At 68.7% G+C, this 55,682-nt stretch carries 55 protein-coding genes, 1 tRNA gene and 1 pseudogene (2 of these 57 only partly in view); 45 read left to right on the top strand and 12 right to left on the bottom strand.

Annotated features, from left to right (window positions below; genetic code table 11):
• The 10 genes from BXU09_RS08065 to prmC all read left to right on the top strand — a co-directional run.
• On the top strand, positions 1-1,040 hold the 3' portion of the coding sequence (locus BXU09_RS08065; RefSeq protein WP_078301738.1) for a tetratricopeptide repeat protein. The gene continues 1,321 nt to the left of window position 1, outside the view; the window shows 1,040 of its 2,361 coding nt (coding positions 1,322-2,361); its start codon lies beyond the left edge, outside the window; the stop codon is at positions 1,038-1,040.
• A gap of 64 nt (positions 1,041-1,104) precedes the next feature.
• On the top strand, positions 1,105-2,829 hold the full coding sequence (locus BXU09_RS08060) for a S8 family serine peptidase (RefSeq protein WP_078301736.1): 1,725 nt from the start codon (positions 1,105-1,107) through the stop codon (positions 2,827-2,829).
• Between the two features lie 376 nt (positions 2,830-3,205).
• Entirely contained in the window at positions 3,206-4,432 is a 1,227-nt protein-coding gene (locus BXU09_RS08055; protein ID WP_078301735.1) for a hypothetical protein, read from the top strand.
• 86 nt (positions 4,433-4,518) lie between these two features.
• A complete protein-coding gene (locus tag BXU09_RS08050; protein WP_078301733.1) occupies positions 4,519-5,670 on the top strand; it encodes a cytochrome P450 in 1,152 nt (383 codons plus the stop codon).
• Positions 5,671-5,787: 117 nt separating this feature from the next.
• The gene (locus BXU09_RS21420; RefSeq protein WP_168174572.1) at positions 5,788-6,597 is read left to right on the top strand and encodes a hypothetical protein; all 810 of its coding nucleotides are present in this window, start codon (positions 5,788-5,790) and stop codon (positions 6,595-6,597) included.
• The gene (locus BXU09_RS21415; protein WP_144012027.1) at positions 6,561-6,956 is read left to right on the top strand and encodes a DUF418 domain-containing protein; all 396 of its coding nucleotides are present in this window, start codon (positions 6,561-6,563) and stop codon (positions 6,954-6,956) included. The genes BXU09_RS21420 and BXU09_RS21415 overlap by 37 nt, the downstream gene beginning before the upstream one ends.
• Positions 6,947-7,057, top strand: a complete 111-nt coding sequence (locus tag BXU09_RS21885; RefSeq protein WP_276205833.1) for a DUF418 domain-containing protein — start codon at positions 6,947-6,949, stop codon at positions 7,055-7,057. The genes BXU09_RS21415 and BXU09_RS21885 overlap by 10 nt, the downstream gene beginning before the upstream one ends.
• Positions 7,050-7,541: a low molecular weight protein-tyrosine-phosphatase gene (locus tag BXU09_RS08040; RefSeq protein ID WP_144012025.1), complete on the top strand. Its 492-nt coding sequence runs from the start codon at positions 7,050-7,052 to the stop codon at positions 7,539-7,541. The genes BXU09_RS21885 and BXU09_RS08040 overlap by 8 nt, the downstream gene beginning before the upstream one ends.
• A gap of 24 nt (positions 7,542-7,565) precedes the next feature.
• Complete coding sequence (locus BXU09_RS08035) at positions 7,566-8,147, top strand: protein jag (protein ID WP_078301731.1); 582 nt, start codon at positions 7,566-7,568, stop codon at positions 8,145-8,147.
• A 4-nt stretch (positions 8,148-8,151) separates the two neighbouring features.
• Positions 8,152-8,994 carry a peptide chain release factor N(5)-glutamine methyltransferase gene (gene prmC / locus BXU09_RS08030; RefSeq protein ID WP_078301729.1) on the top strand — a complete coding sequence of 281 codons (843 nt, stop codon included), beginning with the start codon at positions 8,152-8,154 and terminating at the stop codon, positions 8,992-8,994.
• On the opposite strand, the gene BXU09_RS08025 is transcribed toward prmC, so the two are convergent.
• From BXU09_RS08025 to BXU09_RS08015, 3 genes are all read right to left on the bottom strand, one after another.
• Positions 8,991-10,391, bottom strand: coding sequence for an MFS transporter (locus tag BXU09_RS08025; protein WP_078301728.1), 1,401 nt, complete (start codon positions 10,389-10,391; stop codon positions 8,991-8,993). The genes prmC and BXU09_RS08025 overlap by 4 nt on opposite strands.
• The gene (locus tag BXU09_RS08020; protein ID WP_078301726.1) at positions 10,388-11,329 is read right to left on the bottom strand and encodes a polysaccharide deacetylase family protein; all 942 of its coding nucleotides are present in this window, start codon (positions 11,327-11,329) and stop codon (positions 10,388-10,390) included. The genes BXU09_RS08025 and BXU09_RS08020 overlap by 4 nt, the downstream gene beginning before the upstream one ends.
• A gap of 237 nt (positions 11,330-11,566) precedes the next feature.
• Positions 11,567-12,658: an acyl-ACP desaturase gene (locus tag BXU09_RS08015; RefSeq protein WP_055363821.1), complete on the bottom strand. Its 1,092-nt coding sequence runs from the start codon at positions 12,656-12,658 to the stop codon at positions 11,567-11,569.
• A 393-nt stretch (positions 12,659-13,051) separates the two neighbouring features.
• Here BXU09_RS08015 and BXU09_RS08010 point away from each other — a divergent pair, with 393 nt between their 5' ends.
• From BXU09_RS08010 to BXU09_RS08000, 3 genes are read left to right on the top strand one after another with little or no spacing between them, the layout of a single operon-like run.
• Positions 13,052-13,507: a peroxiredoxin gene (locus tag BXU09_RS08010; RefSeq protein ID WP_078301725.1), complete on the top strand. Its 456-nt coding sequence runs from the start codon at positions 13,052-13,054 to the stop codon at positions 13,505-13,507.
• Entirely contained in the window at positions 13,507-14,496 is a 990-nt protein-coding gene (locus BXU09_RS08005) for a ParA family protein (protein WP_078301723.1), read from the top strand. The genes BXU09_RS08010 and BXU09_RS08005 overlap by 1 nt, the downstream gene beginning before the upstream one ends.
• 47 nt (positions 14,497-14,543) lie before the next feature.
• Entirely contained in the window at positions 14,544-15,122 is a 579-nt protein-coding gene (locus BXU09_RS08000) for a hypothetical protein (RefSeq protein WP_144012024.1), read from the top strand.
• 21 nt (positions 15,123-15,143) lie between these two features.
• On the opposite strand, the gene bshB1 is transcribed toward BXU09_RS08000, so the two are convergent.
• Positions 15,144-15,878 (bottom strand): bacillithiol biosynthesis deacetylase BshB1, encoded by a 735-nt coding sequence (gene bshB1, locus BXU09_RS07995; RefSeq protein ID WP_144012023.1) that lies wholly within the window; start codon positions 15,876-15,878, stop codon positions 15,144-15,146.
• Positions 15,879-15,988: 110 nt separating this feature from the next.
• Here bshB1 and BXU09_RS07990 point away from each other — a divergent pair.
• From BXU09_RS07990 to rpoZ, 3 genes are all read left to right on the top strand, one after another.
• Positions 15,989-16,063: transfer RNA gene (locus BXU09_RS07990), tRNA-Thr, on the top strand.
• Between the two features lie 95 nt (positions 16,064-16,158).
• Entirely contained in the window at positions 16,159-17,646 is a 1,488-nt protein-coding gene (gene gnd / locus BXU09_RS07985) for a decarboxylating NADP(+)-dependent phosphogluconate dehydrogenase (RefSeq protein WP_078301718.1), read from the top strand.
• A gap of 130 nt (positions 17,647-17,776) precedes the next feature.
• Positions 17,777-18,076, top strand: a complete 300-nt coding sequence (gene rpoZ / locus BXU09_RS07980) for a DNA-directed RNA polymerase subunit omega (RefSeq protein ID WP_055363817.1) — start codon at positions 17,777-17,779, stop codon at positions 18,074-18,076.
• A gap of 245 nt (positions 18,077-18,321) precedes the next feature.
• Here the strand turns inward: rpoZ and BXU09_RS07975 are convergent, their stop codons facing one another.
• The gene (locus BXU09_RS07975; RefSeq protein WP_078301717.1) at positions 18,322-18,888 is read right to left on the bottom strand and encodes a peptidylprolyl isomerase; all 567 of its coding nucleotides are present in this window, start codon (positions 18,886-18,888) and stop codon (positions 18,322-18,324) included.
• 64 nt (positions 18,889-18,952) lie between these two features.
• On the opposite strand from BXU09_RS07975, the gene BXU09_RS07970 reads away from it, so the two are divergent.
• The 6 genes from BXU09_RS07970 to purL all read left to right on the top strand — a co-directional run bounded on the left by BXU09_RS07970 (position 18,953) and on the right by purL (position 25,495).
• Positions 18,953-20,413: a DR2241 family protein gene (locus BXU09_RS07970; protein WP_078301715.1), complete on the top strand. Its 1,461-nt coding sequence runs from the start codon at positions 18,953-18,955 to the stop codon at positions 20,411-20,413.
• 504 nt (positions 20,414-20,917) lie between these two features.
• Positions 20,918-21,646 (top strand): phosphoribosylaminoimidazolesuccinocarboxamide synthase, encoded by a 729-nt coding sequence (gene purC / locus BXU09_RS07965; RefSeq protein ID WP_078301713.1) that lies wholly within the window; start codon positions 20,918-20,920, stop codon positions 21,644-21,646.
• A 94-nt stretch (positions 21,647-21,740) separates the two neighbouring features.
• The gene (gene purS / locus BXU09_RS07960) at positions 21,741-22,016 is read left to right on the top strand and encodes a phosphoribosylformylglycinamidine synthase subunit PurS (RefSeq protein ID WP_055363814.1); all 276 of its coding nucleotides are present in this window, start codon (positions 21,741-21,743) and stop codon (positions 22,014-22,016) included.
• The gene (purQ, locus tag BXU09_RS07955; protein ID WP_078301712.1) at positions 22,013-22,696 is read left to right on the top strand and encodes a phosphoribosylformylglycinamidine synthase subunit PurQ; all 684 of its coding nucleotides are present in this window, start codon (positions 22,013-22,015) and stop codon (positions 22,694-22,696) included. Before purS ends, purQ begins: the two co-directional genes overlap by 4 nt.
• Positions 22,693-23,166: a DinB family protein gene (locus tag BXU09_RS07950; RefSeq protein WP_078301710.1), complete on the top strand. Its 474-nt coding sequence runs from the start codon at positions 22,693-22,695 to the stop codon at positions 23,164-23,166. Before purQ ends, BXU09_RS07950 begins: the two co-directional genes overlap by 4 nt.
• A gap of 97 nt (positions 23,167-23,263) precedes the next feature.
• Entirely contained in the window at positions 23,264-25,495 is a 2,232-nt protein-coding gene (gene purL, locus BXU09_RS07945) for a phosphoribosylformylglycinamidine synthase subunit PurL (RefSeq protein WP_078301709.1), read from the top strand.
• A gap of 65 nt (positions 25,496-25,560) precedes the next feature.
• On the opposite strand, the gene BXU09_RS07940 is transcribed toward purL, so the two are convergent.
• On the bottom strand, positions 25,561-25,944 hold the full coding sequence (locus BXU09_RS07940; RefSeq protein WP_078301707.1) for a DUF559 domain-containing protein: 384 nt from the start codon (positions 25,942-25,944) through the stop codon (positions 25,561-25,563).
• Positions 25,945-26,039: 95 nt separating this feature from the next.
• On the opposite strand from BXU09_RS07940, the gene purF reads away from it, so the two are divergent.
• Entirely contained in the window at positions 26,040-27,458 is a 1,419-nt protein-coding gene (gene purF / locus BXU09_RS07935) for an amidophosphoribosyltransferase (RefSeq protein WP_078301706.1), read from the top strand.
• Between the two features lie 23 nt (positions 27,459-27,481).
• Here purF and BXU09_RS20180 read toward each other — a convergent pair whose 3' ends face one another.
• Positions 27,482-28,282 (bottom strand): MAE_28990/MAE_18760 family HEPN-like nuclease, encoded by an 801-nt coding sequence (locus BXU09_RS20180; RefSeq protein ID WP_144012022.1) that lies wholly within the window; start codon positions 28,280-28,282, stop codon positions 27,482-27,484.
• Complete coding sequence (locus tag BXU09_RS07930) at positions 28,279-29,340, bottom strand: DUF262 domain-containing protein (RefSeq protein WP_078301704.1); 1,062 nt, start codon at positions 29,338-29,340, stop codon at positions 28,279-28,281. The genes BXU09_RS20180 and BXU09_RS07930 overlap by 4 nt, the downstream gene beginning before the upstream one ends.
• 112 nt (positions 29,341-29,452) lie before the next feature.
• On the opposite strand from BXU09_RS07930, the pseudogene BXU09_RS07925 reads away from it, so the two are divergent.
• The 3 genes and pseudogenes from BXU09_RS07925 to BXU09_RS07915 all read left to right on the top strand — a co-directional run.
• Positions 29,453-29,563: pseudogene (locus tag BXU09_RS07925) on the top strand (DUF2196 domain-containing protein); the annotation flags it as partial.
• A 64-nt stretch (positions 29,564-29,627) separates the two neighbouring features.
• Entirely contained in the window at positions 29,628-30,188 is a 561-nt protein-coding gene (locus BXU09_RS07920; protein ID WP_144012021.1) for a hypothetical protein, read from the top strand.
• Between the two features lie 191 nt (positions 30,189-30,379).
• The gene (locus BXU09_RS07915; RefSeq protein WP_078301700.1) at positions 30,380-30,571 is read left to right on the top strand and encodes a hypothetical protein; all 192 of its coding nucleotides are present in this window, start codon (positions 30,380-30,382) and stop codon (positions 30,569-30,571) included.
• A gap of 122 nt (positions 30,572-30,693) precedes the next feature.
• Here BXU09_RS07915 and BXU09_RS07910 read toward each other — a convergent pair whose 3' ends face one another.
• Positions 30,694-30,945: a hypothetical protein gene (locus tag BXU09_RS07910; protein ID WP_078301698.1), complete on the bottom strand. Its 252-nt coding sequence runs from the start codon at positions 30,943-30,945 to the stop codon at positions 30,694-30,696.
• A 99-nt stretch (positions 30,946-31,044) separates the two neighbouring features.
• Positions 31,045-32,001, bottom strand: a complete 957-nt coding sequence (locus tag BXU09_RS07905) for an SMP-30/gluconolactonase/LRE family protein (protein WP_240501106.1) — start codon at positions 31,999-32,001, stop codon at positions 31,045-31,047.
• A gap of 104 nt (positions 32,002-32,105) precedes the next feature.
• Between BXU09_RS07905 and BXU09_RS07900 the strand changes: the two genes are divergently transcribed.
• The 4 genes from BXU09_RS07900 (at position 32,106) to BXU09_RS07885 (ending at position 38,776) form a co-directional block, all read left to right on the top strand.
• Positions 32,106-34,952 carry a 2-oxoglutarate dehydrogenase E1 component gene (locus tag BXU09_RS07900; protein WP_078301695.1) on the top strand — a complete coding sequence of 949 codons (2,847 nt, stop codon included), beginning with the start codon at positions 32,106-32,108 and terminating at the stop codon, positions 34,950-34,952.
• Between the two features lie 157 nt (positions 34,953-35,109).
• Positions 35,110-36,336 carry a 2-oxoglutarate dehydrogenase complex dihydrolipoyllysine-residue succinyltransferase gene (gene odhB, locus BXU09_RS07895; protein WP_078301694.1) on the top strand — a complete coding sequence of 409 codons (1,227 nt, stop codon included), beginning with the start codon at positions 35,110-35,112 and terminating at the stop codon, positions 36,334-36,336.
• A 140-nt stretch (positions 36,337-36,476) separates the two neighbouring features.
• On the top strand, positions 36,477-36,959 hold the full coding sequence (locus BXU09_RS07890; protein WP_078301692.1) for a hypothetical protein: 483 nt from the start codon (positions 36,477-36,479) through the stop codon (positions 36,957-36,959).
• A gap of 140 nt (positions 36,960-37,099) precedes the next feature.
• The gene (locus BXU09_RS07885) at positions 37,100-38,776 is read left to right on the top strand and encodes a hypothetical protein (protein WP_078301691.1); all 1,677 of its coding nucleotides are present in this window, start codon (positions 37,100-37,102) and stop codon (positions 38,774-38,776) included.
• Between the two features lie 63 nt (positions 38,777-38,839).
• On the opposite strand, the gene glmS is transcribed toward BXU09_RS07885, so the two are convergent.
• Positions 38,840-40,660 carry a glutamine--fructose-6-phosphate transaminase (isomerizing) gene (glmS, locus tag BXU09_RS07880; RefSeq protein ID WP_078301689.1) on the bottom strand — a complete coding sequence of 607 codons (1,821 nt, stop codon included), beginning with the start codon at positions 40,658-40,660 and terminating at the stop codon, positions 38,840-38,842.
• 534 nt (positions 40,661-41,194) lie between these two features.
• Here glmS and BXU09_RS07875 point away from each other — a divergent pair.
• From BXU09_RS07875 to BXU09_RS07815, 14 genes are all read left to right on the top strand, one after another.
• Positions 41,195-41,401 (top strand): hypothetical protein, encoded by a 207-nt coding sequence (locus BXU09_RS07875; RefSeq protein ID WP_055363626.1) that lies wholly within the window; start codon positions 41,195-41,197, stop codon positions 41,399-41,401.
• A gap of 62 nt (positions 41,402-41,463) precedes the next feature.
• Positions 41,464-42,555, top strand: coding sequence for a S1C family serine protease (locus BXU09_RS07870; RefSeq protein ID WP_078304861.1), 1,092 nt, complete (start codon positions 41,464-41,466; stop codon positions 42,553-42,555).
• 177 nt (positions 42,556-42,732) lie between these two features.
• Positions 42,733-43,644, top strand: a complete 912-nt coding sequence (locus tag BXU09_RS07865; protein WP_078301688.1) for an SPFH domain-containing protein — start codon at positions 42,733-42,735, stop codon at positions 43,642-43,644.
• Between the two features lie 2 nt (positions 43,645-43,646).
• A complete protein-coding gene (locus BXU09_RS20920) occupies positions 43,647-43,820 on the top strand; it encodes a hypothetical protein (RefSeq protein WP_168174571.1) in 174 nt (57 codons plus the stop codon).
• 121 nt (positions 43,821-43,941) lie between these two features.
• The gene (locus BXU09_RS07860) at positions 43,942-44,553 is read left to right on the top strand and encodes a deoxynucleoside kinase (RefSeq protein WP_055363619.1); all 612 of its coding nucleotides are present in this window, start codon (positions 43,942-43,944) and stop codon (positions 44,551-44,553) included.
• Positions 44,553-45,176, top strand: coding sequence for a deoxynucleoside kinase (locus BXU09_RS07855; RefSeq protein WP_055363618.1), 624 nt, complete (start codon positions 44,553-44,555; stop codon positions 45,174-45,176). The genes BXU09_RS07860 and BXU09_RS07855 overlap by 1 nt, the downstream gene beginning before the upstream one ends.
• Positions 45,177-45,268: 92 nt before the next feature.
• Positions 45,269-45,916 carry a hypothetical protein gene (locus tag BXU09_RS07850; RefSeq protein ID WP_144012020.1) on the top strand — a complete coding sequence of 216 codons (648 nt, stop codon included), beginning with the start codon at positions 45,269-45,271 and terminating at the stop codon, positions 45,914-45,916.
• Positions 45,917-45,976: 60 nt separating this feature from the next.
• Entirely contained in the window at positions 45,977-46,669 is a 693-nt protein-coding gene (locus tag BXU09_RS07845) for a hypothetical protein (RefSeq protein WP_078301685.1), read from the top strand.
• 173 nt (positions 46,670-46,842) lie between these two features.
• Complete coding sequence (locus BXU09_RS07840) at positions 46,843-48,300, top strand: UDP-N-acetylmuramoyl-L-alanyl-D-glutamate--2,6-diaminopimelate ligase (protein ID WP_078301683.1); 1,458 nt, start codon at positions 46,843-46,845, stop codon at positions 48,298-48,300.
• Positions 48,301-48,332: 32 nt separating this feature from the next.
• Positions 48,333-50,378, top strand: coding sequence for a DUF3160 domain-containing protein (locus tag BXU09_RS07835; RefSeq protein WP_078301682.1), 2,046 nt, complete (start codon positions 48,333-48,335; stop codon positions 50,376-50,378).
• Complete coding sequence (locus BXU09_RS07830; RefSeq protein ID WP_078301680.1) at positions 50,375-51,277, top strand: CapA family protein; 903 nt, start codon at positions 50,375-50,377, stop codon at positions 51,275-51,277. Before BXU09_RS07835 ends, BXU09_RS07830 begins: the two co-directional genes overlap by 4 nt.
• A complete protein-coding gene (locus tag BXU09_RS07825; protein ID WP_078301678.1) occupies positions 51,274-51,855 on the top strand; it encodes a hypothetical protein in 582 nt (193 codons plus the stop codon). The genes BXU09_RS07830 and BXU09_RS07825 overlap by 4 nt, the downstream gene beginning before the upstream one ends.
• A 52-nt stretch (positions 51,856-51,907) precedes the next feature.
• The gene (locus BXU09_RS07820; RefSeq protein WP_078301677.1) at positions 51,908-52,591 is read left to right on the top strand and encodes a hypothetical protein; all 684 of its coding nucleotides are present in this window, start codon (positions 51,908-51,910) and stop codon (positions 52,589-52,591) included.
• Between the two features lie 257 nt (positions 52,592-52,848).
• Entirely contained in the window at positions 52,849-54,252 is a 1,404-nt protein-coding gene (locus tag BXU09_RS07815; RefSeq protein ID WP_078301675.1) for an RtcB family protein, read from the top strand.
• A 545-nt stretch (positions 54,253-54,797) separates the two neighbouring features.
• Here BXU09_RS07815 and BXU09_RS07810 read toward each other — a convergent pair.
• Positions 54,798-55,451 carry an HAD family hydrolase gene (locus tag BXU09_RS07810; RefSeq protein ID WP_078301673.1) on the bottom strand — a complete coding sequence of 218 codons (654 nt, stop codon included), beginning with the start codon at positions 55,449-55,451 and terminating at the stop codon, positions 54,798-54,800.
• Positions 55,452-55,536: 85 nt separating this feature from the next.
• On the opposite strand from BXU09_RS07810, the gene BXU09_RS07805 reads away from it, so the two are divergent.
• Positions 55,537-55,682, top strand: partial view of a DedA family protein gene (locus BXU09_RS07805; RefSeq protein ID WP_078301671.1) — the 5' end (the start) only. It continues 469 nt past the right edge of the window; only the first 146 of its 615 coding nucleotides appear in the window; its start codon is at positions 55,537-55,539; its stop codon lies off the right edge, out of view.

The raw sequence follows: 55,682 nt of genomic DNA, 5'->3' as shown, positions 1-55,682 counted from the left end.
TGCGCGCGTGGCTGGATACGCAACCCAGCCTGGAAACCGAGGTCCTGACCCTGCTGGCGGCGCAACTGCCGCCCGCCGACGCCCTGGATCACTACCTGCGCGCGCACGCCCTGACCGGCTCCAGCGACTTTCCCGGTTTTCAGGCGGCGCTGGCCGGACGCGCCCGCGCGCTGCTGGCCGCGGACCGGCACGTGGAGGCGTACGAGCTGCTGCGCCCCCACGCCCGGTCGCCCGGCACCCGCCTGCTGCTGGCGCGCGCCCTGGACGCCATGGGTCACCACCGCGAGGCGCTGGGCATCCTGGGTGACCTGCCGGACACGCCGCTGGTGCAGGTGTACCGTGGGCGCGCCGTGTGGCGGCTGGGCGACCGGGAGCAGGCGACCCTGCTGGCGAACGCCGGCCTGAACGGCGACATGGAGGCGCGCGCGCAGGCGTTTAACCTGCTGTCCTCTCTGGCGCTGGCCGCACAGGAGTACGCGCAGGCGCATGACGGAGCGCAGCGGTCCGCCGGACTCTTCCTGCTACTAGGCGACGACCTGATGCGCCTGAAAATGACCTGCGTTCAGGCAGTGGCCGCGCAGCACCTCGGTCTGGACGTCAGGGCCCTGGTGCGCGAGATGCTGGAGGCGCCGCTGGATCACCTGCCGCCCCAGATGCTGCTGAATATCGGGTGGGTGCTCGAAGAACAGGGGCAGCTGGAGGAGGCCCTCGGGTACGCCCGGCAGGCCGCTGCGAGCGCCGAACGCACCCACGACCTCTCGGTGGCGGCCACCGCGTGGAACAACGTGGGGGTCCTGAACCACAAGCAGGGGCACCCGGAACCCGCCGCGGCCGCGTACCGGCAGGCCATCGGTATCGCCCGGCAGAGCGGGGAGGTCCGCGTACTGGCCATGGCACTGGGCAACCTGGCCGAGCTGCAAGAAAGCCTGCCCCTGATCGACGAGGCCCTGAATATTCTGGAAGGAGCCGGGCACGACGATCTGGCCGCCTACTTCCGTCAGCAGCAGGCGGCATTCAGGGGTCGTTCAGGGGAGACCTGACAGGCTGCGGGCATGCCAAGGAGCGCCTACCTCATCGACGGAACGCCTGGGCCGGAGGACACCCATGAACAAGCACACGCTGATTTCCCTGCTGGCACTGACCCTGGGGCTGGCCAGTGCCACCGGCCTGTCCCCGGTGCCCGGTTCGGGCCGGCCGGACGCCTTCGCGCGCGCAGGCGACCGCCTGCCCCTCAGGTCGCTGGGCCTGGACACGGTGACCGGGGCGCAGATTCAGATTCCGGGCGTCCCGCCCAGGACGCTGAAGGTGACGGTGAACGCGGCGGGCAGGACGGAGCTGACGGTACCTGACCTGCCGCCGGGGCGGGTGACCGTGACCCTCACCCGCGCCGGGCAACGAATCACCCGTGAACTTGATGTCCTGCCGCCCACCACCGGCCACCCGGCCTTCCGGAGTCTCACCAATCCCGGCCTGAGCTTCGAGCGGGAACAGGTGCTGCCCGACCAGGTGCAGGTGCTGCTGAATCCGGCCCTGACCGGCGCGGCACTGAACCGCCGCCTTGAAACCCTGCGTCGGTACGGGACGGTCACGGCCGAGACGCTGCGTCTGCCCACCACGAACGCCCGGCTGGCCCCGCCGACCGGATCGCCGTGCGGCGGCACGCTGGCTGTCATTCAGCTCGGGAGCGGGCAGACGCTGGAAGAGGTTCTCAACGCGCTGCTGGCCGACAACAGCGGTGACATCTGGTATCCCGATCCGATCAGCAGCACCAAGACGCCCGCCGCCCTCGCGCAGGTCCGGCCGGGCCCCTTCCAGTCCGCGCCGCCTCAGCAGGCCGTTCCTGGCGTGCGGGGTAACCTCCCCGCACCGCAGACCGGCAGTTTCTACTACCAGCCCAACCGGTCACCGCTCAGGCCGGGACGGGTGCTGGGCGCGGCCCGCCGGGACCTGGGCGGGGCGGGCAGCACCATTGCCGTGCTGGACACCGGTTTTTCTGCAGCGCTCGACCTGCACGGCGAACTGCCGTCCAGCCGGGTCATGACGCCCCTGAACGCCCTGCAACCGGCCGGGGCAGGCACCTTCAGCGGCACCGGCGATTTCTGGGAGGGGCACGGCACGCAGGTCGCCATCCTGGCGGCCGGGGGCCAGAGCGGCGTGGCCCCGCAGGCCACGGCGTTACCCATCAAGGTCTGCGCGCCTGACCTGGACGGCCGGGCCGTCTGCACGACCCGCAGCGTTCTGCGAGGCGTCTGCCTGGCGCTGGACAGCGTGCCTGCCAACCGGCTGGTCCTGAACCTGAGCCTGGGCGGGTCCGTTCCCACGAACGCCATTCACGCCGCCCTGAACTGGGCCGAGCAGCAGGGTGCGGTGGTCGTCGCGGCCGGCGGGAACCAGGGCCTGAACGGCCACCCGCCCGAGTACCCGGCGGCCTTCGCGCGGCCGGGCGTGGGTTCACAGAGGCAGCTGAACCTGCTGGCCGTCGCGTCGGTCAGGCCCGGCGGTCCGGCAGGCTGGACGTACTCGGGTTTCAGTACCAGGGGCAACTACCTGAACGTCAGCGCGCCCGGTGAGGCGCTGAACATCGGTCACCCGTACCTGTACAGCGGCACCTCGTTCGCCGCCCCGCTGGTCGCCGGGGCCGCCGCGCTGGTGCAGGGCGCCGGACTGAACCTCACGCCCGCCACGCCGCAGAACGCCCTGAGAACGGCGGTCTCTGCACAGGCCGCCAGCGCCTTGCAGGCGGTGAGCGTCAAGGCGTTCATGCTGAGTCCCGCACGCGTCCGGTCCATGCCGGGCATCGAGCCCACCCCGGACCTCTCGAAGTACTGAACCGGACCCGGTCGAAGTGGGGCTGCGCTGCGCCGCCCTGCTCCTTCCAGGTCTGACAGAACACCACCCGCGCCCTCCACCGCGCACGACCCCCGCCCCGAGCGGGGGATTTTCTTTTGCCGGTACCGGACGCCTGTCCTGCTCTGGCCAGTCCTGCGGACTCCGGCTGATGCGGGTGCCGCGTTCCCGGTGGGGGCCGGCCACGGAGGCCGCGCCCGTGTTCAGCAGCGTTCAGGGGCCGTTCAGGGGGGGGCGCGCACACTGCGCTCATCACAGGAGGTTCAGACATCAGCAGAGCAGCCGAGAACCCGGTGACCGTCCGCCCCACACCGTCCGTATGACCCCCGGAGCCAGCCCGGTTCCACAGGAGAAAGCCATGCCCAGAACCACTCTGTCCGCCCCGCGTTCCTTCGCCCGCCTTTCCCTGGTCGCCGTGGCCATCAGCGCGTCCCTGGGTCTGAATCCAGTCTCGGCGCAGCGCACGCCGGCCGGTTCGCTGTCTGCCGCACCCGGCGCTGCGCTGGCGGCGGCGCTGCCTGACCTGCCCGAGAGTCCCGTGGCCGACGAGGCGGCCGGGAACCTGAGGGCCGCCGCGCCGAACACCGCCGAGGCGCAACTGGCGCGCGGCTGCCGGGACAACCTGCTTCAGAACGGCGACGTCAGCACCTTCACGATGGGCGGCAGCACCAACTTCCCGCCGTCGGTGGTGCCCGGCTGGAGCCCGTCGGTGCACTCCCCGCAGGTCGGCCCCACGCCGGGCTTCGGCGGTGCCAGGGGGTGGCTGCTGGCCTGGGGCTACGGTCAGGGCGGTGAGTCCTTCCAGCAGAACGTGAACCTGCCCGCCGGCACCTACAGGTTGACGCTGGCGACCCGGCAGCACAACGCCTCCACGAATCCCACGCCTGCCCGGTACCGCGTCGCGTTCCGGAACGGCGCGACCCCCAACCCCTGGGGCACGCCGGGCGCCGCCACGCTCGATTCGGCCCCCATGACGAACGCGAACTGGGCCACCCAGACGTATACCTTCACGACGACGACCGCCACGAACGCCATGCAGGTGAACACCTTCAACGCCAACTCCACCAGCGCCGTGAGGGGCCGCCCGGACCGGGTGTCGTGGATGGCCTACGACTCCTTCTGCCTTCAGGCGGTCAAGCCCGAGGCCCGTCGGCGCGGCATGACCTGGGTGGTGCGCGAGGTCCGGAACGGCGCTGTGAACGTCGGGAACCACGCGGGCACCAACCCGTACGTGGGCGACACGCCCGAGACGGCGATCCTGCCCATGCTGTGCATCCGGCAGACCGGGCTGCCGGTCCCGGCAGGCATTGTCCCGGACTTCTACCACGGCTGGTCGGGCGGTGAGGTGCGCCTGACGACGCCTGTGACCGGCTCGGTGCTGACCTCGCCTGCCATTGCCAACGGCATCTGCGCCGCGCAGTTCGGGACGGGCTGGCGCATGGGCGAATTCCACGACGGGAACGGGGGTCACACGTACTGGGCGCAGCTGGGGCACCCGGCGCTGCTGGAGGCGTTCAGGGCGAAAACGAAGTTCTGGGCGGCCATCAACGATCAGCCGGCCAACGTCTGGAATTCCGTGCCCTGAACGTACCAGCGCCCCCGCCCGGCCTGACGCTGCCGGGCGGGGGCGCGGCTTGTGCCGGGGCGCGGTTCCTGACAGCATGCCCGGGCATGCGAGACTTCCGTTTTCTGCCCGAACCGCCGACCCGTCCGGGGAACGGGCACCTTCAGGACTGGGCGCTGTCGCCTCTGCCGCTGATCGGGGAGGGTGCGGCGCGGGCGCGCTCGGCGGGCGTGGATGTGTTCCGGTTGCGGCTGGGGCTTCCGGCGGTGGTGGGTGTGGGGGCGGCGTGGAACCGGGCGGTGCTGACGGACCTGGGGACGTTCCGCAGTGCGGGGAGCCTGTCGCGGATCGTGCCGTACCTGTCGGGCGGGGTGATCCTGTCGGATGCGCCGGGGCACGGGGGGCGGCGCTCGCTGATGAATCCGGGGTTCGGGCGGGCGCACCTGCTGGCGTTGCAGGCGCGGACGCGGGCGGCGCTGCCGGGCGTGCCGGACGGGGAGTTCGATGCGCTGGCCTGGGCGGACGGCGCGGTGCTGCGGCTGCTGAACGCGGCGTACTTCGGTGGGGAGTTCGATGCCGGGCTGCTGCACGCGTTCCTGGCGCCGCTGCGCCGCCCGTTCCCGGTGCCGGCGATTCCGCGTCCGCTGCTGTTCGCGCGGGTGGACGCCGAGCTGCGCCGCCTCGCGCACGCGCGCCTGACCGGGCGGGGGCATGACGACCTGCTGGCGGTGCTGGCCCCGCTGCCGGGCGGGCTGGAGGAGGCGCGGGTGTCGCTGGCGGCGGCGCACGACACGACCACGCACGCGCTGGCGTATGCGATCTGGTTCCTGGCGCAGCATCCGCAGTGGCACGCGCCCGAGCATCACGCGACGGTGCTGAAGGAGGTGCTGCGTCTGTTCCCGCCGGGCTGGATGGGTAGCCGCCGCCTGAGCCGCGACCTGGACTGGAACGGGGTGAGGTTGCCGCGTGGGGCGCTGGCGCTGTACTCGCCGTACCTGTCGGGCCGTGACCCGGCCGTGTGGGACCGCCCCGCCGGGTTTGATCCGGGCCGATGGGCCGCCCGGCCCCCGGCGTGGGCGTACCTGCCGTTCGGCGGCGGCGAGCGGCTGTGCCTGGGGATGCATCTGGCGCAGATGCTCATTCACGACACGCTGGGGGCGCTGCCGCCCCTGCGGGCGGTGCGGGGCGACCCCACGCCGCTGCCGGGCCTGACCCTCGGGCCGCGCGGGCCGCTGGTCGTGCAGGCGGGGCCTGCATAGCCTTGATCCCGGCTGCATACCGCGCTATAGTGTTCGACATCACCGCCCTCCGGGGCGGTTTTTCATGGCCGTGCAGGCTCGCCGGACGCGGGCCGGGCTGCCTGCTAGCCTGCGGGCATGACCGATCCTGCGCCGTCTGCCGATCCCTCTGCCGCGCCGCTGCCGCCCGACGCCGCTCTGCCGCAGCCCGCGCCACAGGAGGCGCGGCGCGGGGGGCCGGTGCAGGACCGCTCGGTGCTGCCGGACGTGCTGCGCGGCGTGAGCCTGCTGGGCATCCTGATCGTGAACATGCAGGACTTCGCGGGCTTTCTGGAGTGGCGGCAGGCGGGCCTGGACCGCGCGGCGCAGGTGGTCACGGACGTGCTGGCGAACGGGCGGTTCATCTCGATCTTCGCGATGCTGTTCGGGTGGGGCGCGGCGGGTCTGCTGGCGCGGCGGGGGGCGGGCGTGTTCCTGCGGCGGCACGCGGCGCTGCTGCTGATCGGCGCGGCGCATTACGTGCTGGTGTGGCACGGGGACATCATCAGTAATTATGCGGTGCTGGCGCTGGCGTTGCTGCTCGTGGCGCACATGACGGCGCGGGGCCTGCTGCGGCTGGCGGGCGTGCTGGGCGCGTGGTGGTTGGGGCTGGGGCTGCTGGCGGCGCTGGGCAGCGCCTCGCAGACCGCGCCGCGCTTCACGTCGCTGCCCGAGTTGCTGCCCACCTACGCCGCGAACGTGCAGGCGCGCGCCGCCGAGTTCGGGCCGCTGCTGCTGGAAGGCAGTCTGTTCAACGGGCCGTGGCTGCTGGCGCTGTTCTTCCTGGGCGCGGCGGCCGCGAAGACCAGCCTGCTGACCCGCCCGGACGAGCACCGCCCGCTGCTGCGGCGGCTGGCGCTGGGGGCCTGGGCATGGGCCTGCCGCTGGGGTTGGGGCTGGCGTACCTGAACACCCGCACGGACGTGGCGGCGGGCATGCTGGCCCTGCCGGTCCGCATGGCGGGCGGGCTGGCGGGCGCGCTGGGGTACGTGGGCGTGCTGGGCCTGCTGGCCGCGTCCGGGCGGCTGGGCGCGTGGCGGCTGTTCGCGGCGAGCGGGCGGATGGCCCTGACGAACTACCTGACGCAGAGCGTGGTCATGACGCTGATCTTCTACCCGTACGCGCTGCACCAGGGGTTCGGGTGGGTGTCGGGCACCCCGGCGGCCGGGGGGGCGAGGCGTTCCCGTACAGCGGCGAGTTCGCGGTCTGGGGCGCGGCGCAGACGCTGGCGCTGGCGCTGCTGTTCGGGCTGGCGCAGGTGCCGCTGAGCGCATGGTGGCTGGCCCGTTTCGGGCAGGGGCCGGTGGAGGGACTGGTCCGGCGGGTGGTGTACGGCCCGCGCGTCCGGCAGAATCGGGCGCATGACTGATACCGGAAAGCCGCTGCGGGTGCTGGCGCTGTGCCTGGGGAACATCTGCCGCAGTCCGGTGGCCGAGGCGCTGCTGCGCCGCGAACTGGAGGCGGCGGGCGTGGCGGCCGTGGTGAGCAGCGCCGGAACCGGTGACTGGCACGTGGGCCGGCCGGCCGACCCGCGCAGCCTGGAGGTGGCGGCCCGGCACGGCCTGCGCCTGGAGGGCCGGGCGCGGCAGCTGTCGGCGGCAGATTTCTACGAGCAGGATGTGATCCTGGCGATGGACGCCTCGAATCTCACGGACGCGCGCCGCCTGAGCCCGCCGAACGCGGAGGCGCGTGTGCAGCTGATGCGGGACTTCGATCCGCTCGCGCCGGGCGCGGACGTGCCGGACCCCTACTACGGCGGTCAGGACGGCTTCGAGGAGATGTACCGCCTGCTGGAACGCAGCGCCCGCCATTTCGCGGCCAGCGTGGCCGGGCAGTCCGTGGGAAATTCGTGAGGGGGCCGCGCTAGACTGCGGGGCATGGATAACCGCACGAACCTCGACGACTACCTCGCGGGGCTGGGTATCAGCGACGCCGACGAGAGCGAGCTGCCACCGCCCGCTCCGGACGCCCTGACCGGCACCCCCACGCTGGAAGCCGCAGCCGAGGACCCGCGGTCCACCCTCGAAGCGTTCCTGCGGGGCCTGCTGGGCCGCATCGACCCGGAGCTCCAGGTGAATGTCACGCAGGCGGACGACGCGCTGGAAGCCGAGATCACCGGCGAGAACGCCGCCCGTTTCGCCGGGCGGGACGGCCGCACCCTGGGCGCCATCGAGGTGCTGGCCTACACGGTCCTCGCCAAGCAGGAAGGACGCGGGAACCTGCGCGTGCGGGTGGATATCGGCGGGTACCGCAAGCGGCAGGCCGAGGCACTCAGCAAACTGGCCGAGCGGCTGGCCGTGCAGGTCGCCAAGAGCGGCGAGCCGCACGAGTTACAGCCCATGCCCGCCTCCGAACGGCGCGTGATTCACATCGCCCTGAAAGAGCACCCGGACGTGATGAGCGAGTCCATCGGGGAGGGCAACGCCCGGCGACTGATTATCAAACCCCGGCACGGGTAAGGGCGTGCAGCTGCGTGACCTGTTGAGGCAGGGCGCGGCGCGGCTGGGCAGCGCGGGCGTTCCCTCCCCGGAGGTGGACGCCCGCGAGCTGCTGCTGAGCGCCCTGCACCTGACGCCCACGGCGCTACTGACCCGCGCGCACGAACCGGTCGGCGCGGACGGTCAGGCGCGTTACGCGACGCTGCTGGACCGCCGGGCGGCGCGCGAGCCGCTGCAACACATTCTGGGCGAGGTCGAGTGGGGCGGCGTGCGGCTGCGCTGCGACCCGCGCGCCCTGGTGCCCCGCCCGGAAACCGAGTGGCTGCTGCACCTGCTGCTGCCGGGCCTGCAGTCCAGGGCTCAGCCGCGCGTGCTGGACGTGGGCACCGGCACGGGCGCGCTGGCGCTGGGCGTGAAGGCTGCCTGCCCCGGCGCGGCCGTGACCGCCACGGACCTCAGCCCAGGCGCGCTGGCCCTGGCGCGCGAGAACGCCGCCCTGAACGGCCTGGAAGTCACGTGGCTGCAGGCGGACCTGCTGGCGGGCGTGCCCGGCCCGTTCGACCTGATCGTCAGCAACCCCCCGTACCTGCCGGAAGGGGACCGCGCGCACGCCGACCCGGAAGTGCAGCGCGACCCGGATCTGGCGCTGTACTCCGGCCCGGACGGCCTGACCCTGGCCCGGAGGCTGGCCGCACAGGCCTCGCCCGCACTGGCAGCGGGCGGGGCGCTGTGGCTGGAACTCGACCCGCGCAACGCTGCCACACTGGCCGCCGAGCTGCGCGCAGGCGGCTGGGACGCGCAGCTGCACGCCGACCTGACCGGCCGGGAACGCTTCGTGCAGGCGCGGCGGGCCGGGCAGTCGGGTTAACCTCCGCCCGCCGTGGCCCGTTCCAGTCGTTTCCGTGCCAGGGCGGCGCGCACGGCGTTCAGTCGTTCGCCGTGCAGCGGGTACAGGGCCAGCAGCGCCACGGCCAGCAGCGCGCCCGCGATGGGCGGGCCGGTCATGAAGAAGCGGAAGGCCCCGGCGACCGCGTCGGGTTGCGTGGTCAGGGTAGGGTCGTAGCCGCTGGCGCGCGTGACCGCCCCGAAGGCCTGCGCGGTCAGTGCGGCGCTCAGGGTGGTGATGAAGCCGGACATGCCGTAGTACAGGCCCTCACGGCGCTCGCCGGTGCGGAGTTCGTCCTCATCGATCACGTCGCCCAGGATCACGTCGCCCATCAGGATCATGCCCGACAGCGCCACTCCGAACAATACGGTCGAGACGAGCGCGCCGGCCAGCGTGCTGACCAGCGCCAGCGGGACCAGCGCGGCGGCCCCCAGCGCGAAGGCCAGCATCAGCGTGCCGCGGGCGCCCAGGCGGGGGGTCACGAAGGTCCGCCAGGGCCACAGGGCCGCGCCCGCCGTGACGAACGCGGAGGCCAGCAGCAGGGTGGTGGCGGCGCCGCCCGTCTCGCCCAGGCTGTAGCGCACGTAGAAGCCCATGCCGGTCGCCAGGGTGCCCGTGCAGAAGAAGCGCATGGTCTGCGCGGCTACGACGGTCAGGAACGCCGGGTTGCGGAACGTGACGCGCGCCGCCCGGAAGAACCCCAGGCCCGGCGCGGCGGTGCCCGGACGCTCGAACAGGCTGCCCAGCCCGAACAGGATCGCGGCGGCGGCCAGCACGGCGAACAGGGCCGCCATGACGCCCCAGCCGAGCAGTCCTGCCAGCAGGGGCGGCAGCGCCAGCCCGATCAGCAGTCCGGCGACCTGCACGACGTTCATGCGCCACGCGACGTCCGTGCGTTCCCGGAAGGTGCGGAACATCTCGGGCAGCAGTGACAGGTAACCGGTGCCGACGGCCGTGCTGACCGTCTCCCAGAGCGTCCAGACGACCACGAAGTACACCAGCAGCGCTGCGGGGCTGCTCACGCCGTCGAATGGCGCCGAGAACAGCAGCGTGAACAGGATCAGGCCCGGCAGGAACCCGAAGCGCACGAACGGAATGCGGCGGCCCCAGCGCGAGCGGGTCCGGTCGCTCAGGAACCCGATGACCGGGTTGTTCGCGGCGTTGTACACGGCGAAGCAGGTCAGGGCGGTCGCGGCCCAGGCGGGGTCCATGCGGCGGTCGTCCACGTAGTACAGCAGCAGGAAACTGCCGGTCTGCACCGGGATGGTCAGCCCGAAGTTCATGACCGCGTACCGCCAGCGCTGCGCGGAGGTCGTGTCGGGCGTCATGTCGGGCGTCGCGTCCGGCGTCAGGCCGGTGGCCGGGATGGGGACCGTCATGGCAGGACCGCGCCCAGCAGCGGCCGCAGCGCGCGGTAGGAAATAACCTTCACACCGCTGCGTTCGATCACGCCGGGCAGGCGCGGGTCCATGAACGCCGCGTGGTTCGCCACCCGGCCCGCCCAGTCGCTGGCAATGGCGCGCAGTTCCGGCGTGTCCCGCGCGGGGTGCAGGATGAAGTGCGTCAGGCCCGGCGGGAGGCTGCCCAGCAGGTCCTCGATCAGGGGCACCTGATCCCCGCCCGAGTGCAGCGGCAGCATCACGAGGTGATCCACCAGCGGCAGCCCGCGCGCCTCCAGCGCCTGCGTGAACTGCGCCGCCTGCGCCGCGTCGCGCGCGTCCAGCCCGTGCGAGCGCCACCCGGCACTGTCCAGGCGCGGGAACATCGGGACCGCGCCGTGCCGCAGCGCCAGCTCGATGCAGTCCGGCAGGAAGCGCGGGTGCGCGACGGCCCCCATGTGCGCGTCCACGTGCGAGACCTCGATGCCCAGGTCCAGCGCCCGGACGATCTGGGCGTCCATCTCGGCGCGCACGGCCGCCGGAACGCCGTGCAGGCGGGCCGCCTCGACAGTCGCGTGCAGCTGCCCCTGCGCGTCCAGCAGGCCGGTGGCCGGGTCGCGGGTACTCAGGGCCGCCCAGCGGTACTCGCTCCACTCGCTCGTCAGGGTCAGGTGCACGCCCAGGTCCGCGTCCGGGAATTCACGCGCCACCCCGGCCGCCGCCGGTGCCCACGCACAGGTCGTCATGACCGACGCCGACGACAGCGTGCCCGTCCCGAACAGGTCCAGGCAGGCACTCACGGTCGCCTGACACATGCCCAGGTCGTCCGCGTGAAAGATCACCACGCGGTCGTCCGGCGCGTAGCCCAGCGCGGCCAGCGCCGGGTTGGGACGCTCCGGGTTCAGCCGGGCGGCAGTCTGGGCAGTCGGTGGGATCATACGCGGCCTCCTGATGGGCGCGCAGCGGACAGGGCCGCGCACTCCAGTGAAAACGGAAACGGTGACGGAACGGGCGCCGGACAGAGGAACACGGTCAGCATGCCACGCCCCGCACCCGCCTGCACACCGCACGCCCCCTGCCCGGCCAGCCGCGTGAAGCGGCGGCGCACCGGAATACGCAAAAGCCCGCCACGCGCACGGGGCGCGGGCGGGCTTCCAGCTTCAGGCGGGCCGTGTTCAGTCGTCGGCGGCCTGGGTGCCGGCGGGTTTCTCCGGGTTCTCGATGAATTCGGTCGGGTCGTACAGGTCAAAGCCGATTTCCTTCTCGTACTCCTGGATTTTCACGTGCAGGCGTTTCACGTCGCCTTCCACGGCGCCGTAGTCGAAGGTGTCCCAGATGGCGGTCGTCTTGAAGTTCCCGCCGTCGAAGTCCGGAACCTCGCGGGTCTTGCGGATGCCTTCTTCCAGCGCCTTGCGGCTCTCGATGCCCATGTTGCGGAAGGCGACCTGCATCACGTCCCGCTGGAAGTCGCGGGGGCCGTAGATGCCAGCGCGGTACACCGTCTCGTAGAAGTGCTCCCAGTTGGGCACCAGGGTCGCGGCGGGCATGCTGAACTGCCCGATGACGTTCTTGATGGCGTTCAGGGTACGTTCCGGGTAGTAGTACAGGTACATGCGCACGCCTTCCAGGAAGAAGTTGTAGTGCGCGGCCTCGTCCACGGCGATGGTCTGCGCGACCTTCGCGAGGACCGGGTCGGTCACGCCCCGCAGGTGCGGTTTGTCGCTCTTGCCCTGCGCGATCTTCATCATGTTCAGGTAGTTCAGCTGCGTGGCGCGCTCCTGGAACACGGTGTACACGAGGTTATGGATGGCGTCCGGGAACGGCAGTTCCCAGGTCTGGGATTTCAGGCGGTCCTTGTACTCCGCGATCCACTGCGGGCTGCGCTGGCCGCTGAACAGCACGGCGTTCTCCCAGGCGTCGGCGTGTTTTTCCTCCTCGCTGCCCCAGCGCATCTGGAAGTGCGAGCGGCCGTGGCTGCGGCGCACGAGGTGAATGAGGTTACTCGTGAAGTCCGGCGCGTACTGCTCGACCGCGAAGAACCCCTGGAGGACCGTGATCAGTTCCGGCGGCAGGTCCTTGTTCATGGTGCGCCAGTCGAAGGAGCGGTCCGGGTTCCAGTTGCGGGTCTCCTGACTGCGCGCGGTGTACCAGCGGTACAGGCCCAGGAACCCTCGTTCGATCAGGCGGTCCTTCTCGGCGTTGCTCAGCAGACCGGCGGGGGTGCGCGGGCGGTCGTTCAGCATGTTGGGGGGCATTACGTCAGCCATGGGAATTCCTCCTCGGGGCCGTCCCGGCGGGGGTGCGTGCAGGGCGTGAACGGTGCAGACGCCGGGGACGGTACCCACCCAGCGTAATCCCGCGCGCCGGGCAGGGGGGGCAAAGCGGGACGCGGTTCAAAGGTGCAGCGCAGACGGGGACAGCCGGGCGGGCCAGACACGCAGGTCATACGGATTCCGTTTGTTTCGCTGACAATCCGGAACTTCACCGGATTGCCAGCTCCACGTCCGGAACCCGCCCTACTCCCACTCGCATCCGCTCGGATTGAAGGGTCTTTGCAGCCCCTTCAATCGGAGTCCGTATCAGACAACGCCGGGCACGCAGGCCGGACAACTGCCGGAAATCAGGCGGCCCACGGGGGCTCGGCCCGCTACACTGCGGGCATGAGCCTTGTGGGACAGCCTGCGCCGGACTTCACCCTGCCCGCCTCGACCGGCGAGCAGATCACCCTGAGCAGTTACCGCGGCCACAGCGCCGTGGTGCTGGTGTTCTACCCGCTGGATTTCAGTCCCGTGTGCTCCATGCAGCTTCCGGAGTACTCGGGTCGCCAGGATGATTTCGCGGACGCCGGGGCGGTCGTGCTGGGCGTGAACCGCGACAGCGTGCACGCCCACAAGGCCTGGGCCGCCGAGTACGGCATCGAGGTGCCGCTGCTGGCCGACATGAAACTCGACGTGGCCCGCTCGTACGGGGTGGCCATCGACGACCGGGGCATCAGCGGCCGGGCTGTGTTCCTGATTGACCGGGAGGGCGTGATCCGCTACCAGCACGTCGAGGAGAAGACCGGCGACTACACCGTGCGGCCCGAGGCTGTGCTGGCCAAGATCCGCGAACTCTGATGGCCCCGGTCGTCCTGAGTTTCATCAACCTCAAGGGCGGCGTGGCGAAAACCACGGCGACCGTGCAACTGGCCGACACGCTGGCGTTCATGAAGCAGAAGCGCGTGCTGGTCATCGACCTGGACCCCCAGACGAACGCCACCCTCGCCCTGATCGGCGAGGAACGCTGGGCGAGGGCCGACGAGGCGGGCCAGACGCTCGCGCACCTGTTCCTGGACCTGCTGCGCGGCGACGGCACCTTCACGTTCGACGCCACGCGCGCCATCGTGCGCGGCGCCAGTAACCTCAACCGCGTGCCGCCCGAGGTGATGGACCAGCTGCCCGAAGGCACCCGCTACGGCCGCGTGGACCTGCTGCCCTCCTCCATCCGGTTGATCGACGTGCAGGACCGCATGCAGGACATCGCGGGCCGCACGTACTACTCGACCGGCCCGATGGAAGTCGTGAAGAAGTTCGTCGCGCCGCACTTCGCCGGGTACGACTACGTCCTGATCGACTGCCCGCCCAACCTAGGCTTCGTCACGCAGAACGGCCTGGAAATCAGCGACCACTACCTGATCCCCACCATCCCCGACCGCCTGAGCACCTACGGCATCCCGCAGATCGCCGGACGCATCGCCGAGATCCGCCGCGCCCGAAACCTGCGCCTGAGCGCCCTGGGCGTCCTGATCACCAAGTACCAGAGCCAGAGCAGCCAGCACCGCCAGGGCCTGCAACGCCTCCCCGATGACCTGCAACGCGCCTTCGCCGGCACCGGCGAGCGCACCCCCCCGATCCTGACGACCGTGCTCCCCCAGACGAACGCCAGCGCAGAGGCCATGACCTTCGAACGCACCCCCGCCAACTACCGCGAGAAGTACGGCGGCGGCGTGGTCGCCGGGCAGAGCGCCTACAAGTACGGCCTGGACCTCGCCGACGAGATCGAGGAACTGCTGGCCAGCCGCCCGCACCCCGCCCTCCCCTACCAGGACTGGCCGCAGCAGGACTGAGCGGCAGCCTGGGAGAAAGAACTGATGGTTACTCAGTGAACGGGAACATGCGACACCCAGACCCTGACCTGACACCAGATGACGTGTGGAACGGCGACGGAAGGGGTGCCCAGCGGATCGCAGATCTTCTGGTCGCGATCCGCGATCTCCCCGCAAGTCACACGACTGACGAAGCGGAGAAACTTTACCGGCAGATCGACAACGTGGCGGTCATCCAGGGCTCTCTGTACCCGGCTGGCCCGAAGTTGCTGCCCGCCCTGCTCGCTGGACTGAGGCACGCTACCCCGGCAAGCCGTCCGTGGCTGCTCAACGCGATCTACGAGGTCGCCAGTGGCTCACCCAGTCACCGGCTGTCCATCCACGAACGGGAACACATCCAGATGAACCTGATTCAGAGTGTGGATGCGGTGCGTGCTGTTCTGATCGAGTTGCTGCTCCACGGTAGCGATAACGAAGCTCACACTGCGGCGGATCTCCTGGCGTTGATCTTCACCGCGCCGCAGGAATTCCTCATGCCTGCCCTGATCGACCCGCAGGAATTCCAGGAACTACTGATAGCTCTCGCCACCCAGCCTGAACGGCAGAATCGTCTCGCCAGAAACGTCGGGCTGACCATTCCCGAATAACGAGCGAAGGCAAGTTTCTTCTCACAATGCCAGGGGATCCACCAGCAGCGCCGAGTCCGCCTCGAAGGCCTCGGCGTAGCGCACGCGCGCCAGGGTGCCCCAGTACGTCAGGCGGGCGCGGCGGCGCTCCACGATCTCCGGCGTGACCGTCTCCGAGATGGCGGCCCCCGAGAACTGACTCTGGTGCGCCAGGATCGCCGCCTCCCAGGTGTCCTGCACGGCCTCCACGTCGACCAGCACGTTCGGGGTGATGTCCGCGTTCCCCTGGTACAGCAGCACCCGCCCCACCCGGTGCGGTTCTCCCGGCAGGTCCGCTTTCGCCAGTTGCGCCAGATGCACGGCCCGCTTGCTCAGGTGGTACGTCCCGAAGTGATCCGGGTGGCGGTCGTGGTGGTGCGGGACGACCAGCACGCGGGGCCGCACCGCGCGCAACACCGACGCCAGCGCGTGCGCGCCGTCCAGCGTGTCGCGCAGTTCGCCGTCCGGCAGGCCCAGTTGTCCGCGCCACGTCAGGCCCATGATGGCCGCCGCGCGGGCGCACTCGGCCACGCGCACGTCCGGCGTGCCCTGCGTGCCCCGCTCGCCCCGCGACAGTTCCAGGATGCCTACGGCGCGCCCCGCGCGGGCCAGCCGGATCAGCGTCCCGCCCGCGCCGATCTCCGCGTCGTCCGGGTGCGGCGCGAGGCACAGCCAGTCCAGCGGCCCTGCCACGCCATGAATCGTCTCGAACGCCTCCGGAGTTCCTGCGGTCACCATGCCCGCCAGCATAGAGCCCCCACCGAGGCCCGCACCCGGCGCCTTGACACTCCCCGGCGCACTCCATATACTTTTTGAGCTTCCGTCGGAAGTGTCCCAACCTGTATCCCGCCAGTGTAGCTCAGGGGTAGAGCAACTGATTCGTAATCAGTAGGTCGTCGGTTCAAATCCGACCTCTGGCCCCAAAGAAAAGCCCCCGCCGCGTGCGGGGGTTCTTCGGTTTGGGGGCTGTGTTGACAGGCTCCCGGCGCCGGTTGGTGTGCGGTGTACGCTTACTCGCATGACGAGTGACGCAGCGGCAGGTGGCGGGCAGGGCCCGGTGGCGGATATCGGTGTGATCGGGCTGGCGGTGATGGGTGAGAACCTGATTCTGAACATGGCGAGCCGGGGGTTCACGGTCGCGGCGTTCAACCGGACGGTCAGTAAGGTGACGGCGTTCACGGGGGGCCGCGCGCTCGGGAAGTCCATCGTGGGCGCCGGGTCGCTGGAGGAACTGGTGGGGCAACTCAAGGCGCCGCGCAAGGTGATGCTGATGGTGAAGGCGGGCGCGGCGGTCGACGAGTTCATCGGGCACCTGCGGCCGCTGCTGAGCCCCGGTGACATCATCATCGACGGGGGGAACAGTCACCCGGCGGATTCGACGCGCCGCACGCGGGAACTCGCGGCGGACGGGCTGCTGTTCGTGGGGACCGGCGTGTCGGGCGGTGAGGAGGGCGCGCTGACCGGCCCGAGCATCATGCCGGGCGGGAACCCGGCAGCGTGGGAGGCGGTCAGGCCGATCTTCCAGAGCATCGCGGCGAAGGTGGCCGACGGCGCACCCTGCTGCGACTGGGTGGGGCCGGAGGGCGCGGGGCATTTCGTGAAGATGGTGCATAACGGCATCGAGTACGCCGACATGCAGATGATCGCGGAGGCGTACCAGCTCCTGCGGGACGGCGCGGGCCTGAGTGCGCCGGAGGCGGGCGCGGTGTTCGCCCGCTGGAACGAGGGCGAGCTGAACAGTTACCTGATCGAGATCACGGCCGACATTCTGGCCAAGACGGACGACCTGACCGGGCAACCGCTGGTGGACATGATCCTGGACGCCGCCGGGCAGAAGGGCACGGGTAAGTGGACGTCGGTGGCGGCGCTGGATGCCGGCAGTCCGGCCGCGACGATCACGGAGGCCGTGTACGCCCGCGCCATGAGCGCCCTGAAGGCCGAGCGCGTGGCAGCCAGCCGCGTCCTGAGTGGCCCGACCTTCGCGGCGCCCGCCGACCGCGAGGCGTTCATCGAGGGGGTGCGGCAGGCGCTGTACGCGAGCAAGATCGCCGCGTACGCGCAGGGCTTCCAGCTGCTGCACCTGAGTGCGCGGGACGCCGGGTGGACGCTGGATTACGGGCAGATCGCGCAGATGTGGCGCGGCGGGTGCATCATCCGCGCGGCGTTCCTGGACCGCATCAAGGAGGCGTTCGACGCGCAGCCGGACCTGCCGAACCTGCTGCTCGCCCCGTACTTCCGGGAAGCGGTGGGCGGCGCGCAGGCGGCGTGGCGCGGGACGGTCGCGGCGGCCGTGGTGGGTGGCGTGCCGGTTCCGGCGTTCAGCAGCGCCCTGGCGTACTACGACGGCTACCGCGCCGAGCGGCTGCCCGCGAACCTGTTGCAGGCGCAGCGGGATTACTTCGGGGCGCACACGTATGAGCGCACGGACCGGGCGCGCGGCGAGTTCTTCCACACCAACTGGACCGGGCGGGGCGGCGACACGGCCAGCAGCACGTACAACGCCTGAACGTCCGTTGCGGCGGGGGCATTGTGGGCCGGGCGCTTGGTGTGCCCGGCCCGGCTGGGCTACAGTGGGGGGCTGACGGAACACCCACCCGCCTCACGCGGGACGGCAGTGTTTCAGGGAGGTTGCGAGAATGGCGGAAAAAGACATCGACAAGCTGCTGTCCATGACGGACAGCAAGTACCGACTGAGTGTGGTCACGGCCAAGCGCGCGCTGCAGCTGCGTTCCGGCGCGCCGAGCGTGCTGCCGGTCGAGCAGCGCGTGCGGCACCGGAACCTGGTCACGCAGGCCATGCGGGAACTGGCGACCGGGAAACTCACGGTCGGCACGAACCTGATCGACGAGCCGCGTTTCCAGCAGGATTACGTGCGGCAGCGTCAGGCTCAGCTTCAGGCCCAGCTGAACGCCGAACGCGAACGCGAACGCGACTGAACCCCCACAAGGAAGACAGCGCCCACACCGGGGCGCTGTCTTCTTCTTGTTGCTGCGGGTGCTACACACCCGGTTGAACGGCTCTAGCAAGTCATTCAACCGGAGTCCTTCTCACGGATTCCGTCTGTTTCGCCGACAACCCGGAACATCGCCGGGTTGCCGACTCCACGCCCGGAACCTGTTTTGCTCCCACTCGCTTCGCTCGGATTGAATGGGCTTTGCAGCCCATCCCATCGGAGTCGGTCTTACTTCTCGACGAGGTACGCGGTTTCGATCACGTCGGGCGTGCCGCGCATGCCGGGCTCGATGCGGGTCAGGCGGTCCAGCACGTCGAGGCCCTCGACGACGCGGCCGAAGACGGTGTGGCGGCCGTCGAGGTGGGGGGTGTCGGTGAAGGTGATGAAGAACTGGCTGCCGTTGGTGTTCGGGCCACGGTTGGCCATGCTCAGGACGCCCTTGCCCTGGTGGCGGTGCTGGTTGTGCTCGTCCTCGAAGTCGTAGCCGGGGCCGCCGGCGCCGGTGCCGGTGGGGTCGCCGGCCTGCGCCATGAAGCCGTTGATGACGCGGTGGAACTTGATGCCGTCGTAGTAGTGGTGACGCAGCAGGTACGCGAACGAGTTCACGGTGACGGGCGCGTCGTCGGCGTGCAGTTCGACGACCAGGCGGCCCTTGCTGGTTTCCAGCACGGCGCGGTAGGCCTTGCCGGGCTCGATGCCGTCCCCGAGTTCCGGGGCGGCCTTGAAGCTGGTCTGGCGCTCGGCGCTGAGTTCCGGGCTGGGCGTGAAACCGTCTGCCTGATAGAGGTCGCTCATGCGGCACAGTCTACCTGCCGGGGCGCGGGGTGGGTGCGGGGCAGGGGTGTGGGAAGGGGACCGCATGTTCCGGGACAATTCCGGGCGCGGGCGGGCGCTACAGTCGGTGGGTATGCGTTCCCTGGTGCTTATTGGTCATGGATCTCACCTGAACGGTGAGTCGGCGGTCGCGGTGTACCGGTATGCGGAACTGATCCGTCAGCGTGGGCTGTTCGACGAGGTCATCGAAGGGTACTGGAAGGAGGAACCCTCGCTGCGGCAGGTGCTGAAGACGACGGCCAGCACGGACGTGACGGTCATTCCGATGTTCATCAGCGAGGGGTACTTCACGGAGACCGTGATTCCGCGCGAGATGGGCCTGGGTCACCAGGGGCCGGTGCCGCCCGAGGGCGTGGCCCGCGTGATTGGCGGCCGGACCGTGCGCTACACCCTGCCGTACGGCGTGCATCCCAGCATGACGGACGTGATCCTGGAACGCGCGCGCGAGGTGCTGCCCGACGCCAGCCCCGAGGACACGGCGCTGATCGTGCTGGGGCACGGCACGACCCGCAACGAGAACAGCAACCGGATCGTGTACCAGAACGCCGACCGTATCCGCGAGTCCGGGCAGTTCGCCGAGGTGCAGGCCCTGTTCCTGGACGAGGACCCCAAGGTGGGTACGTGGCCCGAGACGGTGCGGTCGCCGCGCGTGGTGGTCGTGCCGTTCTTCGCCAGCGAGGGCTGGCACACCCTGGAAACCATTCCCGAGGACATGGGCCTGACCGGCACCGTCACGGACTTCCCGGAGAACCCGCACGGGCATCAGCAGGTGTTCTACGCCAAGCCGGTGGGCACGCACGCAGCGGTCGCCGACGTGATCCTGCATCTGGCGGAGGAGGCCAGCGGGGCGGGCGGGCCGGGCGGCGACACAGAGCGCGGGCATGAGGCGGCGTGGCAGGCGTTCCTGAAGGGCGCGCGCTTGGGCCTGCGGGTCGGGGAGGTGCTGGTCACGCCGGAACTGGGCGTGTTCGAGCTGCGTAACGCGCTGGACGAGGGCCGCCCCGGCGGGGACCTGACCACGCTCGTCACGCCGGAGGGTGTGCGGGATCAGGTACGCTTCACGGATGGCGGCGAGCACCGGCCCGTGCACACGCTGCGGAACCTGCCGCGCGGCTGGCGGGCGGTGCTGAGCGAGGCGGACCTGCGCCGCGCCATGCATTACGTGTACCCGGCGGTGATCGAGGAGACGTACGCACACGATTGCCACGCGCTGCGGCCCACGCCCTGGGCGACCACGGCGCGGCGGCAGACCGGCATCTACGCCAAGGTGCAGAAGGCGACGCCCGCGCAGGTGGAGCACGTGGCGCAGGACGTGTGTACCGGGTGCCTGCGCACGCGCCTGTGGGCGGGGCACAAGCTCACGCAGTCGTTCCTGAACGGCGTGCCGGGCGGCATTCCCTGCGCCGAGGCCTGCACGTTCGTGGTGGCCGAGGTCCGCGAGGAAGTCAGCGGGAAACGCGGCGGCGGGCACTCGCACAGCCACTGATACGGACTCGGATTGAATGGCTTACAAAGCCATTCAATCCGAGCGGACGCGAGCAGGAGCAAAACGGGTTCCGGACGTGGAGCTGGCAATCCGGTGAAGTTCCGGATTGTCAGCGAAACAAACGGAATCCGTAGGAAAGGCACAGCCACTGACCTGAACCGCCACTGACCGATCTGCCCCGTTGTAGGCGGCGTTTGTCCGAGTCCTCTGAACACCCCCGGCGTTCCGGCGCGCGGGGGTGTTACGCTGTCAGGCGGTGATCAGCCCTCCCGCGTGGAGGGTGGATTGCACTTCCCTTTTCTTCCACCCGCGTCCTGTGAGACGCCCCGCCCCGGCCGCGCGCCGTGAAACAAGGGCGGTAAGCCCGTCCGAGAGACGGCGATGGAGGCTTCACATGTTCAGCACCGCGACATTCCAGCGTCGCCCCGGTCAACTGCGGGGGACGCTTTTCCTACATTCCGGGGACACGCCCGCCCAGGCCGCCCCCACCCCCCTGGAGGACGCATGACCGCAAGCCGAGGCGAACTGAAGTACGAAGGTAAGGCCAAACGTGTCTACGCCACCGCCAATCCCGCCGAGTACGTCGTGGAGTACAAGGACGACGCGACCGCCTTCAACGGCGTGAAGAAAGCGCAGATCGGGGGCAAGGGCGCCATCAACAACGCGATCACCGCGCACCTGTTCCCGCAGCTGGAGGCGGCCGGGGTGCCCACGCACTTCATCGAACTGCTCTCGCCGACCGAGCAGCGCGTGCGGGCCGTGACGATCATCCCGGTCGAGGTCATCGTGCGCAACGTGGCCGCCGGGTCGTTCAGCAAACGCCTGGGCGTCGAGGAAGGCACGCCGCTGTCCCGCCCGGTCGTGGAGTACTGCTACAAGAGCGACGCGCTGGGCGACCCGCTGATCAACACCGACACCGCCGTCGCGCTCGGCTGGGCCACCCCCGAGCAGCTGAAGCGCATCCGTGAGCTGGCACTGAACGTGCAGGCGTTCCTGGTGCCGTACTTCGCGGCGCGCGGCGTGAAACTCATCGACTTCAAGCTGGAATTCGGCACGCTCGCGGACGGCACGGTCGTCCTGGCCGACGAGATCAGCCCCGACACCTGCCGCTTCTGGGACGCCCAGACCAACGAGAAGATGGACAAGGACCGCTTCCGCCGCGACCTCGGCGGCGTGGAAGACGCCTACGCGGAAATGCTCCGGCGCGTGACCGAACCGGGCGCGAATGGCTGAAGGTCGATGGCCGACCGCCACGATCCACCTGCGCCAGCCCTCCTGACCATCTGCCATTCGCCTCTTGCCATCTGCCCTCCGAAGGAGCCCCACCATGTCCACCTTTAAAGCGAAAGTGTTCGTGACCCTGAAGCCCAGCATTCTCGACCCGCAGGGGCGCACCGTGGAGCGGGCGCTGTCTCACCTCGATCACGGCAACGTGAGCGGCGTGCGCGTCGGGAAGTACATCGAACTGACCCTCAGCGGCAGCCGCGCCGAGGTCGAGGCGCAGCTGAAGGACATCACCGAGAACGTGCTGAGCAACCCCGTGATGGAGGACGCCCGCTGGGAGCTCAGTGAACAACAGGGCGAGGAGCGGGTCGGCGCGTGAAGACGGCCGTCATCCAGTTCCCCGGCAGTAACTGCGACGGCGACGCCCTGCACGCCGCGCGGTTGCTCCTTGATGAGGGCGCGCAGTTCGTGTGGCACACCGAGGCCGGCCTGCCGGACGGCACCGAACTGGTGTTCCTGCCCGGCGGGTTCAGTTACGGCGATCACCTGCGCTCCGGCGCGATCGCTGCGCGCAGCCCGATCATGCAGGCCGTCAAGGCGCACGCCGAACGCGGGGGATTCGTGCTGGGCGTCTGCAACGGCTTTCAGGTCCTGACCGAGTCGGGCCTGCTGCCCGGCGCCCTGAGCCGCAACCGCGACCTGCACTTCATGTGCCGCCCCGTGCACCTGCGCGTCGAGAACGCCAGCACGGCCTTTACCGGCGCGTACACGAAGGGGCAGGTCATCGAGGTGCCCATCGCGCACGGCGAGGGCAACTACTACGCCGACCCCGAAACTATTGCCCGGCTGGAAGGCAACGGGCAGGTCGTGTTCCGCTACGCCGACAACCCCAACGGCAGCCTGAACGACATTGCCGGAATCGTGAACGAACGCGGCAACGTGCTGGGCATGATGCCGCACCCCGAACGGGCCGTGGAGGCCCTGCTGGGCAGCGAGGACGGGCGGGGCCTGTTCAGCAGCCTCGCACGGGCCGGGATGCCCGCCCAGGCCCCCGCATGACGACCGTGCAGGCGTTCCTGGCCGGCGCATACGAGCAGGAACTCGCTGCCCTGCGCGCCGCCTTGGACGCCGTTCCGGACAGCGAGTTCGCCGTGCCGCGCCTGGGCCACAGTCCCGCGTGGCACGCCCTGCACATCGCCGAGTGGCTGCGCTTCTTCGCGTTGCAGGACCTGAGCCCCACCTACGCCCATCTGGGCTGGGAGGACTCCGCGTGGATCGGTGAGTTCCTGGGCACGCCCCGCCTGACCGAAACGGACCCCAAGGACGCCATCCTGACCGAACTCGATCAGGTCGGCAGCGTCCTGATTGCCACCATTCGCGGCCTGCGGGACGACGAACTGAACGACCCGCTGCGCTCGCCCGCCGCGCCCACCGGCACGCGCGAACGCCTCGCCGGGCTGAACCTGCACCTGCGCCACACGGCGTACCACCGGGGCCAGCTGAAGCAGTCGCTGAAAGTGCCGATCTGACGCACGTGCCCTCGCCCACCCGCCCCTCCCCCACCCGCTTTTCCACGACCCTGATTTTTCCGCCTGGGCAGATCGCCCTGGTTCTCAAGGAGCTTCAATGACGCAAGCCGCCCCATCCCTGCGTGACCGTGCGGGCACGTTTGGACTTTCGACTGAAGAATTCGACCTGTTGGTTTCGCAGATCGGCCGGGAGCCGAACGCGCTGGAGGCCGCCATCGTGGGGGCCATGTGGAGCGAGCACTGCGGGTACAAGAACAGCCGTCCCTTGTTCCGTCACTTCCCCACGACGGGGCCGCAGGTGCTTCAGGGTCCCGGTGAGAACGCGGGCGTGGTGGATATCGGCGATGGCTGGGGCGTGGCGTTCAAGATGGAAAGCCACAACCACCCGTCGGCGGTGGAGCCGGTGCAGGGTGCGGCGACGGGCGTGGGCGGCATCCTGCGTGACATCTTCGCGATGGGCGCGCGGCCGTTCGCGGTGCTGGACAGCCTGCGTTTCGGGAACCCCGACAGCCCCCGCACGCGCTTCCTGCTGAACGGCGTGGTGGAGGGGATCGCTCACTACGGGAACGCGATCGGCGTGCCCACGGTGGGTGGCGAGGTGACCTTCCACCCCAGTTACCAGGAGAACCCGCTGGTGAACGTGATGGCGCTGGGCCTGCTGCGCCACGAGGATCTGGCCAAGGGGACGATGGGTGAGGTCGGGAACACCATCGTGTACGTCGGGAGCAAGACCGGGCGCGACGGGCTGGGCGGCGCGGTGTTCGCCTCCGCCGACCTGAGCAACGCGTCTCAGGCCGACCGCCCGGCCGTGCAGGTGGGCGACCCGTTCATGGAGAAACTGCTGCTGGAAGCCACGCTGGAGGCCATTCAGGCGGGCGTGGTGGCGGGCGTGCAGGACATGGGCGCCGCCGGGCTGGTCAGCAGTACCTGCGAGATGGCGTACCGCGCGGAACTGGGCATCACCATGGACCTGGACCTCGTGCCCACCCGAGAGGACGGCATGGTGCCCATGGAACTGTGCCTGAGCGAGTCGCAGGAGCGCATGATCCTGGTGCCAGTGCCCGGCAAGGAACAGGACCTGCTGGACCTGCTCGCCAAGTGGGAACTGGACGTGGTGACCATCGGACAGGTCGAGGCGCACAACAACTACCGCCTGACCTGGAAGGGCGAGGTCGTCTGTGACCTGCCGGTGGCCCTGCTGAACGAGGCGCCCAAGTACACCCGCGAGGGCGTGGAATCCGAGGAGATCAGGGCCAAGCGCGAACGCGACCTGAGCGGCGTTCCCGTCCCCGGCGACCTGGGCGCGGTCCTGACTGACCTGCTGGGCCACCCCACGATTGCCAGCAAACGCGCCATCTTCGAGCGTTTCGACCATCAGGTCATGACGAACACCGTCGTCGTGCCCGGCGCGGCCGACGCCGCCGTGATGCGCGTCAAGGGCTCCGGCATGGGCGTGGCCGCCACCAGCGACTGCAACCCGCGCTTCGTGTACCTCGACCCGTACACTGGCGCCGCCGCCGCCGTCGCCGAGGCCGCCCGCAACCTCGCGTGCGTGGGCGCGACCCCGCTGGCCATCACGGACAACCTCAACTTCGGGAACCCCCACCGGCCCGAGGTGTACTACCAGCTGGAACGCGCCGTGCACGGTATCGCCGACGCCTGCCGCGCCCTGAACACCCCCGTCACCGGCGGGAATGTCAGCCTGTACAACCAGTACACCGAAGGCGACGAACGCGTCGCCATCCACCCCACGCCCACCATCGGCATGGTCGGCGTGCTGCCCGATGTCACCAAACGCGCCACCATGGACCTCAAGGGCAAAGGCCACACCCTCTACCTGATCGGCGAGCACGCCGACAGCATCGGCGCCAGCCAGTACCTCGAAACCGTGCACGGCCTCGAAGCCGGACACGTCCCCCCCCTGGACCTGACCCGCGAGCAGGCCGTCATCGACGCCACGCTGCACCTGATCCGCGCGGGCCTGACCGACACTGCCCATGACTGCGCCGAAGGCGGCCTCGCCGTCGCCCTGGCCGAGATGGCCATCGCCGGGAACACCGGCCTGACCGTCACCCTGAACGCCCCCCAGGAAACCCGCCCCGACGCCCTGCTGTACGGCGAAGCGCACGCCCGCATCCTCATCGCCACCCCCGACGAGGCCGGCACCGAAGCGGCCCTCCAGGCACAGGGCGTTCCATTCGCGCGCCTCGGCACCAGCGGCGGCGACCGCGTCACCATCACCCTCCCCGACCACCACATCCACCTCAGCGCCACCGTCACCGCCCTCGCCCACGCGTTCAACACGCCCCTCGCAGAGATCCTGGGATGAAAGGACACCGCGCAACGGGGCGCACTCCCTCTCCCCCTGCGGGAGAGGGCCGGGGAGAGGGGAATCTAAGCGTCCCCTCCCTCACCCCGCTCGCGCACCGCCTCGACAATCCGCGCCAGGACACCATCCAGGTTGCCAGACACCTCGCTGTTCCAGAAGCGCAACACCCGGAACGCCCGGCCCTCCAGGTACTCCGTCCGCAACGCGTCGTACGCACGCCCCTGTACCGAACCGTGCTGTCCACCATCCAGCTCCACGATCAACCCGCACTCGAAGCACACGAAATCCGCGATGTAAAACCCCAGCGGCTGCTGACGACGGAACTTCACCCCCAACTGCCCCGCCCGCAACCGCGCCCACACCATCCCCTCGTGCGGCGTGGCATCACGACGCAACCGCCGCGCCCGCCCCGTCCCCTCCACGTTCGCGAACCGCTGACGCACCGGCATACCGGCAGTCTACCCACCCGACCGCGCCAGTACGGCGTGACAGCACCCCTCACCCCAACCCTCTCCCGCAAGGGGAGAGGGAGCAAAGGACACGCATGATTTTCGACCCCGTAACCGATAAGCCGCAGGATGAATGCGGTGTGTTTGGCATGTACTCGCCGGAACCGGCGGACCTGGCGTGGTTCACTTACCTGGGCCTGTTCGCGTTGCAGCACCGTGGGCAGGAGGCGGCGGGCATGTGCGTGTCCGACGGCGAGAAATTCCACGTGGAGAAGGACCTGGGGCTGGTGACGCAGGTGTTCGACGAGCGCCGCCTGGACAGCGTGCGACTCGCGAACGCGCGCGTGAGCATCGGGCACGTTCGCTACAGCACGACGGGCAGCAACCTGCGGTTCAACGCGCAGCCCCTGACGACCCGCACGAACAAGGGCATTCTGGGACTGGCGCACAACGGGAATTTCGTGAACGCCCGCGAGGTCCGGAACGCCATGCTGATGGAAGGCGCGCTGTTCGCCACCACGAACGACAGCGAGGTCATGCTGAACCTGATCGCCCGCGAGAGCCACATGGACCTCGTGGAAGCCACGGCCGCCGCCATGAAGCAACTCAAGGGCGGGTTCGCGTGCGTGCTGATGAGCCGCACGCAACTGCTGGGCTTCCGCGACCCGAACGGCGTGCGCCCCCTGGTGATCGGGCAGCGGGACGACGGCGCGTACGTGATCGCCTCTGAGCCGTGCGCGCTGTTCACGGTCGGCGCGAAACTGCTGCGGGACGTGCAGCCCGGCGAACTCGTCTGGGTGGACCGCACGGGCCTGCACTCCCTGATGGTCGAACCCCGCAAACCCACCCCCTGCGCGTTCGAGTGGATCTACTTCGCGCGCAGCGACAGCCGCCTGGACGGCGTGGACGCCCACGAGAGCCGCATCCGCATGGGCCACCAGCTCGCAAAGGAACACCCCATCGACGCCGACATCGTCGTGCCCGTCCCCGACAGCGGCATCGGCGCCGCCATCGGCTACGCCCGCGAGAGCGGCATCCCCTTCGATTACGGCCTGTACAAGAACCCCTACGCGGGCCGCACGTTCATCGCGCCCACGCAGGAAGCACGCGAGTTGAAAGTCAAGATGAAACTCTCGCCCACCAGCGCCGTCGCCGGGAAACGCGTGATCCTCGTGGACGACTCCATCGTGCGCGGCACCACCAGCCGCCAGATCGTGAACCTGCTGCGCGAGGCGGGCGCGACCGAAGTGCACTTCCGCGTATCAAGCCCGCCCATCAAGCACCCGTGCTTCTACGGCATCGACACCGCCGCGCGGAAGGAACTGGTGGCGAGTACACACAGCATCGAGGAGATTCGCGAGTTGATCGGGGCGGATACGCTGAGTTTCATCAGTGAGCAGGGCATCCGCGAAGCCGTCAGCGGCCCCGGCCTGTGCCTAGCGTGCTTTAACGGCGAGTACCCGGCAGGCACTCCCCTGTTAAATGACGTGGATAAGCTGGCTTTGGAAGTCTGAATCCAACCGCGTGATTTAATAAATCAAACCGTTGGATTATTTTCAGTTATAGCTGCATAAAATATAATTGACAAAAATTTCATCCTAATAGAAGCCGCTTCAACCTGATCGAGCGACAAAATATTCTCAAGAGTGTGGCCGTGCGCTATGTCATGTCGCGGCCTCATTGTATTATTTATGAACTCTTCGGTTATTGTTTTTTTACGATGTCTTGCAATTTCCGCGCATCCTATTTCTGTAAAAATCGATGTATACGGATAAACAGAGTAGTTCTCCCGAAATCTATCAATCAAAACGTTAATTTTTTCGCCCAAAGCCAATATTCCTTCAGTGAACATCGAAATCTCCATTTCAGAATCTTCAAGAATTTTAAAAATATTGTCTATGCCGAATCTCATTATTACGGTTCTGTATATATCTGCAGTTGGATTTTTTCCATTTAACCAAACATGCTCTAGGTTAATATTTATTCCAGATGAGCCATCAAGTTTTGCATCGAGCCTACGCCGTCTATCTAGCGATTTGTTCAGATTATCAACGGATATCTCAATATCGAGCAGTCCACACAGAAAAAGGGATTTTATTCTCTCGCCCACTATGGAATATCCGCCATTTTTGTTGATATCATCTGAGAAAGATTTTATAGCAGATCTTAAAGACCCTTCAAAATGCGCATAAAGCATCACCGTTGCCGATCGACATATCGCATTAAAAGCTGATTCGTCTTTCTCCTGATATATCTTAGCTAAATCAATCAACTTATCTATTTCATTATGCCGTGATTCAAGCTCATTAAGCCAGACATTGGCATAAGATTCCGTCATTTAAAAGCTTCCATCATAGCTTTAATCCTATAGACTATTTTTGATTTATCATTTATGCTTCCAGAAATACTATTTTGGAATTCTTCACTACTGAAAAGGCTTTCAAATTTTTCTCTTCCAGATTCATCAATGTTGGATAGAGAGTTTTCGCTTACCGCTAAAGAAAGCGCATCATAGACAGCAACGTTAAACGGGGACACAATTTTACCGTCTTTTCTTTTTGAAAATGCGTTAACACCAAATGCGCTAAAACAAATTTTCATGGTCTTTTTGAATTTTGTCTTCATCTCATCTAAGATATTTTGATCTGAAATTTTACTAAACTCCGCCATTCTTATATCCAAGTAGTTACCCATTTTTCCATCATATTCCTGATATTTTCCTCCCTCAAGCGCCAAGAATCGTAACACGAGTTCATAGTTGTACATCCCTTTTACGCGCTTAGATTCCTTTGGATCATTAATCATTTGTATAAAGAACCTATCCTTTGCTAGATCTTTAATCAAATCATTGAATCTACCTCGCATCGTTGCATTCCGCAACTCCTGGGCAGTCAATTTAACTGATCCAGAATTTAATCTCTCAAATATATCCAGTTTCACCTGAGAATCAGAGGATGAATCGATTCTTAGGCATCTCACAGTACGATCCTCCAATCTTCTTATTAAGAAAGGAGGAAGATCTTTGTATTTTAAACCGTTGATATCTTTAAGTGTTTCCAACCCCTTAAGCGCGTACTTATTCTGCATAAAGTCGTAAATCGCACGCAATCTCTGCTGTCCATCTATTACTGAATACATTGGCTCATCGGATTCTACATCTACATCTACATCTTGAGATATGTAAATAAGAGGTATAGGTATATTAAGTATCAGGCTCTCTATTAGCCTAGATGATGTTTCAACATCCCATTTATGATTTCTTTGATAATCTGGATCAAGTATGATTGATCCCCGTCTGATCTTTTTGCTCAATGTTTCTAGATCATAATCAACCGATGTAGTTTTTACCGTTCTTTCTTTTGCAACTTCCTGCAGGGACAGCACTTTATCGCTCATTCTCACTCCTCAAAGTCATCACCCGAGATAATAGCGTTCGAAAAAAGCATACGTCATATTCCCATGTCACCACGCCACCTTTAATTATGCTACCCGTTCTATCTTCGGAGTCTTAATCGCGGCACTGCTCACGCGTTCGCCGTCGCATCCGCATGGGATCAAGGTGCGCCTGACGGGCGGGCAGGTTGGGCGTGTGCAGGCCGTGATCACGCCGGGCGAGTAGATCTCCCCTCCCGGTTGCACCTTCACCTACGGAAAATCCCTCGGTTGTTCTGCACACTGCGATCATGACGACTCTACGGGCGTGGCGCGGCGCAATCTTGGCAGGCTGTCTGCTGTTCGCGGGGGCGGGGGCGCATCAGCCGCTGTTCAATCCGGGCAGCGGCACGCGCGAAACGGCGTTCCGGGTGCCGCAGCCAAGCGTGTCGAAGGTCATCACCGTGCAGGGCCGCGCGGGCGGCCGCGACTGGTACGCCCTATCGACCGGAGCGGGCTTCCGGCTGGACGTGGCGGTGTTCGTCAGTTCGGCGTGCGACGCGGCTTACCGCCCTCGCCTGTGGCTGGTCGGGCCGGGCGTGCCGGTGGGTGCGGGGCAGCCGGAGTTCGTGCCGGACGGCTGGGGTGCGGTGGGCGTGTCCGGGCCGTACTCGGCGTACTCGGGGCATGGCGTGGTGGGGTGGCGCGGGCCGACGCTGGCGCGGACGCTGGGGGCCGGGACGCATTATCTGGTGCTGGAGCATGGCGCGCGGGGCGGGTGGTCGTTCATCTCGCTGGCGGGCGCGGAAGTGCCGGGCGGCACGCCGGAGGGCCGCGCGGCGCTGGGTCGCTTCGGGCGGTGCGGGGGGTAATGGGCGGCGGTGCAGGGTGGGCGTTCAGGTGTTCTTGGGCTTAGGTTCACAGGGTCGTATCGGGTACGTTCGGCGGGCCGGGTGTGGAGTCTGCTGGGGGAGTCAAGGCACTCCGCGCCGGGTGGGGTGCAGTCTTTTCTGGTGGGGCCGGTGGGCTGCGTGTTCGCGGCGGGCCGGTAGGGGTGGGGTTTATGAAACTGCATAACATTCTGTACGCGGCCGGGTTCGTTTCGATTCTGATCAGTGCCACGCAGTATTTCCAGAACGAGTCGTCCGATAAGGAACGCGACGGTCTGTTCGTGGGTCACTGGGCGCCGACGTTCTTCATCCTGGGCAAGATCGCCGAGGATAAGGCCCGCCTGAACCGCAGCCTGACGGAGTGATTCTGCTGGGGGGGTATTCCTCCCGGTCAGTCGCTTGGAACACGTAGAAACGGACCCCCCTGGTGTGGCGGGTCCGTTTCCGTGTGGCCTGAAGCTGTGGGGCCGGGTTCAATGGGGGGTGCTCAGTGAGGGGTGCGGGGGGCGCGGCGGGTGCGAGTCAGGCCCAGGCCCAGGCCGGTCAGCAGGCCGCCCAGCGCGGCCAGTCCGGCAGTGATCAGGACGTTGTTCAGGGGGCTGGGGAAGTTGGTGCTGCGGTTGGCGTTGGCCACGGCGTGCAACTGGTTGATGTCGATCACGTCCTTGCCGAGCAGGACGGCAGCGACCACCAGGAGAATCAGACCTACGGCCAGGGCAAGGCGGGACAGGAGTTGCATGACCCAGTGTATGCGGTTGGGCGTCTCCCGGTTCCCTGCTCTGGCCCTCTGCTCTGGCCGGGGTGCGTTGGTCGCACCGGGGTGACGTCCGGGCGCCGTCTACAGGCTCAGGGCGCGGGTGGTGGTGGGGACGCGCCAGAAGCCGCTGCTGGCCGTGACGAACAGGGTCTTTCCTTCCGGGCCGCCGAAGGCGACGTTGCTGACCGTCTCGGGGAACAGGATGCGGCCCAGCGGTTGTCCGGCTGGGGTCAGGACGTGCACGCCGTCGGCGGCGCTGCTCCAGATGCGGCCCGCCTCGTCGATGCGCAGGCCGTCGGTCTTGCCGGGACTGACCGTGAAGTGCAGGTCTTCCAGGGTCGCCTCGCCCTGCGGGGTGACGTGGTAGCGGTACGTGCCGGGGTTCTCGCCGGTGTCGGCCAGCAGCAGCGTGTCGGGGCTGGCGAAGGCCAGTCCGTTGGGTTTGTGCCGGTCGCGGATGGGGGCGGTCAGGGTGCCGTCCGGGCTCAGGCGGAACACCCAGCGGCCGGGAATTTCCATGGGTTCGCCGCGCCCGCCTTCCTCGGGTTTGTCGAGGCCGTAGGTGGGGTCGGTGAACCACAGGCTGCCGTCGGGGTGCGCGACCACGTCGTTCGGGGAGTTGAAGCGCGCTCCCTCGAAGCGGTCGGCCAGGGTGGTCCAGGTGCCGTCGTGTTCCTGCTGCAGCAGGGCGCGCTGTCCGTGCGAGCAGGCGATCAGGCGGCCCTGGGCGTCCAGGGTGTGGCCATTCTGGTAGTCGCTGGGGTTCAGTTCCTCCAGCAGCTGTCCGTCGTCGGTGTACGCCCAGGTGCGGTTCTGGCGGACGTCGCTGTAGATCACGCGTTGCCGGGCGGGGACGTAGGTGGGGCCCTCGGTCCAGGTGTGGCCGCTGCCGAGCTGTTCGGGCGCGGCGCCGGGCGGGAACAGCGCGTGGAAGTCCGGGTGGGTGGCCTGAAGGGCGGGGTGCCGGTCGGGGGTCATGCGTTCATGGTGACGGGTGCCGGGCGGGGCCGGGTGGGGGTCGTGTGAACGGGTGTGCATGTCGGCCGCTTCAGGGCGGTGGGTGGGCGGTTACGCACGCGGGAACAAATTCCGGTGGGTGCGGATGCCAATGCGGCGCGCGGGGGGCAGTATGCTGAGGCGTTATGACGCAGTCGCAGACGATCATGTCGGGTGGGAACGCGGCCTTTATCGAGGGCCTGTACGAGGCGTACCTGGCTGACCCGCAGAGTGTGGATCCCGAGTGGCGCTCCTACTTCGATGAACTTCGTGGTGGGGCGCAGGAAACGCCTCATTCCGCCATTCAGCAGGCGTTCTACGAGCTGGGAACGCAGCGCCGGGGCGGCGCGGTGGTGCCGGCGCCGCAGGGGGTCAGTGGGGCGCAGCAGGCGGCGGGGGCGCTGATCACGGCGTACCGCGTGTACGGGCACATCAGCGCGCGCACCAACCCGCTGACCATCCGGGGCCTGCCGGTCGTGCCGGAACTGACGCCCGAGTACTACGGGCTGTCGGCAGCGGACCTGAACGAGCATGTGCAGGACGGGCCGTTCAGCGGGCCGCTGCGGGACGTGATCGCGCAGCTGCACGACACGTACTGCGGGCCGATCGGGTTCGAGTTCAACTACCTGCCCGCCAACGAGCGCGCGTGGTTCCAGGCGCGGGTGGAAGCCCACCGGGGGCGCGGGGCGTACTCGGCGGAGGAACGCCGGCGCTTCATGTACAAGCTGAATGCCGCCGAGGGCCTGGAACTGTACCTGAAGAACAAGTATCCGGGCGTCAAGCGCTTCGGTCTGGAAGGCGGCGAGAGTTTCATCACGCTGCTGGACCGCGTGATTCAGCAGGCCGGGGCGCAGGGCGTGAAGGAAGTCGTGATCGGCATGGCGCACCGTGGCCGCCTGAACACGCTGGTGAACATCTTCGGCAAGCCCGCGAGCGTGCTGTTCGAGGAGTTCGACGGCAAGAAGAAACTCAGTGACGATCCGGACGTGGCGGGCGATGTGAAGTACCACATGGGGTACTCCAGCGACGTGCGCACGCCGGGCGGCCCGATGCACCTGGCGCTGGCCTTCAACCCCAGCCACCTGGAGATCGTGGCGCCGGTCGTGCACGGCAGCGTCCGCGCGCGTCAGGACCGCCGGGGCGACGAGTCGCGCCGCAGCGTGCTGCCCATCACGGTGCACGGTGACGCGGCCGTGAGCGGGCAGGGCGTGGTCATGGAGACCCTGAACCTGTCGCGCCTGCGTGGGTTCGCCACGGGCGGCGCGGTGCGCATCGTGATCAACAACCAGGTGGGCTTCACGATCAGCGATCCGCGTGACACGCGCAGCAGCCGCTACTGCACCGACGTGGCGAAGATCGCGAACGCGCCGGTGCTGCACGTGAACGGCGACGACCCCGAGGCAGTGGCGTTCGCGGGGGATCTGGCGCTCGCGTACCGTCAGGAGTTCGGCAAGGACGTGTTCGTGGACCTGATCTGCTTCCGCCGCAACGGGCACAACGAGGGCGACGAGCCGCGCATGACGCAGCCGATCATGTACCGCGAGATCGACAAGCATCCGGGCACGCGCGCGCTGTACGCGGCGCGTCTGGAGCAGGCGGGCGTGCTGCAACCGGGCGAGGGCGACCAGCTGGTCGAGGAGTACCGTGACCGCCTGGACCGCGCCGAGCCGGTCGTGACCGAGATGGAGAACCTCGCGCAGAGCAAACTGGCGGTGGACTGGTCCGGGTACACGAACACCCGCTGGCAGGACGAGGTGTCCACGGCCGTCAGCGCCGGGAAGCTGGGCGAGCTGGGCGCGAAGCTGGCGGCGGTGCCCGAGGGCTTCCGGGTGCACCGGACCATCGAGCGCACCGTGATCAAGCCGCGTCAGGCGATGGCCAGGGGCGAGCAGCCGCTCGACTGGGGCATGGGCGAGATGCTGGCGTACGCGACCCTGCTGGACGAGGGGTACGGCGTGCGGCTGGTCGGTCAGGACAGCGGGCGCGGCACGTTCGTGCACCGTCACGCGGTCCTGCACGATCAGGACGCCCAAGACCCCATGAACGAGGAGTACATGGCGCTGGCGCATCTGCGTGACGGGCAGGGCAAGGTGGAAGTCATCGATTCCACGCTGTCCGAGGAGGCCGTCATGGCCTTCGAGTACGGGTACTCGACCAGCGAACCGAACGCGCTGATCGCCTGGGAAGCGCAGTTCGGGGACTTCGCGAACGGCGCGCAGACGGTCATCGATCAGTTCCTGTCGGCCGGTGAGAGCAAGTGGCAGCGCCTGAGCGGCCTGACGCTGCTGCTCCCGCACGGGTACGAGGGCGCCGGTCCCGAGCACAGCAGCGCCCGCCTGGAGCGGTACCTTCAGCTGTGCGCGCAGAAGAATATGCAGGTCGTGGTGCCCAGCAGCGCCGCGCAGATCTTCCACCTGCTGCGCCGTCAGGTGCTGCGCCCGTACCGCAAGCCCCTGATCGTCATGACGCCCAAGAGCCTGCTGCGCAACAAGGCCGCCATGAGCCCCCTGTCGGACCTGACGGACGGCCGTTTCCACGAGGTCATCGGGGACGCCGAGGTCACGGGCGCGCGGCGCGTGGTGATCAGCAGCGGCAAACTGCACTGGGAACTCGTGGACGCCCGCAACGCGGACGCCGAAGGGTACGCCGGCACGGCGCTGGTCCGCCTGGAGCAGCTGTACCCCTTCCCGGCCGAGGCGCTGGCCGCCGAACTGGCCCGCCATCCCGGCGCGCACGTCGTGTGGGCCCAGGAAGAGCCGCAGAACCAGGGCGCGTGGCTGATGATCTGGGAGGACCTGGAGAAAGTCCTGGCCCCCGGTCAGACGCTGAGCAGCTCCACCCGCCCGCGCAGCGCCAGCACTGCCGCCGGGTACGCCAGCGTCCACGCGCGCGAGCAGGCAAAGGTGATCGCGGACGCGCTGGGCGAGAAACTGGACCGCGCCGTGGTCGAGGATCAGAAGGACCTCGCCGAGACGGCCAAGCAGCAGGGCTGACCACCGAGGGCTGAGCCACCGCCCCCCATCACGGAAAGTCACGCCCCCCGGTGCCCGCGCAGGTGCCGGGGGGCGTTCATGTCCGGGTGACCGGCGGGGGTGCGGGGTGCGTCCCCAGCCCAGTCACAGCCCCCGAGGGGGTATAACTGAGGGCGTTATGGCGGACATCAAAGTTCCTGTTTTTTCCGAGTCGGTCAGCGAGGGTACGCTGCTGACGTGGCACAAGAAGCCCGGCGACACCGTGAAGCGCGGCGAGGTGCTGGCCGAGATCGAGACTGACAAGGTGGTGCTGGAGGTCACGGCGTTGCAGGACGGCGTGCTGGTCAGCATTGCCAAGCAGGAGGGCGACACGGTCCTCAGCGAGGAGACGCTCGGCGTGGTCGGGGATGCGGGCAGCGCGCCCGCCCCGGCCGCCGACGCGGCTCCTGCTCCCGCAGCGGTCCCGGCGGCCACCACCGCTCCGGCCGACGCCGGTCACGAGGCGACCCGCCGCGACGACCTGTCGCCCGCCGTGCGCAAGGTGGTCGTCGAGAACGGCCTGAACCCCGCGCAGATTCCCGCGACCGGCCCGAAGGGCAACATCACCAAGGCCGACGCGCTGGGCGCCGTGGGTCAACAGGCGGGCCAGCCCGCTGCCCAGGCGGCTGCGCCCGCTCAGGCGGCCGTGGCGGTCCCGGCCGGCGCGCGCCCCGAGCAGCGCGTGCCCATGACCCGCATCCGTCAGCGCATCAGTGAGCGCCTGAAGGACGTGCAGAACACGGCGGCGATCCTGACCACCTTCAACGAGGTGAACATGCAGCCCGCCATGGACCTGCGCAAGCGGTACCAGGATCAGTTCGTGGCGAAGCACGGCGTGAAACTGGGCTTCATGAGCCTGTTCGTGCGCGCCGCGACCGAGGCCCTCAAGGCCTTCCCGGTCGTGAACGCCAGCGTGGACGGCAAGGACATCATCTACCACGGCTTCTACGACATCGGCATCGCGGTCGCCAGTGACCGTGGGCTGGTCGTGCCGATCCTGCGTGACACCGACCAGATGAGCCTCGCCGGGATCGAGAAGGCCATCGGCGGCTTCGCGCAGAAAGCCAAGGCCGGCAAGCTGACCCTGGAAGACATGAGTGGCGGCACGTTCAGCATCACGAACGGCGGCACCTTCGGCTCCATGATGAGCACGCCCATCATCAACGCCCCGCAGAGCGCCATCCTGGGCATGCACAACATCATCGAGCGTCCGATCGCGCAGAACGGACAGGTCGTGATCGCCCCCATGATGTACATCGCCCTGAGCTACGACCACCGCATCATCGACGGCAAGGAAGCCGTGCAGTTCCTCGTGACCATCAAGAACCTGCTGGAAGACCCGGCGCGGATGCTGCTGGAACTGTAAGTCGGGTTGATGGTTGAAAGTTGATGGTCGATGGAAGGGACTTTCCCACTCCATCGACCATCAACTTTCGACTGTTCACTCCTCGCCCCTGCCCGCGTCCGTCAGGCTTCTGCCAGAGTGCGTTTTCTACCCTGTGGCCCATGAGTTTAGAGGGGCGCTTGGGTGGATTGACGGACGCACTGACCCTGCAGGGCCAGTGGGACGGCGCGCGGCTGACGGCGCGCGTGGGAGGCTTCACGGCGGGCACGGACGTGCAGGTGTGGCTGGAAGCGCCGGGACTGGCGGGCCGCGTGGGCGGGATCACGCAGGGCTTCGACCTGCGCGCCGCGATCGAGGCGGGCGTGATGCGCGTGCGGCTGGGCGGCGTGACGGACGGCGTGGACGTGACCCTGAACTTCACGCCGGACGGCGCGGCCGGGCGGTACGGGAACTTCACGCAGGGGCATGACGTGACGCTGCGGCACTACGAGGGCGAGGTGCGCGGGCGGCTGGGGTCGTTCACGCGGGGCGTGGAGGTCCGCATGGACCTGAACGGCGTGCCGTTCCCGCTGGGCGCGCTGCTGAGCGTGTGTGCGCTGCGGCTGTGGCTGGCGCAGGGGCGGCCCCTGACCGCCTCCCGCTGACCCGGCCCCCGCCCCGGTCACGCCGCCCGGCGCGGCCGATCACGGGCCGATCATGGGGCGGATGGTGAACTGCACTCCAGAGAAGACCGGGTTCTCTCCGGCGCGACCGCTGCGCGCCCCCGGCCTTCAGGGAGACCACCATGATCCGGATCCGCTCCGCCGCTCTGCTCGCCCTGTCCGTGACCCTGTGCGCCGATCTGGGCCGCGCCCACGCCCAGAACAGCGTCAACGTGAACCTGCAGAACCTGCAACCCGTCCGGATCGCGGACCTGCAACTGAACGTCCTGCGGCTGAACACGGCGCAGTTCCAGCAGGCCATTCAGGCGCCGAACGTCCTGCAACTGAACCTCAACGACCTGCCGGCCCGCATCCAGGCGCGCGACGTGGCCGTCACGCGCGGCATCGGGCTGGCGGGGCGACTGGCGGCCGGCGCGGACCTGCGGGCCGACATCGGCCGGGCCGTGCTGACCCTGCCGCGCGGCCTGACCGTGCCCGCGCAGGTGCAGTTGCGGGACGGCGCACGCCAGGAGGTGCTGCTGTTCGGGCAGGACACCGTCGCCCTGAGTGTCGCGCAGGCCGAGGAGGACAGCGCCCGCAACCGGGGCGAGCTGCTGCGGTCCTTCGGGATCAGCGAGCAGGCGCCCCTGCCCGCCGACCTGCAACCCCGTGGGCAGGCCGCGCCCGGCAGCGCCGCCGCGCCCACGGCAACCGGCCTCGCCGCGAAGATCGGCACGCAGATCGACCCGAACGTCCTGCTGCGCCCACCCCTGATCCGTAACGTGCTGCCCACGCCGTCCCAGCCGGGCCAGGAGCAGGGGGACGGCGGGTCGGCGGCCCCCAGGGACGGCGCGTGCCGGTTCACGCCCACCAACGCCCTGTTCGGGCAGCTGCGCGGCTCGAACATCGGCCTGATCACCACCATCAAGAACCAGGGAGCGCGCGGCACCTGCATGGCCTTCGCGTACACCAGCGCCCTGGAAAGCCTGATCGCGCGCCGCCGGGGGACCCGCATGAACCTCAGCGAGCAGTACGCGTACTACTGGCTGCGCGGCGACGACGGCGTGCTGGGCGACGGGGCCGGCTGGGGGGATTTCAGTGACGCCATCAGCCGCGCCCGCATGATTCCCTACGAGACCGCGTGGCGGTACAACCCGTCACCGAACCGCGTGCGCCTCCCGGCCGACACCAGCAAACCCATCACGGAATTCCGGAACTCCTGCCTGAACTACCCGGATCAGGCGTGCAGCGACACCACCGCGCAGGCGCAACTGGTCTGCCAGGGCGGCACGAACAACTGCGCCTGGAAACCCGAGTACGCGGCGGGCGGCGGCGTGAACTCCTTCCGGCCCACGCGCGGCAACGAGGTCTGGGCCAGCCTGGGCGGCATGCCCTTCGCGGACGTGAACGTCACCCGCGCCTACCGCCGGAACATGATGCGCAGCATGCTCGACCGGGGCGACCAGCTGATCCTGGGCTTCACGGTGGACCCGGCCTTCGATTCCATCGGCGCCAACGGTCAGCCGAACCTGTCCCTGATGGGCGGCAGGGCGCGCGGCGGGCACGCCGTTCACATCGTCGGGTACGTGAACACCGGCACGCGCACGTTCAACAACGTGCAGTACCGGGTCGGGCCGGGCACCGTGAATTTCGGCACACTGTCCTTCCCGACCGGCGTGTGGGTGATCAAGAACTCCTGGAGTTGCGGTTTCGGGGACGGCGGGTACGCGTACCTGCCCGACGCCTTCCTGGATCAGGAAACCTGGGGGGTGTTCAACCTGCCGGCCGGCGCGGTCGCCAGCGACATGCCCGGCTTCTGAACGCAACGCACGAACAGGGGGCCGCAGCGCGACTGGCTGCGGCCCCCTTCTGCGAGCGGGTCGTTACTCGACGGTGACGCTCTTGGCGAGGTTGCGGGGTTTGTCCACGTCCTTGCCCAGCGCGGTGGCCGTGAAGTACGCGAGCAGCTGCATGGCGACGGCGTTCACGACGGGGCTGACCATCTCGTGCGCGCGGGGGACGTAGATCACGTCGTCGCCGTGGCGGGCGTTCTCGGTGTCGCCGTCGCTGAGGAACAGGATGACCTTGCCGGCGCGGGCGCGGACTTCCTGCACGTTGCTGATGGTCTTTTCCAGCAGGCGGCTCTCGGTGGCGATCACGGCGACCGGCAGGTTCTCGTCGATCAGGGCGATGGGGCCGTGCTTCATCTCGCCGGCTGCGTACGCCTCGGCGTGGATGTAGCTGATCTCCTTGAGTTTCAGGGCGCCCTCGTAGGCGGTGGGGCTGTTCACGCCGCGCCCCAGGAACAGGTAGTCGCGGGCCGTAGCGTACTTCTCGGCGACTTCCTTGATGCGCGCCACGCGTTCGGGGGCCAGGGCTTCCTCGACCAGGCGGGGCAGTTCGCGCGCGGCCTTCAGCAGCTCGGCGCCCTGCTCCTCGCTGAGGGTGCCACGGGCGCGGCCCAGCCACAGGGCCAGCATCAGGAACGCGCTGACCATGCTGGTGTACGCCTTGGTGCTGGCGACGCCGATCTCGGGTCCGGCGTGGATGTACAGCGTGTCGTCGAGTTCGCGGGTCATGGAGCTGCCCTTGGCGTTGATGACGCCCAGGGTCTTCGCGCCGAACTTCTTGGCCTCGCGCAGCGCCTCGAGGGTGTCGATGGTCTCGCCGCTCTGGGACACGACGATGGCCAGGGTGTTCTCGCTGACCAGCGGGTCGCGGTAGCGGTACTCGCTGGCGACGTCCACCTCGACCGGGATGCGGGCGAGCTGTTCGATCAGGTACTCGCCGACCAGTCCGGCGTAGAAGGCGGTGCCGCACGCGATGATGGAAATCCGCTTGAAGGAGCCGGGGTCGAGGTTGATGTCGAGGTTGACCTCGCCGGTCTCGTCGTGCAGGCGGCCGATCAGGGTGTTGGTCAGCGCCTGGGGCTGCTCGTAGATCTCCTTGAGCATGTACGTGTCGAACCCGCCCTTCTCGGCGGCCTCGGCGTCCCATTCGATGTGCTCGATGGTGCGCTGCTGCGGGTTGCCCGCCAGGTCCATGACGCGGAAGCCGTCGTCGTTCAGGACGACCATGTCGCCGTCGTGCAGGAACACCATGTTGCGGGTGTAGGCCAGCAGGGCGGGCACGTCGGACGCCAGGAACATCTCGCCCTCGCCGACGCCCATCACGAGCGGACTGACGGTGCGGGCCGCGACGATCTCGCGGTGGTCGACGTGCGTGACGACGATGCCGTACGCGCCGCGCACCTGCGCCAGCGCCGCGCGGACCGCCTCTTCGAGGTTGCCCGTGTAGGCTTCCTCGATCAGGTGGGCCAGCACTTCACTGTCGGTCTCGCTCTTGAACTGGTGGCCGCGCCCCTGGAGGCCCTCTTTGAGGTTCAGGTAGTTCTCGATGATGCCGTTGTGAATGATCACGATGCGGCCGTCCTCGGTGGCGTGCGGGTGGGCGTTCGTGTCGTTCGGCAGGCCGTGCGTGGCCCAGCGGGTGTGCCCGATGCCCAGCGAACCGCTCATGGGCTGGCCGTCGAGGAGGGTGCTGAGGTTCTCGAGTTTCCCGGCCTTCTTCTTCACGTCGATGCATTCGCCGTCATGGATGGCGATGCCGGCGCTGTCGTAGCCGCGGTACTCGAGTTTGGCGAGGCCGGAGATCAGAACTTCCTGGGCTTGACGGGGGCCGATGTATCCAACGATTCCACACATGGTGACTCCATCCCGCCGTCGGCGCGGGGGCCGGGCGGGGGTGCCTGTCTTGGTTTGGGGTTCGTCGTGCGCGGCCTTATGCCCACGTTGCCGTGGGGGTTATCGCCGCGCTTCCCGCTCCCGTGAGGAAGCGGCGGGTAGGCGCCCGACGCGCGCCTGGAGGCATCCGCAGATTGCTCGCTGACCTCCACCTCGTCTCCCCCGCGTGTGGGCGGGGGCCTTGCGCTGCCCTGTTTGTGTGAACCGGACACCAGCGGTTCGCCCCGCAGCATAGCGCGCCGCCCGGACGTGCGTCACATGAGTATGTCACTCACGCGGATTGCGGGCGTCCGGGCGGCGCAGTTGGAAGGAATGCTCAATGCCCCGCCTGGACGGCCGGACATGCCACGCGGCGGTCCTTGCTAGGATGGGCGCGGACGTGCCCGGCGTCCGGCTGGCGAGTTCGGCGTGACGGACCGGTACCGGGCGGACAGCTCCCTCACGGCTGAACCAGAGCAAGTGACGTATCACCATCAGAAGGACACGGAAACCATCATGCCCACCTACCTGTACAAGAACATCGAAACCGGCGAGATCTACGAGTTGCAGCAGAGCATGCGTGACGAGGCCTACACCACGCACCCCCAGACGGGCGTGCCGGTCAAGCGCGTCCTGGCGCGGCCCGGCATTGCCTTCAAGGGCAGCGGGTTCTACGTGACCGATTCCCGTCCCAAGGGCGGCGAGGGCGGCGGCGGCGAGTGACCCCCGAACGCACCCCGGACACCGCGCCGGGCTTCCGGCCGGCCACCCTCCGGAACCGGGCCCTGCAGGTCCTGGGGGTGGCCCTGCTGCTGGGCGGCGCGGTCACGGGCGCGTATGTCACGGGGCGCGTCAGTGCCGAGCGGGCGCTGGTCACCCCGGACGAGATCAACACGGTCGAGGTCGCGCAGAAGGCCCTGCAGGCCGTGGTGCGGATCGACAACCGGCTTCAGCGTGAGCAGCTTCAGACCGGCGACGATCCCATCGAGACCGGCACCGGCTTCTTCTACAAGAAGGACCTGATCGTCACGAACTACCACGTCGTGCAGTACCAGGAGTCCCTGAGTGTCACGCTGTTCAACGGGCGGCGCGTTCCGGCGCGGCTGGAGGGCGTCGATCCGGGCATCGACATCGCGATCCTGCGCGTGACCGGCGTCACGGCCCCCGCCACCCTGAGTTTCGGGTCGAGTGCGCGCCTGATTCCGGGGCAGAAGCTGATCACGCTGGGCACGCCGTTCCGCATTCAGAACTTCGTGGCGAGCGGCGTGTTCAGCGTGGCCGCCAGCGCCCGCGACGTGCCCCGCAACGACCAGCTGGGCGGCGAGATCAGCCAGTACCTGACCACCACTGCCAGCGTGCAGCAGGGCAACAGCGGCGGGCCGGTGCTGGACTCGCGCGGGGCAGTCGTGGGTGTCGCGGACCTGAACGCCGCGCCGAACGCCCTGGTGCCCGGCACGGTCGGGATCGCCATTCCGGGCGACCTGGTCAAGCAGAGCCTGGACGACCTGGAGAAGATCGGGGTTCCGCAGCGCGGCACGCTGGGCGTGACCATGGTGGACCTGGAGAACCTGGACCCGGCGCTGCGGCAGCTGGCGGGCCTGAACAGTTCCGAGGGCGCGCTGGTGGATCAGGTGCCGGCCGGGACGGCCGCCGCGCGTGCGGGCCTGCGCGGCAGCCTGCGCAACAGCAAGGATCAGCTGCTCGCGCCGCTGGGTGACGTCATCATCGCGGTGAACGGACAGCGCGTGCGGGACTCGTTCGACGTGATCCGGCTGGTCGCCACCAAGCGCCCCGGTCAGACCGTCACGCTGAAAGTCTGGCGCAACCGGCAGGAAGTGGACGTGAAGGTCACGCTGCTCAAACGCACCCTGCAGTAAGGGTTGATGGTGAACGGTTGATGGTTGATGGACGGGGCACTTCCCCTCTGCCGACCATCGACCGTTGACTGTTGACCGTTCATCCCTGTCCTTCCTCGCGGGCCGGACCTCTGGCAATCTTGACCGCAAAGTGATATCACTTTGATAGTCACCTGAGATCGGCCCGGAGGTTCCACCATGAACGAACTGCAACAGGCTCCCGTCCCCACCCCCAACGGCGGCGTCTCCACCCGCAGCGGCGTCTCCAGCGTCGAACGCGCCGCCTTCGGCCTGCCCGGCATCCCGGTGTTCCTGCTGTGGCTGCTGCTGTGCGGCCTGACCATCTGGACCTTCGTGGCCCGGCAACCGCTCCTGAGCGTTCCCCTGATCCTGGCCGTGATCTTCATGGTCGTGGGCTTCTTCATCGTGCAGCCCAACCAAGGGACCCTGATCACGCTGTTCGGCCGTTACGTGGGCACCGAACGTCGCAACGGCCTGTACTGGACCAACCCCCTGACCGTCCGCAAGAGCGTCAGTCTGAGAATCCACAACTTCAACTCCGAGCGGCTGAAGGTCAACGACCTGGCCGGGAACCCCATCGAGATCGCCGCCGTGATCGTCTGGCGGGTCGTGGACACCGCCCGCGCCGTGTTCGACGTCGAGGACTACAACGAGTTCGTCGCCATCCAGAGCGAGACGGCCCTGCGGCACCTCGCCAGCCAGTACCCCTACGACAACTACACCGACGACGCCATGAGCCTGCGCGGCAACGCCGACGAGATCGCCGACGCGCTGGCCACCGAACTCGCCACCCGCCTGCGCCACGCGGGCGTGGAAGTCTTGGAGGCGCGCCTGTCTCACCTCGCGTACTCCCCGGAAATCGCGGGCGCCATGCTTCAGCGCCAGCAGGCCAGCGCCATCATCGCGGCGCGCACCCAGATCGTGCAGGGCGCCGTCGGCATGGTCCAGATGGCCCTGAAGGAACTCAGTGAGCAGGACATCGTGCACCTCGACGAGGAACGCAAGGCGCAGATGGTCAGCAACCTGCTGGTCGTTCTCACCAGCGAACGCGGCACGCAGCCGGTCGTGAACGCCGGCAGCCTGTACTAGCCATGCCGCCGCGCAAGAATTTCCCCCTGCGCATCAGCCCGGAGCTGTACGCGGCGCTGGAACGATGGGCGGCAGACGACCTGCGCAGCGTGAACGCCCAGATCGAGTACCTCCTGACCCGCGCCGCACGGGACGCCGGGCGCCTGAAGGAGAAGAAGAAAGAGGACAGCGACTAGCAGACGGAGGATGGAACCCACCCCATCCTCCGTCTGCCGTTTACCCCCCCACGCCCCCCACCCGTGTCAAGGCGTTCATCCACCCTTGAGACTCGCGGGGGGCGCTATGCTCTGGCCTGTCATGTACGTTGTCGTCGAAGGGCCCATCGGGGTCGGGAAAACAAGCCTCGCCGGGCGCCTCGCCGCGCGTCACGGCGCCGAACTGAACCTGGAGATCGTCGAGGAGAACCCCTTCCTGGCGAAATTCTACGAGCAGCCCGAAGCGTTCTCGTTTCAGGTGCAGGCGTTCTTTCTGCTGTCGCGCTTCAAGCAGCTCTCGGCGCTGTGGCAGCCGGGCCTGTACAAGGGCAGCGTGGTCAGCGATTACCTGTTCGACAAGGACTTCATCTTCGCGTCCATGAACCTGCGCGACGCCGAGTTCGCGCTGTACGAGGACCTGTACTCGCACCTGTCGCCGCGCCTGCCCACCCCGGACCTCGTGGTGTACCTGCGCGCTGACACCGACGAACTGCTGCGCCGCATCGCGCTGCGCGGCCGTCCGTTCGAGCAGGACATGCAGGCCGCGTACCTCGCGGACCTGACCAGCCGGTACGACGAGTACTTCCGCACGTACCCGCACCCGCACGTGATCATCGACGCGGCCGGCATCGACTTCGTGAACAACCCGGACCACGAGCAGGACCTGATGGACCGCATCGACAGTGCCCTGCGCGACACGCAGGCGGCCGACTGATGTACCTCGCGATCTCCGGGAACATCGGCAGCGGCAAGAGCACCCTGACGCGCATGCTGGCCGACCGCTACGGCCTGCGCCCCGTGTACGAACCGTACGCCGACAACCCCTACCTGGAAGACTTCTACCGCGACATGCGGCAGTACTCGTTCCACTCGCAGGTGTACTTCCTGTCCCGGCGCCTGGAGCAGCACCTGAACCTCGTGACCGGCGCCCGCTACGTCATTCAGGACCGCACGGTGTTCGAGGACGCCAACATCTTCGCGCGCAACCTGTTCGAGAGCGGGCAGATGGCGCAGCGCGACTGGGACACCTACCTCAGCCTGTACGAGGGCGTGCTGAGCGCCCTGCGCGTCCCGGACCTGCTGATCCACATTGACGCCAGCCTGCCCACCCTGAAACGCCGCATCGCGCAGCGCGGCCGCGAGTACGAGCAGGCCATCCCCGAGGCGTACCTGGGCGGCCTGAACCGCCTGTACGACAGCTGGGTGACCGGCTTCGACGCCTGCCCGGTCGTGCGGGTTCCCGGCGATCAGCTGGACTTCGTGGCCGACCCGCAGGCCTTCGAATGGGTGTGCGCCCGCGTGCAGGCCAACGGCTTCGGCCTGCCGCTGCTGCGCTGACAGCAGCCCGCCTGAACCGCCGCCCGCGTGCAGACCTGAAGAGCCGGTCAGATCTGCGTGCGGGCGTTCCGCGTGCCCGCTACGCTGCGCACGTGACCCCGCCAACCTTCCGCCCCCGGCCCGCCCCACTGCTGTCCGTGCTGATGGGAGCCGCCCTGATGAGCGCCGCGCTGTCCCCGACCGCCGCCGCGCAGGGCGCCGCCCCCACCTCCAGCAGCGCCACCTCCAGCGCCGCGGCGCAGGCCGCCCGGCCCTGCCCCGACTGGCAGACCCTGGACCCGGCCAGCCTGCGGGCCGCGCAGGTCCGGGCCGAGCGCGCCACGTTCACGGACGCCGCCGGGCGCTCCCTGGGCCGCAGCGTGAACCGCGGCGAACGGCTCCTGCAGGGCCCCAGCGAGAACGGTCGGCGCTGCAGTTACGTGATCAGCGAGGCGTCCGTCACGGACCGTCAGGGCTACCTGTCGAACGCCTCGCTTCAGTCGGAGGCGACCGCCGCCACCCTGAACGGCCTCTGGACGAACGCCCGCGGCGACACCCTGAGCGTCCAGCGGCGCGAGAACCGACTGACCCTGCGTGGCGCGGCCCTGAACGGCGACGCCCTGCCAGACGAGGCGGGTCGCGCCTGGAACCTCGCGGACGGCCGCTGCGTCCAGCGCCTGACGCCGGTCGGGGCGTGGCTGATCGTGACGGCCGCGCCCGACTGCGCCGCGCCGGGCGGGCTGTTCATCCGCACCCGCTGACCCGGCCCGCCGTGACCGCCGCCCACCATTGCCCGGCGGGGAGCGCGCTAGGCTGCGGGGATGACCGCCCCCCGCCCCGCCGCGCCGCTCGACCGTCCGCAGTCCCGATCAGTCCGGGCCGCCGGACTGGCCGCGCTGCTCCTGACCGGAGCGGCCCACGCGGCCAGCCCGCAGGCGCCCACCACCCCGGCCACCGTCACGGGCGCGACCTGCCCGGCCGACTGGCGTGACCTGGACCCGGCGGACCTGCGGGCCGCGCAGATCACGGCGACCCGCCTGACCTTCACGGACGTGCGCGGCACCGACAGCCGCGCCACGGCCCAGCGAGGCGCGCTGCTGCTGCAGGGCCCCGCGACCGGCGGGCGGCGTTGCAGTTACTTCGTGCCGCCCAGCGGCATGCCGGACCGCGTGACCCGCGGGTTCGTGCTGGACACGCAGGTGCGTGCCGTCCCGCCCACCACCGAACTCGGCGGAACCTGGGTGCGGGACGCGAACACCGGCCTGACCCTGACCCGCGCCGACAGCGGCCACTGGACCCTGACCGGCTCGCTGACCGCGGCGCTGCCGGACGGATCGGTCAGCAGCGCGAACCTGAACGGCCCGCTGCGGCACGACGCGAACCGCTGGACCTACCGTGACGGTCGCTGCGAGGCGCAACTACACGTCGTGGGGAACTGGCTGGTCGCCGCCGACAACGGACGCTGCGCCGCCCCCGACGTGACCTTCGGCGGCCTGTACCACCACGTCCGCTGAGGAAACCGCCAGCGGGGCAGCCCGTATCATACGGACTCCGATTGAATGGGCTGCAAAGACCGTTCAATCCGAGCGGATGCGAGTGGGAGAGAAACGGGTTCCGGACGTGGAGCTGACAATCCGGTGAAGTTCCGGATGGTCAGCGAAACAAACGGAACCCGTATCATCCCTGCATGCGTCTTTCCGAGCTGGCCGCCCACCTGAACGTTCCCGCCCCCACCGAGAATCCGGAGGTGACGGGCGTGACGCACAACGCCGACTGGGCCGCCCCCGGCTCCGCGTTCGTGGCGATCCGGGGGGCACGGTTCGACGGGCACAGCTTCCTGGAACGGGTCGCGGCAGCGGGCGCGGTGGCCGTGATCGGCGAGGGCCTGCCGGACGGCATGACCAGCCCCCTGCCGTATCTGCGCGTGTCGAGTGCCCGTGCCGCGCTGGCAGATGCGGCGGCCGCGCTGGCCGGGCATCCCAGCCGCGCGCTGCGGGTCGTGGGCGTGACCGGCACGGACGGCAAGACCACGACCAGCTGGATCACCCGGCACCTGCTGCGCGCCGCCGGACTGCGCACCGGCCTGCTGAGCACCGCAGGCTACGAACTGCCGGACGGGCAGCTGCGGCACTTCCCGGCGCACTTCACGACGCCCGAGGCCCCGCAGGTACAGGCCACCCTGGCCGAGATGGTCCGCTCGGGCGCGGACGCGGCGGTACTGGAGGCCAGCAGTCACGCCCTGGCACTGAACCGGGTGCGCGGCGTGAACTGGGACGTGGCCGTCTGGACGCACCTGAGCAGCGAACACCTGGACTTTCACGGCACGCTGGAGAACTACTTTGCCGACAAGCGCCGACTGATCGAGGCCGCGCCGTTCGCGGTGCTGAACGTGGACGACCCCTGGACGGCGCAGCTGCGCGGCGTGGCACCCGCCGAAACCACCTACTCCGCCGAGGGGCAGCACGCCGACTGGCGGGCCACGGACATCGAGGAACGCAGCACGGGCCTGCACTTTCATGTGATCAGTCCCCTGGGCGAGTTCGACGCGCACCTCCCCATGATCGGGCGCTTCAACGTGGCGAACGCCCTGGCCGCCATGGCCGCGAGCGCGCACCTGGGCGCTGGCCCGGAGGCGCTGATGGCAGGCCTCGCCTCGTTCCGGGGCGTGCCGGGCCGCATGGAACTCGTGCCGGACGGGCGCGGACGGCGCGTGGTCGTGGACTTCGCGCACACACCCGCCAGCCTCGACAAGGCGCTGAGCACCCTGCGCGCCACCACGTCCGGCCGACTGATCGTGGTGCTCGGCTCGGCCGGCGGCCCGCGCGACCCCGGCAAACGCGCCCCGCTGGGCGAGGTCGCCACCCGCGTCGCGGATCACGCGGTGTTCACCGAGGAGGACTGCCGCGACACGCCGCTGGCCGACATCCTGAATGAAATGGAACGCGGCGCCCGCGACGCCGGACACACCAACTTCCAGTCCATTCCCGACCGCCGCGAGGCCATCCTCGCCGCCATCGCCCACGCCCGGCCCGGCGACACGGTCCTGCTGGCCGGAAAGGGCCCCGAGGACACCCTGGAACGCGCCCACGAGACGATTCCCTGGAACGAGACGCAGGAAGCCGCAGACGCCCTGAAGCTGAGCTGACCGGGTGCCCAGCGGCATGGTATGAAGGCGGCATGCGTCCTCATCTGTGCGTCCTGACCCTGGCCCTGCTGGGCACCAGCGTGGCAGCCCCCACCCCGTACTCGCTGCCCGTGAACCTGAACGCCCTGAAGTCGCCGCTGGTCAGCGGGAAGGCCGACCTGGGCCTGGACCCACTGAACGCTGCGCAGCGCTCGGCGCTGTCCCGCAACGGCTTCGTGATCACCCCCGCGCAGTGGCGGCAGTTCGACGCCGTGTACGAGGCGACCCGCTACGCAGAGCAGCCGGTGTTCGTCACGTCGGACGCCACGTTGCACGTGTACCACCTGATCTTCGGGAAGCTGCTGCGCGACCTGGAACGCGAGTCCCTGGCCCCGGCCGCGCGCCGCCTGACCGCGCTGCTGGTGGCGGACTCCCGCCGGCAACTGACGGCGCTGAAGGGCACCCCGCTGGAGGCCGACGCCCGGCTGACGCTGGCGTATCTGGCCGTGGCGCAGAAACTGGCGGACCCGGCCGTGACCCCGCCCGCCGAGGTCGCGGCCCTGGTGGCGGCGGAACTGAAACTCATCGACGCGCACCAGGGTATCGCCGGTTCCCCCATCTTCAGCGGCAGCGGGCTGCGGGAGGATTACTCGCAGTACGTGCCGCGCGGACACTACACCCGGAGCGAGGCGCTGAAACGGTACTTCCGGACCATGATGTGGCTGGGCCGCATGAACCTGCGGGTGGAGAAGGCCAGCGAGACGCGCGTGGCCGGACTGCTGACTGCCCTGATGGGCGCAAACGCCGAGGCCCAGACCCTCTGGGCGCGCATCTACGACCCGACCGCGCTGCTCGTGGGCCGCAGCGACGACCTGAACTACCGGCAGTACGCGCAGGCCCTGAAAGCGGCGGCGGGCGGACAGGTGCGCCGACTGGCGGAACCGGCCGTCCTGAAGGCCTTCCAGGCCGAGCTACGTAAACTGCCGCCCCCGCAGGTGAACAGCGCCGTGGTGATCGCCAAACCCGGCGAGGGCCGCGAGGTGCGCGACGCGCAGACCCTCGGCTTCCGGCTGATGGGGCAGCGCTTCACGCTGGACGGCGCGGCCTTCCAGCGCCTCGTGTACCGCGAGGTGGGCACCGACACGCAGCCGCGCCTGCTGCCCAGCGGCCTTGACCTGCTGGCCGTGCTGGGCAGCGACGCCGCGCTGAACGAACTGCGCCGCACCGGGCAGACGAAGTACGCGAACTACGACGCGAACATGGCGAAACTCCGCGCGAATTTCGCCGCGCTGAAACCCGCCGACTGGACCGCGAACGTGTACTCCGGCTGGCTGTACGCCCTCCAGGCCCTCGCCAGGCCCGAACCGCGCGACGCACGCTACCCGGCGTTCATGCGCACGCCCGCCTGGACGCGCAAGGAGATGCTGACCGCCCTGGGCTCCTGGACGGAACTGCGCCACGACACGATCCTGTACGCCAAGCAGACCATGGCGGAACTGGGCGGAGGCGGGGCACCCCAGAGTCCACGCGGGTACGTGGAACCCAACCCGGCCCTCTGGGCGCGCCTCCAGACCCTGGAAACCCTGACCCGGCGCGTGCTGAAGGAGCAGGACGTCCTGTCGGAACGCACCGCGCGGAGCCTCGACTCGCTGCGCGACATGCTGGCCTTCCTGAGCGCCGCGACCGCAAAACAGCTGGCGGGCACCCCCCTGACCCGCGACGAGTACGACCGCATCCATTACTTCGGCGGGTGGCTGGAGGAGATGAAACTGGCCAGCGCCGACCCGAAAGACGGCGAGAACGCCAGCGAGTTCGACGAGGACACCATGGCCGCCGTCGTCGCGGACGTCGCCACCGGCGTTGATAGGACGGGAAATACCGTCGCCCTGGAGGAAGGGACCGGCTTCGTCCACGAGCTGTACGCCGTCGTGCCCGACGGTCGCGGCGGCCTTCAGGTCGCGCGGGGCGGCGTGTACTCGCAGTACGAGTTCACGGTGCCCGTCTCGGGTCGCCTGACGGACGAGGCGTGGCGCGCGCAGCTCCAGCAGGGCAAGGTGCCGCCCGCGCACCCCTGGCTGGACGGCGTGCTGGTGAAGTGAGGATCGCCATCTGCGCCCTGCTGGCGGGTCTGCTGCTCACGTCGGGCGGGCGGGAGGCACCGCCAGCTGGGCCGCCGTCCGGGCCGGTCACGCTGGCCCTGGCCGGTGACCTGAGCCTCGCGCGCGGCGTGGCGCAGGCGAACGCCGCCGACTGGCCCGGCACGCTGCGGGCGGTCGCGCCGCCCCTGCGCGCCGATCTGGTGGCCGCGAACCTGGAATCCCCCCTGACGGACGCGCCGCGCAGGACGCCGGGCATCGACCTGCGCGCCCCGCCCGGCGCGGCAGCCGCCCTGTGGCCCCTCACGCATCTGGGCGTGCTGAACAACCACAGCCGGGACGCCGGACCGGCCGGGGAGGTGCAGTCGCAGGGCACGCTCCGCCGCGCCGGGCTGACTCCCGTCACCTCCACCCAGGTCGTCCACGTGGTGCGGGGGCAGCGGATCGCGCTGCTGGCGTGGCTGGACGACCGCGCCGCCCCCCTGCCGCTGTCAGCGGTACGCGCGGCGGCGCGGCAGGCGGACACCGTGATCGTCCTGGCCCACTGGGGCGAGGAGTACGGCCTGACCACCGCCCGGCAGCGGACGCAGGCGCGGGCGCTGGTGGCGGCAGGTGCGACCGTGATCGCCGGGAGCGGCCCGCACGTCCTCCAGGGCCACGAGGTCCTGACCGGACCACGCGGGGCGGCGCTGGTGCTGTACAGCCTGGGCAACCTGCTGTTCGACCAGCCGTTCCCGGCGGCGCAGCTCGGCGCGGTGGTGCGCGTGCCGCTGCCGGACGTAGCCCGCGCCTGCGCGGCCCCCACCCGCACCCGCGCGGGCCGCGTGACCCCCGCCACCGGGGCGCAGCGGACACAGGCGCTGACCCGGCTGGGCCTCCCCGCCTGCCCGGAGGTCCGGTGAGAGTCCTGTTCACGTCCCTGCTGCTGCTGGGCAGCGCACTGGCGGGCGGCAGCGAGGGACTGTGGCGCAGCCTCACTCCGGCGGGCACGTGGACGCCCAGCCCCGCCCGGCGCGTCCCACCCCCCTGCCCGGCCCTGACCCTGCCCCCGACCTGGGAGGTGCGCAGCAGCGTCCTGGCCGACGTGACCGGCGACGGCGCCCCCGAGTGCGTGCTGGCTGTCTGGCGACCCTGGCGCGACTGGCGCACCGCCCGCTGGACCGCGCACCCCACGCCCATCCAGGGCAACCGCGACGCGCGCGGTTACAGCAGCCACGTCGCTGTGCTGCGCCCCCTGGGCGGCGGCCGGTACCGGGAGGTCTGGGTGGGCAGCGCCCTGTTCCAGCCGGTCGCGGCACTGACTGTGCTGCCCGGCGGGACGCTCGCCACGCTGGAAACCACCTACGCCGCCCCCGGCGCACCCGCCCGCGCGCTGAGCCTGTGGCACTGGACCGGCTTCGGGTTCCGGCTGGACCGCCGCGCCCTTACCGTGGCCCGCGAGGTGCAGCCCGACGCGCGGGGCCGCCCCGCTGTCCGGTAACGCCGGGCCATCCGGCGGCGCAGGCCTGCCCGGAAACCCGGCATGATGGGGTATGCGACCCCTGTGCCTGCTGCTTGCCGCCTCGCTGCTGACCGCGCACGCCGCGCAGGTGCCGGTCCCGACGCCCACGGGCGGCATTCCCGCCGGGGCGACCGTCGCGCGGCACGAGGGTCCGGACCTGACCGTGCAGACCACCGCGCCCGCACGGGAGGGCCTGCTGAGCGGCCTGCGCGTCACATCCGGACCGGTCACGCGGACCTTCCCGGCGTGGCGCACGCTGAGCAACCCCACCTTCTGGCCGGGCCTGAGCGTCACCGACCTGAACGGCGACGCCCGGCCCGAGGTGCTCGTGACCCTGATGACCGACGAGGGCACCGGCGTGGCCGTGTACGACGCCCGCGTCCTGACCCTGCCGGACCTGCGCGAGTGGCCCGTCACGCCGCCCCTGCTGTACCTGCGCCAGCAGGTCCGCTTCGGCACGGGCAGCCTGACCCTGCCGGACCGCAGCGTGAAACTGCCCGCGCGGCCCGGCGTGCCCCGCACCGAGGCGGCCCGCATCGGCGATCAGGTGCGCTGGACCGTGCAGGGCGGCCAGCTGACGGCACTGGTCGAGGTGCAGCGCGACTGGGCGTTCACGGGCCGCCTGCTCCTAACCTACCGCGCGCAGGCCGGGCGACTGATCCCCGACCAGATCCGCTTCGACCCCACCCCGCTGAACGATGGCCCGCTGGCGTAGGCACTGGCCTACGCCACTGCATACGCCACTGGGCGGATGCCCGCCCCCCCATCCGCGCGGCACACTCACGACGACCCGATTCAGGGAGAGGAGGCGACCATGCCCGCAGGAACACCCCGCACAGCTCCATTCAGCACAACCACACCCAGTACGCCCGACGCCCTGGACGGCGATCCCGGCGACCGGACACCCATCCCCGCAGACCCCACCCCCCGAGGCGAAGTCGCCTCCGCGCCCATCTGAAAGAGAGAGACCCCATGAACGGCAAACACCTCGTGAAACTCGGCCTGGAAAAGAAAGCCATCGCCCTCGCCCAGACCGCCGCCACCACCCGCGAAACCGCCGGACTGAGCCGCGACGACATCCTGAGCGAACTGCGCGCCGTGCAGGCCACCCCCGCCGCGTACGCCACGGGCGGCGTGTACGCCCCGCTGGCCGCCGAACTCCTGGCGCAGCAGGCTGTCCGTGACGCCCGCCGGGGCAGCGACCTGCGCCCCGCACCCCTCCCCTACCCCACCTGGGGCGCGGACCTGATCGACCTCGGCGCGCACCGCCAGATGGACATCGCCATGCGCCTCCCGGTCAGCCGCGCCGGTGCCCTGATGCCCGACGCGCACGTCGGCTACGGCCTCCCCATCGGCGGGGTGCTGGCCACCGAGAACGCCGTCATTCCCTACGGCGTCGGCGTGGACATCGGCTGCTCCATGATGCTGTCCATCCTGCCCATCCAGCCGGGCGCGCTGCGGACCGAGGAAGCCACCACCCTGCTGCTCAAGCACACCCGCTTCGGCGCGGGCGTCGCCTTCGAGAAACGCGACCGCCAGGACCACGAAGTCCTCCACGAAAGCGCCTGGGACGACCAGCCCATCCTCCAGCACCTGTACGACAAGGCCGCCACGCAGATCGGCACCAGCGGCAGCGGCAACCACTTCGCCGAATTCGGCACCCTCACCCTCCCCCACGCCGACCTCGGCCTCGCCGCCGGACAGTACCTCGCGCTACTCACCCACAGCGGCAGCCGAGGCTTCGGCGCGCAGGTCGCCGGACACTTCACTGGCCTCGCCGAACGTCACCACCCCACCCTCGCCCCCGAAGCCAAGAAACTCGCGTGGCTCCCCCTCGACCACGAAGACGGACAGGCGTACTGGCAGGCCATGAACCTCGCCGGCCGCTACGCCCTCGCCAACCACCACCTCATCCACGCCCGCCTCGCCCGCGCCCTGAACGTCACCCCCCTCACGCAAATCAGCAACAGCCACAACCTCGCCTGGAAACAAAACGTGAACGGCCAGAACCTCATCGTCCACCGTAAAGGCGCCACCCCCGCTGCCCCCGGACAACTCGGCCTGATCCCCGGTAGCATGGCCGACCCCGGCTACGTGGTCCGCGGCCTCGGCCACGAAGGCGCCCTGCAAAGCGCCAGCCACGGCGCCGGCCGCCAGCTCGGACGCAAAGCTGCCATCGGCGCCCTCGCCAAGAAAGACGTCCAGGCGTACCTCACCGGGCGCGGCGTCACCCTCATCGGCGGCGGCATCGACGAAGCCCCCCAGGCCTACAAACGCATCGAGGACGTCATCGCCCGGCAGGAAGACCTCGTGAACGTCGTGGCCAGCTTCCAGCCCCGCGTTGTCCGGATGGATACCGGGAGTGAGGACATCTAGCAGTTGGATTGGTTGCGCCTGACGGCGGGCCTCCCGTGTGCTTCCCCACCCCCCAGCCCCCTACCCCAGGGGGGCAGGGGGAGCTTACGTTGGCACTGTGCAGGTATTTCGCGGGTTTTTTGGGAGAGCATTGGGCGGGTACGGCCACGTCCTAGACGCCATCCTTCGCGCCAGCGCCGTTCGCCCCGCGCGCTGCGCGCACGACGGGCCGCGTTGCCACGACGCCGGGCGGGCCAGCCCACTTGGTGCGAGCGAGAAGGTTCTACTTTTTGGGCTGTTGCCAAAGCCGGGTTTCAAAGTCGATCAGCAGGATTCAACCCGTTGCGCGGCCAGTTTCCGCAGACTGCCACCGGCCGTCGTGCGCGCAGCGCGCGGGCCTTGCGCGGGGGCGGCAGGATGGCGTCGAAGCCAGACACGTCAGCGCCCGTTACAGGTGCGCCTCATCAGTAAAATCTCTTGCCGAGCGCAGCGACTGCTCCCCCTGCCCCCCTGGGGTAGGGGGCTGGGGGTGGGGAGGCCCGCCGCCAGGCGCCCCCCCCGACACGTCAATTCCGAACAGTCGCCAGCAGAGATTCTAGCCCCCCCTCGTACCCGTCGACCCGCCCCCATTCGGGCAGGAACGCCTGGGTGCGGGTGACTTCGTTGGGAACGACGACGACGTGCAGTCCGGCGGCGGCGGCGGCGGTGGCTCCGTTGAGGCTGTCTTCGACGGCGAGGCACTGGTGGGGTTTCAGGCCGAGTCGGTGGACGGCGAGGGTGTAGAGCTCGGGGTCGGGTTTGACGCGGGTGACGTCGTCGCGGGTGGCGAGGGTTTCGAAGTGGCCGAGGAGGTCGTGTTGTTCGAGCCAGCGGGTGACCCAGGCGCGGTCGCTGCTGGTGGCGAGGGCGAGGCGGAGGCCGGCGGGTCGGATGGCGTTCAGGACGTTTCGGACGCCGGGGCGGAGGTCGGCGGCCTGGATGTCGGCGTGGATGGTTTCGAGGAGTTGGGCGTGGATGGCCTGACGGTTTTGCTGGACGTGGTCGGGGAGGCCGGCCCAGGGGTCGAAGGCGTCCCAGGTGCCGATGCCGCGTTGCCATTCTTGAAGGGGGAGTTCGCGGTTGTGGTCGCGGTAGAGGGCCTGCCAGCGGCGGAATTCGTGGGTTTCGGTGTCGAGGATGGTGCCGTCGAAGTCGAAGATTACGGCCTGGATGGGGTGCATGGGGTCAGTGTAGGGGGTGGGCGGGTGGGGTGGAATTCACTTTTGGTGGAGGCATGTGGGGGCGGGAGCGGGTAGGGTGGGTGGTATGGCCGAGTGGGTACAGGGATTGATGGACAGCATGGGGTACGTGGGGATTCTGCTTCTAATGGTGCTGGAGAACGTGTTTCCGCCGATTCCGAGTGAGCTGATCATGCCGTCGGCGGGGTTCGCGGCGGCGCGTGGGGATATGAA

The sequence above is a fragment of the Deinococcus sp. LM3 genome, assembly GCF_002017875.1.
Classification (GTDB): Bacteria; Deinococcota; Deinococci; order Deinococcales; family Deinococcaceae; genus Deinococcus.
Note: the sequence above shows the minus strand (reverse complement) of the source record. Positions and strands in the feature narration are given on the sequence as shown.

Excerpts from the sequence above, each read along its gene's own strand:
- BXU09_RS08060 (WP_078301736.1), top strand. The coding sequence starts at position 1,105 with ATGAACAAGCACACGCTGATTTCCCTGCTGGCACTGACCCTGGGGCTG.
- BXU09_RS08055 (WP_078301735.1), top strand. The coding sequence starts at position 3,206 with ATGCCCAGAACCACTCTGTCCGCCCCGCGTTCCTTCGCCCGCCTTTCC.
- BXU09_RS08050 (WP_078301733.1), top strand. The coding sequence starts at position 4,519 with ATGCGAGACTTCCGTTTTCTGCCCGAACCGCCGACCCGTCCGGGGAAC.
- BXU09_RS21420 (WP_168174572.1), top strand. The coding sequence starts at position 5,788 with ATGACCGATCCTGCGCCGTCTGCCGATCCCTCTGCCGCGCCGCTGCCG.
- BXU09_RS21415 (WP_144012027.1), top strand. The coding sequence starts at position 6,561 with ATGGGCCTGCCGCTGGGGTTGGGGCTGGCGTACCTGAACACCCGCACG.
- BXU09_RS08040 (WP_144012025.1), top strand. The coding sequence starts at position 7,050 with ATGACTGATACCGGAAAGCCGCTGCGGGTGCTGGCGCTGTGCCTGGGG.
- BXU09_RS08035 (WP_078301731.1), top strand. The coding sequence starts at position 7,566 with ATGGATAACCGCACGAACCTCGACGACTACCTCGCGGGGCTGGGTATC.
- BXU09_RS08025 (WP_078301728.1), bottom strand. The coding sequence starts at position 10,391 with ATGACGGTCCCCATCCCGGCCACCGGCCTGACGCCGGACGCGACGCCC.
- BXU09_RS08020 (WP_078301726.1), bottom strand. The coding sequence starts at position 11,329 with ATGATCCCACCGACTGCCCAGACTGCCGCCCGGCTGAACCCGGAGCGT.
- BXU09_RS08015 (WP_055363821.1), bottom strand. The coding sequence starts at position 12,658 with ATGGCTGACGTAATGCCCCCCAACATGCTGAACGACCGCCCGCGCACC.
- BXU09_RS08010 (WP_078301725.1), top strand. The coding sequence starts at position 13,052 with ATGAGCCTTGTGGGACAGCCTGCGCCGGACTTCACCCTGCCCGCCTCG.
- BXU09_RS08005 (WP_078301723.1), top strand. The coding sequence starts at position 13,507 with ATGGCCCCGGTCGTCCTGAGTTTCATCAACCTCAAGGGCGGCGTGGCG.
- BXU09_RS08000 (WP_144012024.1), top strand. The coding sequence starts at position 14,544 with ATGCGACACCCAGACCCTGACCTGACACCAGATGACGTGTGGAACGGC.
- bshB1 (WP_144012023.1), bottom strand. The coding sequence starts at position 15,878 with ATGGTGACCGCAGGAACTCCGGAGGCGTTCGAGACGATTCATGGCGTG.
- gnd (WP_078301718.1), top strand. The coding sequence starts at position 16,159 with ATGACGAGTGACGCAGCGGCAGGTGGCGGGCAGGGCCCGGTGGCGGAT.
- rpoZ (WP_055363817.1), top strand. The coding sequence starts at position 17,777 with ATGGCGGAAAAAGACATCGACAAGCTGCTGTCCATGACGGACAGCAAG.
- BXU09_RS07975 (WP_078301717.1), bottom strand. The coding sequence starts at position 18,888 with ATGAGCGACCTCTATCAGGCAGACGGTTTCACGCCCAGCCCGGAACTC.
- BXU09_RS07970 (WP_078301715.1), top strand. The coding sequence starts at position 18,953 with ATGTTCCGGGACAATTCCGGGCGCGGGCGGGCGCTACAGTCGGTGGGT.
- purC (WP_078301713.1), top strand. The coding sequence starts at position 20,918 with ATGACCGCAAGCCGAGGCGAACTGAAGTACGAAGGTAAGGCCAAACGT.
- purS (WP_055363814.1), top strand. The coding sequence starts at position 21,741 with ATGTCCACCTTTAAAGCGAAAGTGTTCGTGACCCTGAAGCCCAGCATT.
- BXU09_RS07950 (WP_078301710.1), top strand. The coding sequence starts at position 22,693 with ATGACGACCGTGCAGGCGTTCCTGGCCGGCGCATACGAGCAGGAACTC.
- purL (WP_078301709.1), top strand. The coding sequence starts at position 23,264 with ATGACGCAAGCCGCCCCATCCCTGCGTGACCGTGCGGGCACGTTTGGA.
- BXU09_RS07940 (WP_078301707.1), bottom strand. The coding sequence starts at position 25,944 with ATGCCGGTGCGTCAGCGGTTCGCGAACGTGGAGGGGACGGGGCGGGCG.
- purF (WP_078301706.1), top strand. The coding sequence starts at position 26,040 with ATGATTTTCGACCCCGTAACCGATAAGCCGCAGGATGAATGCGGTGTG.
- BXU09_RS20180 (WP_144012022.1), bottom strand. The coding sequence starts at position 28,282 with ATGACGGAATCTTATGCCAATGTCTGGCTTAATGAGCTTGAATCACGG.
- BXU09_RS07930 (WP_078301704.1), bottom strand. The coding sequence starts at position 29,340 with ATGAGCGATAAAGTGCTGTCCCTGCAGGAAGTTGCAAAAGAAAGAACG.
- BXU09_RS07920 (WP_144012021.1), top strand. The coding sequence starts at position 29,628 with ATGACGACTCTACGGGCGTGGCGCGGCGCAATCTTGGCAGGCTGTCTG.
- BXU09_RS07915 (WP_078301700.1), top strand. The coding sequence starts at position 30,380 with ATGAAACTGCATAACATTCTGTACGCGGCCGGGTTCGTTTCGATTCTG.
- BXU09_RS07910 (WP_078301698.1), bottom strand. The coding sequence starts at position 30,945 with ATGCAACTCCTGTCCCGCCTTGCCCTGGCCGTAGGTCTGATTCTCCTG.
- BXU09_RS07905 (WP_240501106.1), bottom strand. The coding sequence starts at position 32,001 with ATGCACACCCGTTCACACGACCCCCACCCGGCCCCGCCCGGCACCCGT.
- BXU09_RS07900 (WP_078301695.1), top strand. The coding sequence starts at position 32,106 with ATGACGCAGTCGCAGACGATCATGTCGGGTGGGAACGCGGCCTTTATC.
- odhB (WP_078301694.1), top strand. The coding sequence starts at position 35,110 with ATGGCGGACATCAAAGTTCCTGTTTTTTCCGAGTCGGTCAGCGAGGGT.
- BXU09_RS07890 (WP_078301692.1), top strand. The coding sequence starts at position 36,477 with ATGAGTTTAGAGGGGCGCTTGGGTGGATTGACGGACGCACTGACCCTG.
- BXU09_RS07885 (WP_078301691.1), top strand. The coding sequence starts at position 37,100 with ATGATCCGGATCCGCTCCGCCGCTCTGCTCGCCCTGTCCGTGACCCTG.
- glmS (WP_078301689.1), bottom strand. The coding sequence starts at position 40,660 with ATGTGTGGAATCGTTGGATACATCGGCCCCCGTCAAGCCCAGGAAGTT.
- BXU09_RS07875 (WP_055363626.1), top strand. The coding sequence starts at position 41,195 with ATGCCCACCTACCTGTACAAGAACATCGAAACCGGCGAGATCTACGAG.
- BXU09_RS07865 (WP_078301688.1), top strand. The coding sequence starts at position 42,733 with ATGAACGAACTGCAACAGGCTCCCGTCCCCACCCCCAACGGCGGCGTC.
- BXU09_RS20920 (WP_168174571.1), top strand. The coding sequence starts at position 43,647 with ATGCCGCCGCGCAAGAATTTCCCCCTGCGCATCAGCCCGGAGCTGTAC.
- BXU09_RS07860 (WP_055363619.1), top strand. The coding sequence starts at position 43,942 with ATGTACGTTGTCGTCGAAGGGCCCATCGGGGTCGGGAAAACAAGCCTC.
- BXU09_RS07855 (WP_055363618.1), top strand. The coding sequence starts at position 44,553 with ATGTACCTCGCGATCTCCGGGAACATCGGCAGCGGCAAGAGCACCCTG.
- BXU09_RS07845 (WP_078301685.1), top strand. The coding sequence starts at position 45,977 with ATGACCGCCCCCCGCCCCGCCGCGCCGCTCGACCGTCCGCAGTCCCGA.
- BXU09_RS07840 (WP_078301683.1), top strand. The coding sequence starts at position 46,843 with ATGCGTCTTTCCGAGCTGGCCGCCCACCTGAACGTTCCCGCCCCCACC.
- BXU09_RS07835 (WP_078301682.1), top strand. The coding sequence starts at position 48,333 with ATGCGTCCTCATCTGTGCGTCCTGACCCTGGCCCTGCTGGGCACCAGC.
- BXU09_RS07820 (WP_078301677.1), top strand. The coding sequence starts at position 51,908 with ATGCGACCCCTGTGCCTGCTGCTTGCCGCCTCGCTGCTGACCGCGCAC.
- BXU09_RS07815 (WP_078301675.1), top strand. The coding sequence starts at position 52,849 with ATGAACGGCAAACACCTCGTGAAACTCGGCCTGGAAAAGAAAGCCATC.
- BXU09_RS07810 (WP_078301673.1), bottom strand. The coding sequence starts at position 55,451 with ATGCACCCCATCCAGGCCGTAATCTTCGACTTCGACGGCACCATCCTC.